The organism is Marinobacter sp. ANT_B65 (assembly GCF_002407605.1).
Taxonomy (GTDB): Bacteria; Pseudomonadota; Gammaproteobacteria; order Pseudomonadales; family Oleiphilaceae; genus Marinobacter.
On record NZ_NXGV01000005.1, the window covers coordinates 171,288 to 225,018 of the forward strand.

General features: G+C 55.0%; 45 protein-coding genes (1 of these 45 running past the window's edge). 21 read left to right on the top strand and 24 right to left on the bottom strand.

Annotation, left to right across the window (positions count from 1 at the left end; all coding sequences use genetic code 11):
* The 4 genes from CPA50_RS18190 to rpe form a co-directional block, all read right to left on the bottom strand.
* Positions 1–364, bottom strand: the 5' portion of a protein-coding gene (locus CPA50_RS18190; protein WP_096783962.1) for an anthranilate synthase component II. It extends 218 nt beyond the left edge of the window; 364 of the gene's 582 nt are visible here — the first part of the coding sequence; the start codon lies at positions 362–364; the stop codon falls past the left edge of the window.
* 15 nt (positions 365–379) lie between these two features.
* Positions 380–1,888 (bottom strand): anthranilate synthase component I, encoded by a 1,509-nt coding sequence (gene trpE / locus CPA50_RS18195; protein ID WP_096783963.1) that lies wholly within the window; start codon positions 1,886–1,888, stop codon positions 380–382.
* Between the two features lie 245 nt (positions 1,889–2,133).
* On the bottom strand, positions 2,134–2,823 hold the full coding sequence (locus CPA50_RS18200; RefSeq protein WP_096783964.1) for a phosphoglycolate phosphatase: 690 nt from the start codon (positions 2,821–2,823) through the stop codon (positions 2,134–2,136).
* Entirely contained in the window at positions 2,820–3,509 is a 690-nt protein-coding gene (rpe, locus tag CPA50_RS18205) for a ribulose-phosphate 3-epimerase (protein WP_096783965.1), read from the bottom strand. The genes CPA50_RS18200 and rpe overlap by 4 nt, the downstream gene beginning before the upstream one ends.
* 282 nt (positions 3,510–3,791) lie before the next feature.
* Between rpe and CPA50_RS18210 the strand changes: the two genes are divergently transcribed.
* Both CPA50_RS18210 and CPA50_RS18215 read left to right on the top strand, forming a co-directional pair.
* The gene (locus CPA50_RS18210; protein WP_096783966.1) at positions 3,792–5,387 is read left to right on the top strand and encodes a WG repeat-containing protein; all 1,596 of its coding nucleotides are present in this window, start codon (positions 3,792–3,794) and stop codon (positions 5,385–5,387) included.
* A gap of 5 nt (positions 5,388–5,392) precedes the next feature.
* Positions 5,393–6,361 carry a hypothetical protein gene (locus CPA50_RS18215; RefSeq protein WP_096783967.1) on the top strand — a complete coding sequence of 323 codons (969 nt, stop codon included), beginning with the start codon at positions 5,393–5,395 and terminating at the stop codon, positions 6,359–6,361.
* A gap of 26 nt (positions 6,362–6,387) precedes the next feature.
* Here the strand turns inward: CPA50_RS18215 and CPA50_RS18220 are convergent, their stop codons facing one another.
* The 3 genes from CPA50_RS18220 to CPA50_RS18230 are packed head-to-tail and all read right to left on the bottom strand — an operon-like array spanning position 6,388 to position 8,897.
* Positions 6,388–7,143, bottom strand: a complete 756-nt coding sequence (locus CPA50_RS18220) for a DnaJ domain-containing protein (protein WP_096783968.1) — start codon at positions 7,141–7,143, stop codon at positions 6,388–6,390.
* A 3-nt stretch (positions 7,144–7,146) separates the two neighbouring features.
* Positions 7,147–7,854 carry an N-acetylmuramate alpha-1-phosphate uridylyltransferase MurU gene (murU, locus tag CPA50_RS18225; RefSeq protein WP_096783969.1) on the bottom strand — a complete coding sequence of 236 codons (708 nt, stop codon included), beginning with the start codon at positions 7,852–7,854 and terminating at the stop codon, positions 7,147–7,149.
* On the bottom strand, positions 7,851–8,897 hold the full coding sequence (locus CPA50_RS18230) for an aminoglycoside phosphotransferase family protein (RefSeq protein WP_096783970.1): 1,047 nt from the start codon (positions 8,895–8,897) through the stop codon (positions 7,851–7,853). Before CPA50_RS18230 ends, murU begins: the two co-directional genes overlap by 4 nt.
* A gap of 356 nt (positions 8,898–9,253) precedes the next feature.
* Between CPA50_RS18230 and CPA50_RS18235 the strand changes: the two genes are divergently transcribed.
* From CPA50_RS18235 to slmA, 9 genes are all read left to right on the top strand, one after another.
* The gene (locus CPA50_RS18235) at positions 9,254–11,554 is read left to right on the top strand and encodes an LPS-assembly protein LptD (protein ID WP_264754023.1); all 2,301 of its coding nucleotides are present in this window, start codon (positions 9,254–9,256) and stop codon (positions 11,552–11,554) included.
* Between the two features lie 60 nt (positions 11,555–11,614).
* Positions 11,615–12,937 carry a peptidylprolyl isomerase gene (locus CPA50_RS18240; RefSeq protein ID WP_096783972.1) on the top strand — a complete coding sequence of 441 codons (1,323 nt, stop codon included), beginning with the start codon at positions 11,615–11,617 and terminating at the stop codon, positions 12,935–12,937.
* The gene (pdxA, locus tag CPA50_RS18245) at positions 12,937–13,980 is read left to right on the top strand and encodes a 4-hydroxythreonine-4-phosphate dehydrogenase PdxA (protein ID WP_096783973.1); all 1,044 of its coding nucleotides are present in this window, start codon (positions 12,937–12,939) and stop codon (positions 13,978–13,980) included. Before CPA50_RS18240 ends, pdxA begins: the two co-directional genes overlap by 1 nt.
* Positions 13,977–14,780, top strand: coding sequence for a 16S rRNA (adenine(1518)-N(6)/adenine(1519)-N(6))-dimethyltransferase RsmA (gene rsmA, locus CPA50_RS18250; protein ID WP_096783974.1), 804 nt, complete (start codon positions 13,977–13,979; stop codon positions 14,778–14,780). The genes pdxA and rsmA overlap by 4 nt, the downstream gene beginning before the upstream one ends.
* Positions 14,773–15,573 (top strand): symmetrical bis(5'-nucleosyl)-tetraphosphatase, encoded by an 801-nt coding sequence (locus CPA50_RS18255; RefSeq protein ID WP_096783975.1) that lies wholly within the window; start codon positions 14,773–14,775, stop codon positions 15,571–15,573. Before rsmA ends, CPA50_RS18255 begins: the two co-directional genes overlap by 8 nt.
* A gap of 28 nt (positions 15,574–15,601) precedes the next feature.
* Positions 15,602–15,991, top strand: coding sequence for a DUF423 domain-containing protein (locus CPA50_RS18260; RefSeq protein WP_179397265.1), 390 nt, complete (start codon positions 15,602–15,604; stop codon positions 15,989–15,991).
* Positions 15,992–15,998: 7 nt separating this feature from the next.
* Entirely contained in the window at positions 15,999–16,199 is a 201-nt protein-coding gene (gene thiS / locus CPA50_RS18265; protein ID WP_096783976.1) for a sulfur carrier protein ThiS, read from the top strand.
* 84 nt (positions 16,200–16,283) lie between these two features.
* Entirely contained in the window at positions 16,284–17,093 is an 810-nt protein-coding gene (locus CPA50_RS18270) for a thiazole synthase (RefSeq protein ID WP_096783977.1), read from the top strand.
* A gap of 22 nt (positions 17,094–17,115) precedes the next feature.
* Positions 17,116–17,703, top strand: coding sequence for a nucleoid occlusion factor SlmA (gene slmA, locus CPA50_RS18275; RefSeq protein WP_096784014.1), 588 nt, complete (start codon positions 17,116–17,118; stop codon positions 17,701–17,703).
* 415 nt (positions 17,704–18,118) lie between these two features.
* Here slmA and CPA50_RS18280 read toward each other — a convergent pair whose 3' ends face one another.
* The 5 genes from CPA50_RS18280 to CPA50_RS18300 all read right to left on the bottom strand — a co-directional run bounded on the left by CPA50_RS18280 (position 18,119) and on the right by CPA50_RS18300 (position 23,919).
* Positions 18,119–18,943: an inositol monophosphatase family protein gene (locus tag CPA50_RS18280; protein WP_096783978.1), complete on the bottom strand. Its 825-nt coding sequence runs from the start codon at positions 18,941–18,943 to the stop codon at positions 18,119–18,121.
* Between the two features lie 54 nt (positions 18,944–18,997).
* On the bottom strand, positions 18,998–20,293 hold the full coding sequence (locus tag CPA50_RS18285) for a pyridoxal phosphate-dependent aminotransferase (RefSeq protein WP_096783979.1): 1,296 nt from the start codon (positions 20,291–20,293) through the stop codon (positions 18,998–19,000).
* Positions 20,294–20,445: 152 nt separating this feature from the next.
* Positions 20,446–21,786, bottom strand: a complete 1,341-nt coding sequence (locus tag CPA50_RS18290; RefSeq protein WP_096783980.1) for a substrate-binding domain-containing protein — start codon at positions 21,784–21,786, stop codon at positions 20,446–20,448.
* A 120-nt stretch (positions 21,787–21,906) separates the two neighbouring features.
* Positions 21,907–22,221, bottom strand: coding sequence for a DUF3301 domain-containing protein (locus CPA50_RS18295; RefSeq protein ID WP_096783981.1), 315 nt, complete (start codon positions 22,219–22,221; stop codon positions 21,907–21,909).
* Positions 22,222–22,305: 84 nt separating this feature from the next.
* The gene (locus tag CPA50_RS18300) at positions 22,306–23,919 is read right to left on the bottom strand and encodes a methyl-accepting chemotaxis protein (RefSeq protein WP_096783982.1); all 1,614 of its coding nucleotides are present in this window, start codon (positions 23,917–23,919) and stop codon (positions 22,306–22,308) included.
* A 290-nt stretch (positions 23,920–24,209) separates the two neighbouring features.
* Between CPA50_RS18300 and CPA50_RS18305 the strand changes: the two genes are divergently transcribed.
* Both CPA50_RS18305 and CPA50_RS18310 read left to right on the top strand, forming a co-directional pair.
* The gene (locus CPA50_RS18305) at positions 24,210–25,883 is read left to right on the top strand and encodes a putative bifunctional diguanylate cyclase/phosphodiesterase (protein ID WP_096783983.1); all 1,674 of its coding nucleotides are present in this window, start codon (positions 24,210–24,212) and stop codon (positions 25,881–25,883) included.
* A 151-nt stretch (positions 25,884–26,034) separates the two neighbouring features.
* Positions 26,035–27,009 (top strand): helix-turn-helix domain-containing protein, encoded by a 975-nt coding sequence (locus tag CPA50_RS18310; RefSeq protein WP_227519721.1) that lies wholly within the window; start codon positions 26,035–26,037, stop codon positions 27,007–27,009.
* A gap of 72 nt (positions 27,010–27,081) precedes the next feature.
* Here CPA50_RS18310 and CPA50_RS18315 read toward each other — a convergent pair whose 3' ends face one another.
* Both CPA50_RS18315 and CPA50_RS18320 read right to left on the bottom strand, forming a co-directional pair.
* Positions 27,082–30,159: an efflux RND transporter permease subunit gene (locus tag CPA50_RS18315; protein ID WP_096783984.1), complete on the bottom strand. Its 3,078-nt coding sequence runs from the start codon at positions 30,157–30,159 to the stop codon at positions 27,082–27,084.
* Positions 30,159–31,262, bottom strand: coding sequence for an efflux RND transporter periplasmic adaptor subunit (locus CPA50_RS18320; RefSeq protein ID WP_096783985.1), 1,104 nt, complete (start codon positions 31,260–31,262; stop codon positions 30,159–30,161). Before CPA50_RS18320 ends, CPA50_RS18315 begins: the two co-directional genes overlap by 1 nt.
* A gap of 275 nt (positions 31,263–31,537) precedes the next feature.
* On the opposite strand from CPA50_RS18320, the gene CPA50_RS18330 reads away from it, so the two are divergent.
* Positions 31,538–32,035: a DnaJ domain-containing protein gene (locus CPA50_RS18330; protein ID WP_096783987.1), complete on the top strand. Its 498-nt coding sequence runs from the start codon at positions 31,538–31,540 to the stop codon at positions 32,033–32,035.
* A 3-nt stretch (positions 32,036–32,038) separates the two neighbouring features.
* Here the strand turns inward: CPA50_RS18330 and CPA50_RS18335 are convergent, their stop codons facing one another.
* Entirely contained in the window at positions 32,039–32,827 is a 789-nt protein-coding gene (locus CPA50_RS18335; protein WP_096783988.1) for a secretin, read from the bottom strand.
* Between the two features lie 106 nt (positions 32,828–32,933).
* Here CPA50_RS18335 and CPA50_RS19500 point away from each other — a divergent pair, with 106 nt between their 5' ends.
* A complete protein-coding gene (locus CPA50_RS19500) occupies positions 32,934–33,071 on the top strand; it encodes a hypothetical protein (RefSeq protein WP_179397263.1) in 138 nt (45 codons plus the stop codon).
* A gap of 131 nt (positions 33,072–33,202) precedes the next feature.
* Positions 33,203–34,255 carry a 3-deoxy-7-phosphoheptulonate synthase gene (locus tag CPA50_RS18345; RefSeq protein ID WP_096784016.1) on the top strand — a complete coding sequence of 351 codons (1,053 nt, stop codon included), beginning with the start codon at positions 33,203–33,205 and terminating at the stop codon, positions 34,253–34,255.
* On the opposite strand, the gene CPA50_RS18350 is transcribed toward CPA50_RS18345, so the two are convergent.
* A complete protein-coding gene (locus CPA50_RS18350) occupies positions 34,200–34,871 on the bottom strand; it encodes a LysE family transporter (RefSeq protein WP_096783990.1) in 672 nt (223 codons plus the stop codon). The genes CPA50_RS18345 and CPA50_RS18350 overlap by 56 nt on opposite strands.
* A 163-nt stretch (positions 34,872–35,034) precedes the next feature.
* Between CPA50_RS18350 and CPA50_RS18355 the strand changes: the two genes are divergently transcribed.
* Positions 35,035–36,477 carry a dihydrolipoyl dehydrogenase gene (locus CPA50_RS18355; RefSeq protein WP_096783991.1) on the top strand — a complete coding sequence of 481 codons (1,443 nt, stop codon included), beginning with the start codon at positions 35,035–35,037 and terminating at the stop codon, positions 36,475–36,477.
* Positions 36,478–36,615: 138 nt separating this feature from the next.
* On the top strand, positions 36,616–37,089 hold the full coding sequence (locus CPA50_RS18360) for a Dps family protein (RefSeq protein ID WP_096783992.1): 474 nt from the start codon (positions 36,616–36,618) through the stop codon (positions 37,087–37,089).
* Positions 37,090–37,268: 179 nt separating this feature from the next.
* On the opposite strand, the gene CPA50_RS18365 is transcribed toward CPA50_RS18360, so the two are convergent.
* From CPA50_RS18365 to CPA50_RS18385, 5 genes are all read right to left on the bottom strand, one after another.
* On the bottom strand, positions 37,269–38,564 hold the full coding sequence (locus tag CPA50_RS18365; RefSeq protein ID WP_096783993.1) for a TRAP transporter large permease: 1,296 nt from the start codon (positions 38,562–38,564) through the stop codon (positions 37,269–37,271).
* Positions 38,561–39,106: a TRAP transporter small permease subunit gene (locus CPA50_RS18370; RefSeq protein WP_096783994.1), complete on the bottom strand. Its 546-nt coding sequence runs from the start codon at positions 39,104–39,106 to the stop codon at positions 38,561–38,563. Before CPA50_RS18370 ends, CPA50_RS18365 begins: the two co-directional genes overlap by 4 nt.
* A gap of 101 nt (positions 39,107–39,207) precedes the next feature.
* The gene (locus CPA50_RS18375; protein ID WP_096783995.1) at positions 39,208–40,284 is read right to left on the bottom strand and encodes a TRAP transporter substrate-binding protein; all 1,077 of its coding nucleotides are present in this window, start codon (positions 40,282–40,284) and stop codon (positions 39,208–39,210) included.
* Positions 40,285–40,423: 139 nt separating this feature from the next.
* Positions 40,424–40,882 carry an ATPase gene (locus tag CPA50_RS18380; RefSeq protein WP_096783996.1) on the bottom strand — a complete coding sequence of 153 codons (459 nt, stop codon included), beginning with the start codon at positions 40,880–40,882 and terminating at the stop codon, positions 40,424–40,426.
* Positions 40,883–40,934: 52 nt separating this feature from the next.
* Complete coding sequence (locus tag CPA50_RS18385; RefSeq protein ID WP_096783997.1) at positions 40,935–41,996, bottom strand: acyltransferase family protein; 1,062 nt, start codon at positions 41,994–41,996, stop codon at positions 40,935–40,937.
* A gap of 127 nt (positions 41,997–42,123) precedes the next feature.
* On the opposite strand from CPA50_RS18385, the gene CPA50_RS18390 reads away from it, so the two are divergent.
* On the top strand, positions 42,124–43,191 hold the full coding sequence (locus CPA50_RS18390) for a beta-N-acetylglucosaminidase domain-containing protein (protein WP_096783998.1): 1,068 nt from the start codon (positions 42,124–42,126) through the stop codon (positions 43,189–43,191).
* A gap of 22 nt (positions 43,192–43,213) precedes the next feature.
* Here CPA50_RS18390 and CPA50_RS18395 read toward each other — a convergent pair whose 3' ends face one another.
* On the bottom strand, positions 43,214–43,924 hold the full coding sequence (locus tag CPA50_RS18395; protein WP_096783999.1) for an SIMPL domain-containing protein: 711 nt from the start codon (positions 43,922–43,924) through the stop codon (positions 43,214–43,216).
* The gene (locus CPA50_RS18400) at positions 43,921–44,877 is read right to left on the bottom strand and encodes a ChaN family lipoprotein (RefSeq protein WP_096784000.1); all 957 of its coding nucleotides are present in this window, start codon (positions 44,875–44,877) and stop codon (positions 43,921–43,923) included. The genes CPA50_RS18395 and CPA50_RS18400 overlap by 4 nt, the downstream gene beginning before the upstream one ends.
* A 125-nt stretch (positions 44,878–45,002) precedes the next feature.
* Here CPA50_RS18400 and dauA point away from each other — a divergent pair, with 125 nt between their 5' ends.
* The gene (gene dauA / locus CPA50_RS18405; RefSeq protein ID WP_096784001.1) at positions 45,003–46,772 is read left to right on the top strand and encodes a C4-dicarboxylic acid transporter DauA; all 1,770 of its coding nucleotides are present in this window, start codon (positions 45,003–45,005) and stop codon (positions 46,770–46,772) included.
* Between the two features lie 14 nt (positions 46,773–46,786).
* Entirely contained in the window at positions 46,787–48,778 is a 1,992-nt protein-coding gene (locus tag CPA50_RS18410) for a CASTOR/POLLUX-related putative ion channel (protein ID WP_096784017.1), read from the top strand.
* 15 nt (positions 48,779–48,793) lie between these two features.
* On the opposite strand, the gene CPA50_RS18415 is transcribed toward CPA50_RS18410, so the two are convergent.
* Positions 48,794–53,731, bottom strand: a 4,938-nt coding sequence (locus tag CPA50_RS18415) for a beta strand repeat-containing protein (protein WP_096784002.1), incomplete at its 5' end; no start/stop codon positions are given.

Below are 53,731 nucleotides of genomic sequence, written 5' to 3' on the forward strand. Positions count from 1 at the left end.
ATGGGTTGTTGAGGCCACGGAATACCCCTGTGTCGTTGTGAAAAACCTGAGAGACTTTCCCGTGCATGACGCGCCCTGCGCGGATGATGCTACCGCCAAACACCTGGCCTATGGCCTGATGACCCAGGCAAATGCCGAGTATGGGTATCCTGCCGGCAAAATGACGGATGGCTTCCATGGATACCCCGGCCTCATTCGGTGTGCAGGGGCCAGGGGAGATCACCAGTCTTTCGGGGTTCAGGGCTTCGATTTCTTCCACTGTGATTTCATCATTGCGGTGTACCCGCACATCAGCGCCCAGCTCCGCGAGATATTGCACCACGTTGTAGGTGAAGGAGTCGTAGTTGTCGATCATTAATAGCATGATGTTTCCCTCGCCTTAGTGGTCAAAGTCGTTGTAGGTCATGGCCACGGCGCGGAAAATTGCGCGCCCCTTGTTCATGGTTTCTTCCCATTCAAGGCGAGGGACCGAATCGGCGACGATGCCGGCACCGGCTTGTATGTGCAAAGTCTTGTCCTTGATTACAGCGGTGCGGATAGCAATGGCTGTATCCATATTGCCATTGAACGACAGGTAGCCGACAGCGCCGCCATAGACACCACGTTTTACCGGCTCCAGTTCGTCAATGATTTCCATGGCACGGGTCTTGGGGGCGCCACTCAGAGTGCCTGCCGGCAGGGTGGCCTTGAGCACGTCGAGACAGCTGGTGCCGTCTTTTACCCGGCCGGTCACGTTGGACACTATGTGCATCACGTGGGAGTAACGCTCTACAACCATTTTTTCCGTCAGTCTCACGGTTCCGGTTTCCGACACACGACCAGCGTCGTTGCGGCCAAGATCAATCAGCATCAGGTGCTCAGCGATCTCTTTCGGGTCGGCCAGCAGTTCGGCTTCCAGTGCCCTGTCTTCAGCATCGGTGGCGCCGCGTTTACGGGTGCCGGCGATGGGGCGAACGGTCACTTCGCGATCTTCCATGCGCGCGAGGATTTCCGGCGACGAACCTACAATGTGGAAATCGTCCAGGTCCAGGAAGTACATGTATGGCGAAGGGTTAAGTACCCTGAGAGACCGGTACAGGTTCAGGGGGGGCGCTTCAAACGGGATCGACATGCGCTGCGATATGACGGTCTGCATTACGTCGCCGTCCAGCACGTAGTCTTTGATTTTGTTGACCGTGGCCTCGAACTTTTCCTGGCTGAAGCCGGAAACAAACTCGCTTTCATCCACAGTTTTACCACGCAGGTGCGCAGGTGTTTCCGGGGTGCTGGCGGTTTGCCGGTGAAGCTTCTGCTCTAACTCGTCGAGCCTTGACTGGGCTCGTTCATAACCACCTTCGTCGGCTGGATCTACATGCACGATCAGGTGCAGTTTGCCGCGCAGATTGTCGAATACCACCAGTTCGCTGGATACCATCAATAGTATGTCGGGTGTGCCAATGCGATCAGGGGGGCAGCTGGCTGCGAGGCGCTTCTCGATATAGCGCACGGTGTCATAGCCGAAGTAGCCCACCAGACCACCGTTGAAGCGCGGGAGTTCCTCCAGGTCAGGGGCGTTGAAGCGTTCCTGATAGCGGGCAACAAAGTCCAGTGGGTCGTCCACTTCTGCACTCTCAAGCAGCTCGCCCTCGCGCCCCATGAGTTCACTGTGCCGGCGAATCTCTATGTGGTGGTCATAGACCTTCAGGACTTCCTGACTCGGCAGTCCTATGATGGAATAACGGCCCCATTTTTCACCACCCTGTACAGATTCAAACAGGTAGGAGTATGGGCCGCTGGCGAGCTTGAGATAGGTGCTTAAGGGGGTGTCCATGTCCGCAAGTACTTCACGGTACACGGGGATACGATTAAAGCCAGCCTGTGCGAGCTTGCGGAATTGTTCGGAGGTCATGGTCGGGTTTCCTGAAATCTGATCTGCGTTCGAGCAGGCCTGTGGCTATACTGCCGGCCTGTCGGGTGGAGGCGTCAAACGGGCAACCGCTCGCTATCCGCCGGGCTGAGTGTTTTCAGCCGGTACGCCATCGCCACCATCGTGTTGCGCGGGTTGTCAGGATGCCACGCGTTGCAGTCAGTTTCAGTCCCTGCACGGCAGGAATCTCCCGAATTGAAAAAAATGAATGTCCAAGACCTGAGAGGTTACAAAAGCTCGCTCAGGGAATCAACCACGGCGTCTGCACCCAGTGTCTGTACTGAACGACCAAAGTTGTAGCCATAGGTAACAGCAACGCAGGGAATGCCGGCGGACCGGGCGGCACTGACGTCTGCTGCCGAATCACCGATCATTACAGTGGTTCCTCTGCTGCCCTGAAGGGTATCCATGGCGTAGAGCAGTTGGGCCGGGTCGGGTTTTTTTGTGCTCAGCGTATCGCCACCGACCACCAGTGCGAAATAGTGTTCCAGCCCCAGTTGCTTCAACAGAGGGGCCACAAACTGTTCTGGTTTATTGGTCACGACAGCCATACGGCAGCCTCGCCCGCTCAGTGTTTCGAGGCAGATTTCAACACCGGGATAGACCGCAGCGTGCTGGCCGTTCGATCGTCGGTAATTGTTGAAAAATAATGTCATCGCATCATTGAACAGAGCGTCGTCTGCTGCGCTTGCCGGTTCCCAGTCGACCTTCCCAGCCAGTGCGCGCCGCATCAGAATGGGAGAGCCATGGCCCACCCATTGCCGTACCTGCTCAATACCTGCCGGTTTACGCCCAAGCTGTTCCAGAGTGCAATCAACCGCCGCTGCCAGGTCCGGAGCGCTGTCTACCAGGGTGCCATCGAGATCAAACAGGGCGACCCCTGGCCAGCGGTCGTTAAACAGGCCGGCCAGGCTCATTGACCACCCAGTGCCGTGCGAGCCTGTTCCAGTTCCTGGCGCATGGCATCGATAGTGGCCTTGTAATCTTCTGTGTTGAAAATAGCTGATCCAGCTACAAAGGTGTCCGCTCCGGCTTCTGCGATTTCACGGATGTTATCGGTTTTTACGCCGCCATCAATTTCAAGGCGAATGTTGTAGTTGCTGGCATCAATACGTTTTCGGGCTTCCCGCAGCTTGTCCAGTGTGCCTGGAATGAACTTCTGGCCACCAAAACCCGGATTTACTGACATCATCAGAACCATATCGAGCTTGTCCATCACGTGATCCATGTGGTGCAGGGGGGTAGCCGGGTTGAACACCAGACCTGCTTTGCAGCCGCCCTCGCGAATCAGTTGCAGGGAACGGTCGATATGTTGGGACGCCTCCGGATGGAAGGTGATGTAACTGGCACCGGCATCAATAAACATGCGGATCAGGTCGTCTACCGGCGATACCATCAGGTGTACGTCTATGGGAGCGGTAACTCCATGCTTGCGCAGTGCTTCGCAAACCATCGGCCCGATAGTCAGGTTGGGCACGTAGTGGTTGTCCATAACGTCGAAATGCACTACGTCTGCGCCTGCACTCAGCACGTTGTCCACTTCTTCACCCAGACGGGCAAAATCGGCAGACAGAATAGATGGGGCAATCAGGTAAGGGTTCATGAAGGCTCTCTTGCAACGGCGTTCAATTATTTTTCACGGTTCATCGTTTGATTATGACAGGCTCAGCGTTTACTGCCAGACGGTAGGCTAGTTTAGCAGCTTGCAACGGTTTTTGGCTTATTCACCGCGAATAAAGAGTCAGGTTCTGTGCCTGGAGTCAAAGCTGCTGTCGCGGTAAATTCTGGCGGCAGACGCCAGGGGGATATTGAAGCGTTATTTGCTTTTTACACCTATATGGTTAATATTTTTTAACTGGCAGCAGCATCTTCTCTGATATCAGCCTTGGAGAAAGAAGCCGACGAATATCTGATGTATAGCAAGAAGGCTATTGATATGTTGAAGGTTTTTTCAGTCTGTTTAGGGTTTTTGCTATCGGCCGTGGTGCACGCAGCAACTAATCCGATTGTCGTTAACGTCTATGACCGCGACAGCCAGGATTACCTTCGGGTGAAGATACACAGCCAGGTTGTTGCAGACAGCCTGTTTGGCGAACCACTGATCACGTGCCGCGCCAAGTGGCAAATGCTATCGGCCAACATCGACGGCAATACATACAGCCCCAACAACTTCCCTGCCGAGCTGGTTTCACAAGTACGACTCTTTTCATTACGGATGATTTTCCAGATCGACCAGCGGTCGGGCTTTAATGCCATTGCCTGTGATCCCGGTCATTTGGGTGCCACCGGCGATACGCGCTGGAGTTACACCGTGGCAGGAAGCCCCGATTGGTCACGGCTGATTCGCGACGATATCCAGAATACCTACAACGCGCCGCTGCAATCACAGTTTGCGTTGAATGCCGCGCCGGAAAGCCCTGGCTATCTTTCCGGTGATGATGCCAAGGATCTTTATCAGCGAGTGGTGCTCGATGGAAAGCATCTCACCGGTAGCTGGGTGCGTGCCGTGGCTCTGGAGAAAGCGAGTCTCAACCTCTGGCCGCTGCGCCGCCATTTGCAGGAATTGCAGCTTGTCGCAGAGGAAAAGCAGTTAAATAAACGTCGGGAAACGGCTAAGCCCGTTGCGCCAGAAGCCATTGATCAGCTGTTCAGTGATGCCGCGTTCGACGCCCAGCTGCGCAACGCCAAGAGCGTCAGTTTGCAAACCGAGGCGATTGCCACCTCAAAAGATGCCTTGGCTGCGATCCAGACGCAGGCCGCTCAAGCTGAAAGGAGATACCGGCAGCAGTTACAGCACCTACAGGATGCGGATGCCTGCTATCAGGACGGGGACAGGCAGGCGGATCAGCTGGCGTCGCTTGTGCAGGACATGCGTGGCTGCCTGGAAAGCTGGAGCAACCTGCGCCCCTTTTACGATGACCGCGAGCGCTATGGCTTTCGACAGGGCGACCGGGTGGCTATAGAGGCGCAGTATTCATCGGTAACGCCTTTTGATCGCGGTTCCGCGCTGGTGAGAAAAAATGGACAGCTCCTGTCGATCAACCCGCAAGGTAAAGTGCAACGCAACCTGGGCGATGTTCGGCTGGAATCGAATGATTTCTCGAAGGCCGGCCTGGTGCTGGTGAGCCGCGACGGCTTACACGGCTATATGAATGCGCGGGGGGAGCTGATTATCGATTTTAGTTATCAGGAAGCAGAGAGCTTTGACTCGTTTCAGAGAGCGATTGTTTATAACCCTGATGCCGGCAAACTGCTGATCGATGAGCAGGGGCGCGTTATTCTTCGAGGCGGCGTCAAGAGGGATGAGGACAAGCCGGGTCAGTATCTGACGGTGGAGTCCTACACTGAAGAGGATATGGGCTGTCATCCCGCTCGAGTGGACGTTGAGATCTATTATCAGCGACATGATGCCGACGGGAATAGCATTGGCGGGCTGGAACGAGAAGCCTACTCGCGTCGCAAAATCTGCCTACAAGGGTAAAGAATATGACGAACCCTATTTTTACGGCCCGCAGCTTGAAACTCGTCGGTTTGGCGTTGGCGTTACTGCTGCTGCAGGCGTGCAGTACGCAGCTTTATACCAAGACCGAGTTTCAACGGGTGGGCCAGTACTGGCAGGACGATAGCGAGGCAAAAGAAGCGAATGTTGAAAAGGTCCATGTTAAAACCTGGCTTGACGGCGACGAGCTGAAGTTTGATGTGTATACATACTATCAGGTACAGGAGTATGACTATGACCTGTACTATTATTATGAGCAGTATTATTTCCCGCCTGAATGGGCGACTTTAGCGATCCCTGTTATAGGCTGGTTGGCCTGTGCTATGGGCGATCTGCATTGTTTGGGGCACACAACACGATGGGAGCGCAGAGACACCATCAGGGAAAATGAGCGTCCAAATGGCGTGGTAGAGACTAAATTGCACGGTGGCGTTCCTGAGACCAGTCATTATCAGGTGGATCTGGCTGGGACTTTGAGTTCGGGCGAAGATTATCAGGATGTTGTGCCTGGCAACCGGATCTATAAATACCGTTTCAATCTTAAATCCCGTCTGCAGCAATGGCCGGCGCTGCCGGAAACGCTGCGCGTCGACTTTAAAACGTTTCACGACGACACCCGTTACGAGTCAACTTACACGCTGAGCGCCGAACAGCTCGCCAGCATGCAACTTGCCTCTGATGCTTGGAATACCCCGCAGGAAAACCGGCATAAATATTTCTACGAGCTACTGACGGCAATGCAAGCTCAAGAGCATACAAGAGCTATGAGAGCGTTTGCCAAGCTTGAGGCGATGGATTTTGATAAACCAGAATCCTTCTGGTACCACTATGCCGCTACGGCATCTGAGGTGGGCAACGCCGAATTGGCAAGCGAGAAAGCGAAGCAATACCTGGCGAAGACGAAAAAAGCTGTCTACAGCAGGCAGGCTCAGGCGCTGGTAGACGCTTCCCCCTGAACCGAGGCCGCCTTCAGTGTGATCAGCTAGGGTCTGTGGCGACGCTTTATGATGTCCCACGCTTGCTGGTAGCGAAGCAGCCGCTCCTTGGCGAGCGCCCGCTCGGCGTGGCTGAGCTGCTGCTGTGCCAGCTTGTCCGGGTGGCATTCGGAAACTTTTTTCCGGTATGCGCGTTTGATCGTCGCCACAGGGTCCCGGCGCGTGACCCCAAGCAGGGTGTATGCCTGCTCCAGGGTCACTGGCTTTGAAGCCGTATCCTTCAGGTCACCCCACATGCAAATGGCGTAGCTGTCGAATATGTCTTCGCTGATGGTGACAGGCAGGCCAATCTGGTCGATGGTATCTTCACAGCGGTGGCGGAGGGGTTTGAGTGGTCTGCCTCTGAGCTGTGCGGCATGGCACAGGCAGATAGCTACCTTCAGGGCCGGAGCGGGCCGGATGCGGTGGCTGAGTCTCAGTGTGAGTCCGCTGAATGCAGGAAGTGTTTCTGATGCTTTCCCTTTCTGGAAGCTGCGGATTGCTTTGTGTCTCTGGCGTTTTGATAGCGCTAGCGCTTCAATAAGGTTTTCCGCAAAACGTATGTCCTGCTCAGATACGCGCCCATCTGCTTTGGCGATATAGCCAAGAAAGAAAAACAGCGGATGCCGGCACCAGCTTGGCAGGCCGGTCTGGCCAATCAATGTCTGTGCCTGATGATTGGCGGTCGATAGCCTTTGCAGAAGGCTTGAGAATGCCGCCTCCATTCGCGGTGGCAGGGCGGTTTGCGGGGAATCAGTCGACATTGTCTAAGGCTCCTGAGCCGCCAGTTGCTGGTCCAGCGCCCGCAACCGTTCCGGTGTTCCCACATCAATCCATATACCCTGATGGTGCAGTCCGGCTACACGGCCATTGTCTATGGCGGTCCGCAGAACCGGCCCGAGCTTTCCTGCCTGGTCAGTCAGTCCCTCAAACAACCGGCGGTTCAGAAGGCTTATGCCGGTAAACGTCAGTTTCTCGCCTTGTTTCTCCAGACGCTCCTGAGAGAGCATGCCATCATCATTCAGGCAGAAATCACCTTTGCGGTGGTGTGGGGGATTATCTGTCATCACCAGAATGGCATCGAGCTTGTGTTCTTCACCGGGTGCCGGCGGCCGCAGCCGGGCCAGGTCAAAATCGGCCCATATGTCACCATTAATAACAATAAACCAATTCTGATCAGCGGGAGCGAGCATTGGCAGGGCGCGGACAATGCCGCCAGCAGTCTCAAGCGGTTCGCCCTCACGTGAATAATGCAGGGAGAGACCAAAGCGCTGGCCATCGCCCAGAGTGTATTCGATCTGTTCCCCAAGCCAGGCATGATTGATAATGATGTCCCGGAAACCGGCACGGTGGAGGCGCTCCAGGTGGTATTCGATCAGCGGTTTCCCGCCGGCGCCCAGCAGAGGCTTCGGAGTGGTAAGGGTCAATGGCCGCATGCGCTCACCTTTGCCTGCGGCAAGAATCATCGCTTTCACTTTGCCTTTTGCTCCTGATCCGGAAGAGGGCCGATCATATCTTCCATCCTGGGAACGACTTCGTTGGCCAGCCAGGCATGAAAGTGTCGCAGCGCAGGTTGTCGTTTGCTCGCGGTAAGCAGATAGCCCACTGTGCGAGGAATATCTTTCAGATACCCTGATTTGCCATCGCGCATGGCCAGTCTTGCAAAAATTCCCGCAGCCTTGAGGTGGCGCTGCATTCCCATCAGCTCAAACCACTGGCGGAAAGTTTCGCTGTCGGCACCGTGCAGGCGGGCTGCCAGAGTTTTTTCGCGGAACACTTCCAGCCATTCGCAAACCCGCTCTTCTGGCCATTGAATGTAGCAATCCTTGAGCAGCGAGACCGCATCGTAGGTAATCGGCCCGGTTACAGCATCCTGAAAGTCGATGACGCCGGGGCGGCTGGTTTGTTCCCGCACCAGCAGGTTCCGTGAGTGGTAATCCCTGTGCACGGTAACTTCAGGCTGGGCCAGAGCGCTCTCCCGTAGTAGTGAAAAGGTGGTGTCGAGCATGGATTTTTCGGTGTTGTCCAGCTTCAGTCCCAGGTAGCCTTCCAGAAGCCAGTCCCGGAACAGGGCCATTTCACGGTTCAGCAAGGCTGTGTTATAGGCCGGCAGAGGGGAATCAGGGGGCGGGGGTAATTGCTGGATAAGAACAAGTTCGTCCAGCGCGCTCTGGTAGAGGATATTTGCAGTGTCAGGGGTGAGCTGTCCCAGCATCAGCTGATCCCCGAAATCTTCCAGTAATAAAAAGCCACGGACAAGGTCGGCTTCGAAAATTTGCGGAACGGCAATGCCTGCATGGTGCCAGTGGCTGCCTATGCTGACAAAAGGCCTGCAGTCCTCCTGTTCCGGAGGTGAATCCATAGCGATGACCGTAATATTGTTCCCGTCATCATCTGTTTTGCAGGCACGGAAGTAGCGCCGGAAGCTGGCGTCACCGGAAACTGGCTGGACATTGGTGGTCTCAAAGCCGGGAAATTGTCTGACCCAGCTAATCAGCATTTGCAGGCGGTTATCCATAACTTGGGCGGTCATCCTGAAGCTAAAGAGTGCATTGAAAGTAAACGTTTGTGCGCCTTGGCCTGAATTCACATCCGGAATTTTTCACAGGCTCTTCAGCACGGAGTATAAAGAGGGTAAGAGGGTTTTGCAGCGGAGTTTCGTGCATCAGGCTCCGTTTCCGTTAACAAGCCTTGGGGGCACGTGTAAACTAGGCCGCTTATATCAGGGTATTCGTACTTAGTTACCCTATCCACAATCCTTCATGCACCCGGAACAGGAATCTCGCTACCGTGCCAATGTCCGACAGCCATCTGCAGGCGCAGAGAGGCACGCTGCAGCGCCGGGCTGTGTGCCTGCTTGCCGGATTTTCCCTGATGGCGGGTGCCGGCCTTGTATACGGCGAAGACGCTTTATCAGCCGCCGAACTGGATTGGCGCCCCAAAAGCCAGTTGCCGGACTCAGTCAGGAATTCGTTGCCGGTATTTTGTGACGGTGGTTATCTGCCATCAGGTGCCGGCGAGGAAGGTTTGGCGGTGTTTGCCGGTGAAACCGGGGAGGCGACTCCTTTGCAGGCCAGCGGTCTGAATGCCCGCTACGAAATGGACCAGGAGCTGTACCTTGAGGGCGATGTCCGGTTAAGTCAGGGCAGTTTTCAGGTGACTGGCTCTGAGGCCCGCTACAGTCAGAACACCGGTCAGGTATCGATTCAGGGCCCTCTGGTTAGCCGTGGTGAAGGCTTTTTGCTGACGGGAGAGCGCGCCGAATACAGTGTGGATTCAGGGCGTTTTGATATAAATACTGCGACATTTCTGCTGCATGGGCCGGAAATGCGCGGTCGGGCAGGGAGCCTCTCACGGGTGGATGACTCCCGGGTAGAAATTCGTGACGGTATGCTCACCACCTGCGGCCCGCAACAGAACGACTGGGCTATTGTGGCTTCTGATATTGAACTGGACCAGACGGAAGGCTTTGGAACCGCAAAGCATGTTCGTCTGGAGGTTCTGGATGTTCCGGTTTTTTACTGGCCTTATGCCAGCTTTCCCATTGATGACCGTCGCAAGAGTGGCCTCCTGTATCCGCAGTTCGGATCTTCCAGTGCGGGCAGCGGGGCGTTTCTGGCCGTACCCTATTATCTGAACCTGGCGCCACATTACGACGCCACCATTACGCCACAGTATATTCATGGCCGCGGCCTTTTTAATGAAGTTGAAGGCCGTTATCTGAGCAGTCTGGGCCAGTCGACTCTGCAGCTGGGCTATCTGGATCATGACTCCGCCTATGCAGACGATAATCCGGGTGAATCCGGGCAGCGTTGGGCGCTGGATGCATCTACCCGAGCCGAGTTTGGTGGTGGCTGGAATGGCTATGGTGACTTTTCAGTTGTCAGTGACAACGATTACCTCAGCGATCTGAACCGGAGCCTGGAAATCAATCAGGCAACCCATTTACAGCGTAAAGGTGGTGTAAAGTATCAGGGGGCTAATCAATTCCTGGATATATATCTCAATGACTATCAGACAGTCAGTGATGATATCGCTCAGGAAGACCGGCCCTATGCCCAGTTGCCCGAGGTGGTTTATACCGGATCAACCCGGGCTGGCTGGCTGGAGGCCGGGCTGGAAAGCGAATATTCCTGGTTCTACCGTGACAACGACTCGCTGACAGGACTCGACAAAGCCAATGGTCAGCGCTTCCGGGCCCGCCCTGAGCTGGCTCTGCCCATGCGTGCGCTCTGGGGCTTCAGTCGTCCATCGGTCAGTCTGGACTATACACGCTACGAACTGGACGACTACACGGCCGGGGACAGTGGGTTTGATCGCACGGTTCCGGTATTCGAATGGGATAATGGTTTGTATTTTGACCGTCAGTCGAGCCTGTTTGACGTGCCTTATAATCAAACGTTCGAGCCCCGGCTTTATTACGCCTGGGCCGATGCAGAGTCTGATCAGGACTACATTCCAGCGTTCGATACAGCTCTGCAGTCTTTCTATTTTGAACAGCTGTTCCAGCCAGACCGGTTTGTCGGGGGTGACCGGGTAGGCGATGCCAACCAGCTGACTGTGGCGCTGACCAGTCGTTTCAATGACCTGGTTACTGGCGCTGAGCGTGCCCGCTTCAGTGTTGGCCAGGTCCAGTATTTCGACGATCGTGAGGTGACACTGTTCGGGGACGGTGGTGGTAATGGCAGTCGTTCGGCTCTCGCCGGGGAGGTGGTGCTGAACCCCCTGGAGAATCTGCAGATCCGGTCTTCCGGGCTCTGGGATCCGGACACGGGGGATACTGAAGAAGGCCGGAGTCAGCTGATCTTCCACTCGAAGGATTACCGGTACCTGGCAAGTGTTGGTCATACTTACAGCAAGGACGAGCTGGAACAGTCGGATATTGCGGCGGTTATTCCAGCTACAGACCGTGTTAGTCTGATCGGCCGCTGGGTATACGATTCTGATCTGGATCGCACGGTAGGCTCTCTTGCCGGAATTGAATACAACAACTGCTGCTGGAGTATTCAGGTGGTTCATCAGAACTATCTGACCAGCGATGAGGAGCTGGACAGCCGGTTATTGTTCCAGATTCAGCTGAAAGGTCTCGGTGGTAGTGGCGGCTCCGCAGCCTCGATCTCCGAGGCCATTTACGGTTTTGATGAGCGCGAACAGCGTCGTTTCGGAACCCCCTGACGGCAACGGTGTCATATAGGTACTCTGTCCAAGGGCTACTATTTTTATTAAGAGGTGATTATGAAGGCGACGATTCGCCAAGGCTTACAAATACTGCTGATGCTGTCAGCAGTGGCGCTTTCTTTTTCGGCTCAGGCCGAGAGGAAACTGCTCGATCAGGTGGTTGCCATTGTTGATGATGATGTAATCCTCCAGAGTGAACTGGACGCAAGGGTTAACACCATTATCGGGCGGCTCAACGCTCAGGGCACTGGCCTGCCATCACGTCGCCTTCTTGAAGAACGTGTTCTGGAGCAACTGATCACCGAATCTGTCCAGCTGCAGATGGCGGATAAAATGGGAATGCGGATCAGTGATAATGAGCTGAATGAAACCCTGGCTAACATTGCAGAACGTAACGGTCTGAGTCTGCCCGAATTTGAAGATCAGCTTGCTGTTGAAGGTGTGAGCTATCGTCAGGCCAGAGAACAGATACGCCAGGAAATGATCACCGCCCGCGTGCAGCAACGACAGGTAGGTAACCGTGTGCGTGTTACGGAGCGTGAGGTCGAGAACTATCTGTCGGCGCTGGAGTCAGGCGGAGGCAGCGATGCGGAATACCGGCTTGCCTATATCTTTATTGAACTGGAAAATCCTGCCGATGATGCGTCAGTAGACGCTACCCGCGAAAAAGCGGAAAAACTCCGTGCTGCTATTCTGAACGGTCGTGATTTCCGCGAAGTGGCGGTTGCCGAATCTGATGCCAGCAACGCCCTTGAAGGCGGTGATATGGGGTGGCGAAGCGAACGCCAGTTACCTTCACTGGTTGCACCGGTTGTTCCGGAACTTGAAGTTGGCCAGCCTTCAGAGGTTCTGGAGAACAACAGTGGTTTCCATCTGGTGATGGTGATGGACAAGCGTGGAGGGTCCCAGGAACAGGTTATTCAGCAGAACCGTGTACGCCATATTCTGATCAGGCCGTCTGAAGCGGTAACGGATGCAGAGGCTGAGGCCCGGATCCGTGAGCTCTTTCAGCAACTTGAGGGCGGCGCTGATTTTGCCGTGCTGGCGCGGGAGTATTCGGATGATCCGGTATCCGGCTCTGATGGCGGCAATCTTGGCTGGGTTAGCCCGGGCCAGATGGTGCCGGCATTTGAGCAGGCCATGCAGGAGGCAGATGTAGGCGAGTTCAAAGGGCCGTTCCGTTCCCAGTTTGGCTGGCACATTCTTCAGGTTGAGGAGCGCCGCCAGAAAGATATCAGTAGCGATGTAAAAGAGGCAGAGGCCCGCCAGGCAATATACCGGCGCAAGTTCGAGACCGAACTGCAGAACTGGCTCCGGGAAATCCGGGATGAAGCCTTTGTTGAGTTCAAAGGTAAGTATGCACAGGAATCCGCAGAATAATGAGTGGTGAGATTGTTCTCGCGCTGACTGCCGGGGAACCCGCAGGCATAGGTCCTGAGTTGTGCCTCCAGTATGCTGCCGGAAAGCGCGATACCGGTGTGGTGGTGATCGCCAGCCGGGATATGCTGGAGGAGCGCGCCAGATTGTTGGGTCTCAACGTGAGCCTGCATTCATGGAAGCCGGGCATGGCACCGGAAAAGAATGAGGGTGCGCTTTCGGTACTGCATGTTGAGGGTTGCACCTCTTTTCAGGCGGGCAGGCTGGATATTGCCAACAGCCGCTATGTTCTGGAAACCCTGAGGGTTGCTGCCAGAGGCTGCCTGGACGGTGACTTTGATGGCATGGTCACGGCGCCGGTCCATAAAGGCGTTATCAACGATGCCGGTATCGAGTTCAGTGGCCACACGGAGTTTCTTCAGGAGCTCTGTGGTGTGGAGCGGGTAGTCATGATGCTCGCTACCGAGGAGTTAAGGGTTGCGTTGGTAACGACTCACTTACCCCTCAAGGACGTGCCCGCGGCGATTACGCCTGAAAGGCTTACTCAGGTTGTCAGAATCCTGCATGCCGACCTGCAGACTTTTTTCGGGATTGATCAGCCAAGAATTCTTGTGGCTGGTCTCAACCCTCACGCCGGGGAAGGCGGCCATCTTGGCCGGGAAGAAATTGAAATCATTGAACCGACGCTTGAGAAACTTCGTGCCGGAGGTATACAGCTGATCGGGCCCTTGCCTGCGGACACCCTGTTTACTCCTCACTGGCTGAACGATGCCGATGCCGCTCTGGCCATGTATCATGATCAGGGGTTGCCGGTCCTCAAGTTTCAGGGCTTTGGTCGTGCTGTAAACATCACCCTGGGCCTGCCCATTGTCCGCACATCGGTGGATCACGGCACGGCTCTGGATCTTGCCGGCACCGGCAAGGCAGATGCCGGCAGTCTGCATACCGCTATTCGAGTGGGCGAGCAGATGGCCGGTTCCCTTAAAGCTGCTGGTCGAAAAGCACCCGATAATTGCAAAGCCCCCCAAAAAGAGAAATCTGTGTGAGCAAAAAAGCCGGCCATCAAGCCAGGAAACGGTTTGGTCAGAACTTCCTTCATGATCCAGGCGTGATTGAGCGCATTGTCCGCTCCATCCACCCGAAACCTGACGATGCCATTGTAGAAATCGGCCCTGGGCTTGGCGCGATCACGGAGGAGATCCTGGCCGTCAATCCGAAACTTCAGGTAGTGGAACTGGACCGTGACCTGATACCTGTTTTACGCACCAAATTTTTTAACTATCCTGAATTTCGTATCCACGAAGCCGACGCGCTCAAGTTTGATTTCCGTCAGCTGACAGACGGGAAGCCGCTTCGTATTATCGGTAACTTGCCCTATAACATTTCCACCCCTCTGATTTTTCACCTGCTATCACAGACAGGTGTGGTGCAGGACATGCATTTCATGCTGCAGAAAGAAGTGGTGCAGCGTATGGCAGCGGTTCCCGGTGATAACAATTATGGCCGCCTGGGTATAATGACCCAGTACTTTTGCAAGGTTCAGCCCTTGTTTGAAGTAGGCCCTGATGCGTTCCGGCCGGCTCCGAAAGTGGATTCCGCTATTGTGCGACTGGTGCCTCATACCGAACTCCCGTATCCGGCAAAGGATCTCGGCACCCTGCAGGCAGTAGTAAGAACCGCATTTAATGCTCGTCGCAAAACCCTGCGCAAGGCGCTGGGAGGAATGGTCAGTGTTGACCAGCTTCAGGCATTGGGGATCAACGACGGCCTGCGGCCGGAGAATCTCAGCCTGGCGGACTACGTGAGCATCGCGGACTTTCTGGCTGGTGAAGATCGTCATGACTGACTTTGCCATAGGCGATATTCAGGGTTGTTATGATCGCCTCAAGGACGTTCTTGGCAAGGTGGATTTTTCACCTTCCCGGGACCGGTTGTGGGTAGCGGGTGATCTGATTAACCGGGGGCCGTCATCCCTGGAGACCCTCCGCTACATTGAAAGCCTGGGTAATTCTGCTGTGGTGGTTCTGGGGAATCACGATCTGCATCTGTTGGCTGTGGTCCTTGGCGGACACGCCCTGAAGCGTAAGGATACGCTCGCAGAAATACTGAACGCTCCGGATCGCGACAAACTGGTGAACTGGCTGCGCCAGCAGAACTTGTGTGTCCACGACGCAGAGCGGAACCTGATGATGGCTCATGCCGGAGTGCCTCATATCTGGAATGTTGAGCAGGCTCTGGCCAGTGCCCGGGAAGTGGAAAACGTCATTCGCGGCGAGCAGGCCCCGGAGTACTTTGCGCATATGTACGGCAACAAACCGGAGCGCTGGGATGAAAAACTCAGTGGTATGGATCGCTGGAGGGTAATCACCAACTACTTTACCCGTATGCGTTTTATTGCCACAGACGGCAGGCTTGAACTGACCGCCAAAGAATCTTTTGGCAGCGCACCTGAAGGCTTTGCTCCCTGGTTTGAATTTTCCCGCCCTGATGATCTGCGTGTTATTTTCGGGCATTGGGCGGCAATTGAAGGCAAGACCGGCATCGACCGCTTTATTGCGCTGGATACCGGCTGTGTCTGGGGCGGAGCGCTCACGATGATGAATCTGGATAGCGGAGAAAAGATCCATTGTGACTGCTGAACCGGTAGAGCCCCGGAGCTCTGGCCTTATGCGCCTGCCCATAGTGATGGGCGCTTTCTTCGCACTTACAGCGGTCATGGCTGGAGCATTTGGCGCTCACGGGCTGCGCAATCTTGTGAGCGATCGTAGCCTGGAAGTCTTTCAGACTGCCGTCACCTATCAGATGTATCACTCCATTGCGCTCGTACTGGTTGCTCTGCTGTCCGGATTCAGACTCTCACGGCGTTTGCTGGGGTGGGCCGGGGGATTTTTCCTGGCGGGCATTCTGCTGTTCAGTGGCAGCCTGTATACGCTGGTGCTGACAGATATACGCTGGGTCGGCCCGGTTACGCCTCTGGGTGGGGTATGTTTTATGATTGGCTGGGCATTGTTGCTGACAGCTGGCGCACGCCAGCACGCGGATAAACACAGAGGTTAAGAACGATATGCAGGTTCAGGTAAATGGTGAAACCATGGATCTCCAGGAAGGCACGACAGTTGCGGCTCTGGTTGAAAAAATGGCTCTCACAGGCAAACGGTTGGCAGTAGAAGTGAATGAAGACATAGTGCCCCGCAGTCAGCATACCGAACTTGCACTGAGTAATGGTGATCGGGTTGAGGTTGTTCACGCGATCGGCGGCGGATAATCCCGCAATGGCCGAACGGAAACCCGACCACCGCATCCATCTTCAAAAATATTCATTATTAGGTTTTACCAACCCGGAAACACTATGACCGACACGCCAGAGATCCAGTTGCCCGAAGACAAGCCTCTTGAAATCGCCGGACGTAGCTACCAGTCACGCTTACTGGTAGGTACCGGCAAATACCGTGACCTGATGGAAACCGGCCGCGCAATTGAAATGAGCGGCGCTGAAATTGTGACTGTGGCGGTTCGCCGTACCAACCTGGGGCAAAATCCGGATGAGCCCAATCTTCTGGACGTTATCTCCCCGGACACATACACCATCCTGCCGAACACAGCAGGCTGCTACACGGCCAAAGACGCTGTACGTACCTGTAAACTGGCGCGGGAGCTGCTCGATGGCCGTGATCTGGTCAAGCTGGAAGTGTTGGGTGAGCACAAGACCCTGTACCCGAACATGCCGGAGACTCTGGCGGCGGCTGAAGAGCTGATCAAAGACGGCTTCAAGGTCATGGTTTACTGTTCAGATGATCCGTTGCTGGCGATGCGGCTTGAGGAAATGGGCTGTATCGCGATCATGCCTCTGGGCGCTCCCATTGGCTCCGGCCTTGGCATCCAGAACCGCTACAACATCCGTTTGATTGTAGAGAATGCCAAGGTTCCCGTGCTGGTAGACGCCGGCGTTGGCACTGCCTCCGATGCTACCATCGCTATGGAACTGGGGTGCGATGGTGTTCTGATGAACACTGCCATTGCACAGGCAAAAGACCCGATCAGGATGGCCAATGCCATGCGCCTGGCTATCGAAGCTGGCCGTGAAGCCTACCTCGCCGGACGTATGCCCAAAAAGCTCTACGCGAGCGCATCTTCGCCCCTTGATGGCACCTTCTTCTGATTATGAGCGCTGCAGTATGGCCATGACCGATCAGAAACCCAGTCGCCGGGAGGCGATTCTCCATGCCCTTCTGGCGCTTTTGGAAGAGGAGCCGGGCGCCAGAATCACTACCTCGGTTCTCGCCAGATCTGTTGGTGTGACAGAAGCGGCACTTTACCGGCATTTTCCCAGTAAGCGGAAAATGTTTGAAGCACTTCTGGAGTTTGCAGAAGATGCGGTGTTTTCCCGGTGTCAGTTGATCCTGCAGGAACACGAGGATGTGCGGGTTCGCCTGCAGCAGTTGATGCATCTGGTGCTTGTGTTTGCTGAGCGCAACCCGGGCTTATGTTGTGTTCTCACCGGTGATGCGTTGATTGGTGAAAATGAGGCTTTGCGAAAGCGTGCCTCCCAGTTTTTTGAGCGTCTTGAAACCCAGGTGCGGCAAACCCTGAAAGAAGGCGAAATTCGACAGGGCTTGCGGCCACGCACCAGTGCTACACGGGGTGCGGATTTTGTTCTGGTGTTCATGGAAGGTCGGATTCAGCGGTTTGTCCGCTCATCCTTTACTCGAGCGCCTTCAGTCGACTTTGACGAGAGCTGGGGATTGGTTGCTGAGGCTCTTTGGGACTGACTCCGAGTTTTCTTCCAGTAGCCTGCTGGTTTTGGGGTGGCGCAGTCAGGAAGGCCCTGCCCCGGAACCGCTACAAGCACGTCCGTGTGCGCTTGACTGCGGCCATCCATGGCCTCCGACATTCCGGGACAGGGCCTTCCTGACTGCTCAATCGAACCAATGCGAAACCTTAGAGAGAGTTGCGTGACCTTCTTCAGGTCTCAGCAGCTAAAGGCACTTTAGAGAAAGACGAAAAGAAACCCGATATATCTGGGTTATTTGATAGAGGTTGGTGGGGTCGGTTTGCACAGAATGTTGGAGGCCAAGGATGGCCGGAAACAAGCGCACATGGATGTGCTCGTAGCGGTTCTGTGCAGACCGACCCCACCAACCGCCCGCACCAAAATTAGCAGGCTACCGGAGGCCCCCCCCTAGCTCACTCATACCCAGAAGCAGACCGAAGAATCTGGCGAACAGGTTCCCAGATTGCCGGCGCTGAAATCAGGATGTCCCGTCCCCAGAGATCTGCGGGGTAACCCTCCGGAACTTCACCGAAGTGGCCCGCTGTGGCGCCAGCTTCCAGGGCTATCAGGCGGGCGGCGGCGAAATCCCAGGGGCTGACGTTTTCGTAGTAGATGTCCAGTCGCCCGCAGGCTACCCAACAGATATCCAATGCAGCCGAACCGATTCGCCGCAGGTCTCGGCATTGATGAATCATGGCATCCAGACGGTTCACCAGAGGGGCCAGATTGTCTTTGGTGTAGGGGAAGCCGGTGGCAAAGAGAGAGTCCCGTGGAACTGTAGCACCGCTGTGCTGGACGGGGTTGCCATTGAGTGTCGCACCGCAGCCCTTTGTGGCGCGGAAGGTTTCGCCCGGGAAAGGCGCGTGTACCACGCCAGCCTGAACGCGCCCGTTTTCAGCATAGGCGATAGATACGGCTACCTGTGGGTGGCCGTAGGCATAATTGACAGTGCCATCGATAGGGTCAACGATCCACAGCGGTGTTTCGAGATTTTCGGCCTGGCTGAGATCCGGCATGGTTTCTTCGGACAGGATGCGGTGGTCCGGAAAGCGTTTGCGGATGGCACCGGTGATGAACTCATCGGCCATGACGTCGGCGTGGGTAACCAGCTCGGTCTGGTGTTTGTAGTCGGTGCGCAGGATATTGTTGTCACGTTCCTGGCGAATCAGTTCTCCGGCCTCCCGGGCCAGATCTTCTGCGAAACCGGTAATGTCCCGCAGGGAAACAGAATCAGACATGGCGCCCCCGTATGAATCTCTGAAGAGTGAGGGCGCCAGTCTAGCATGGCCGGGTCACAGGCTGTTCAGCCACGCCTCCATCTTGTCCATGGCTTTAACCAGTCGAGGGCCGGCTTTCCCGACAAATTCATCGCCCAGTTCCTGGTCGGCATAATCTCCGCCGGCCAGCTGCAGGGATTCCGCACCGTCGAAATCCACGAAGGCCAGACGAGCACCCAGGTGGTCCGGGGCGAAACCGAAGTCGCTGGCAGGCAGGATGGCAACCCCCGTGTTTTCAAGCAATGACTGGCAGAATGCCTGGCTGGTTTTGATGTCCTTTCTTACGAGCTGGTCGCGGAAGCCGGAGAAATCGGGGAACAGATAAAATGCGCCTTCCGGCTTTTGCACAACTGCCCCCATCTCGCTCAGGCGCCGGTGCATGTATTCACCAATCACTTTAAGCACACGGCGGGATTGCTTGAGGTACTCGTCTATGTCATCGCCGCCGTCAAAGGCGGTGATCGCTGCATGCTGAATCGGAGCACTGGTAGCGGTGTAGGTTTCGCTGGCGATGATGGCCATGGCGTCCTGCAAGGGGCGCAACTCTTTCGGGAAGATGAAGGTACCCAGGCGCCAGCCGCCAGCCCCTGCCCATTTACTCAGGCCAGTGCTGATGATGGTACCTTCCGGGTAGTAACGTGCAATGGACTTGTGTTTTCCTTCGAAGTGAACTTCCCCGTAAATTTCATCAGAAAGCAGAATCAGTTTGTATTTTCGGGCCACGTTGGCAATGGCCAGAAGCTGGTCGTCGGTGTATGTGCAACCGGTAGGGTTGGACGGGTAGTTGAGGATCAGAATGCGCGGGCGCGAAACGTCATCCCGGCAAATAATGTCCAGCTCTTCGGCGGTCAGCTGCCAGTTGTTCTCAGCATGGGTCGGCAGCCAGTGTACTGAACGGCCAATAATGCGGGCCTGGGGAGCGTAGGATACCCAGCTTGGGCGTGGGATCAGCAAGTCGCCGTAGTAGGCCAGTTGCAGAATAAACAGTAGCTCTTTAGAGCCTGGCCCGATCAGCACATCGTCCCAGGTGCAGCGCATGCGCTCACTACGGTTGATATATCCGGCAATGGATTCACGCAGGCCTTTAAGACCTTTGACCGGCAGGTAGTCCTTTTCGTGAGCGTGTTCTTTAAGCGCATCTACGACACGTTCAGGAACAGGAAAGGGCGACTGACCCAGCCCGAGTTTGATAATGTCCTTGCCCTCAGATTTAAGCTGATTGCTTAATTCGTTAATGCGCAAGGTGGCAGAGGGCTGAATGCCGCGAACGTTCAGGTTGATTGCAAAGCGTTGGTCGTTATGGATGTCCATTGTCTCGGTCTGTTGGTTGAGAGTGGCCGGGACAGTATAGGAAACCCAAACATTTTTTTGTGTGCTATGCGGATAGGTGATTGCCGAAGCAAAGCTCTGTTGTGGCCACTCGTCCGGGGCGGTATGAGCGCCTGGACGAGTCCCGTGTGCTCTCAGTGAGTCCTTACCCAGACTTCAACCCGTCCGTTGCGTTGTTGGCCGGTAGTACCGCCGGCCGTGCCCACCTGCATATAGTGACCGTAGCCGGTGTAAGGAACGTTTTGGACACCGGACTGAGCAAGTTCCTTGCGAACCGCGAGTGCTCGCAGTTCCGAGATCATCTGCGCCCGCAGTTCATTGCTTTGCTGGTCGGCGAAACCGATCAGTAGCAGGTCACCAGCGCTGAGGTTTTCCTGGCGGAGGTAAGCCGCTACCCGCTGAAGATCTCTTTGTGCTTTGTTGTCCAGCCCGGTGTGTCCCTCCGAAAACCGGAAGTTGACCGTCAGCCGTTCGTAGTTTTGTGTCAGTCGCCTGAATGAGACTGGGGTGGTGTCGTCAAAATCCGGCTTGACGGCGAGAGGTGTCTGGGAAACAAAACCTGATCCGGACACAATGGCCTGGCCTTCTTCGGCGAGCACGAATGTAAGGAAATCTTTCGCCAGGTCTGTTGTGGAGTCGCCCGGAGTGTACATGAACAGGCGTCTGGAGAGCGGATAGTCTTCACTCGCGACAGTTAGCTTCGAAGGTTTCAGTGCCGGAGCCTCGCCATCTGAAATTGCCAGCACTTTGCTGTTTCTTACCGAAGCCAGCCCGGAAAAACCAATACCTCCAGGGTCTGCGCTGACGTCATCAGAGAGTTGATCGTTCGATTCGTAGCGTTTGGCAGAGGGGTGCAGCGGGTGCTGTTTTCCCAATACCAGGCTCTTGAAGGTATCCCAGGTTCCGGAGCGGTCATCCCGGGCATAGAGGCTGATTGCCTGAGGTTTGCCGCCGACTTCTGACCAGTTGGTGATTTCGCCGGAGAATATTCTCGCCAGGGTATCAATACTCAGTTGATTGATCCGGTTTGATGGATGAACCAGCACTGCAAGGCCATCAATGGCAATCACGTGCTCACTGTCGGGGTTTTTCAGGTCGGCCCTCTCCAGCATTTTCTGTACTTCTGTGGATTTAACTGCGCGGGAAGATGCCCATACATCGGCATTTCCGGCGGCCAGTGCCGTGAAGCCGGTACTGGAACCATGACTTGCCACCAGGATCTGAAAGGGTTCCCCGGACCGGTGGCCAGTGACAATCGTCTCGTTTTCTTTTCCATTGCCCCGGGTTTGCACAGGGTTGTTACCACGGTGATGGAGGAAGCCTTCCACCAGCATGGGAGCCAGTTTTGCACCAATAGTGTTTGAACCGTGTATTTCCATTTCTTCGGCATGGCCAGGTGTCGCACAGATAAGCAAACCGAGCAGTCCCGGCAGGGCACTCCTGAGAGTCCTGAAAGGGCGATATCTTTTGGTCATAAATCCTCATGGAAGCAAACGACTGGAAGCTTGGAGAATGAGACAAAATTATTACAGGAGTGTGACAGTTGGATGAGGGGCTTTTCCGGAATTCCCGGGGAGGGGTACTATCCTGGCAGATCAGGAAAAGCGGTGCGGTTCCAGTTCTATATGCAGTATACGAGGGCCAAGCATGATGACCCGTCCGCTATAGCGTTCTTCACCTGTGGATGTGAAGTCGAACATGAACCGGCGCCAGACGCGGATCTGTCCCTGGTCGTCGCGTTTAAGCCAGATGCCTCGCAGATAAATAGCGTCATCCAGCAGCATGACGTCCATGGTCTTGCAGTAGCGGTGGGCTGCCTGGAGTACAGAGTCTTTGATGGCCTTGGCGCGCCACCAGTACCAGACGACAAAGGCTGCAACAAACAGCCAGAACAGCGTTCCCAGAGTCATGATAAAAACACGATGGCGCAATCTTCCGAAAGAAATATCAGGTCAGAGCGCCAGACTACCCTATTGTGAGAGTTCGGGGAATCGCTATGGCTTTGCCCGCGATTTGGCCCGAACGGCTGGCAACCGGCCGGAAAGCATTGTCAGGAAGTGACTGGTGAGCAGTTGCGCCTGATCCACACTGCTTCCCAGATCCTCGGATTCCTGTCTGGCGCTTTCGCTGCTGCGGACAGACTCATCACCCAATGTAAGCAGTCGACTTACTTGTTGCTGTACCTGCAGGCTGAGAGCAGACTGCTCTTCCGTAGCCCCGGTCACTTCATGGGTGCAGCTGGTAATAATGTCAATGTCCTTCAGGGTAGACGTGAGTGCCTTGCTGGCCTCGCTGCCCATGAAGGTGGTTTGCTTGCAGGCGCTGGCGCCACGATCAATAACCTCCACGACGTTATGGGTTTCGCTTTGTAAAGCGTCGATAATTTCCTCAATTTTTTGCGTGGATTCATGGGTACGCTGGGCCAGTCCGCGGACTTCATCCGCAACGACGGCGAAACCACGCCCCGCATCGCCGGCCCGTGCAGCTTCAATAGCCGCGTTGAGCGCCAGCAGATTGGTTTGCTTGGCAATATCGGAAATCACGTCGAGTACCAGCCCGATCGTGTCACTTTTTTCTGACAGAGCAGTTATTCGCTCGTTGGCTGCGGAGAGCTGGTTTTGCAGGTTCGACAGATTGTCGTTCATTATCTGCATCTGCTGCTGGCAGTGAACGGCCGATTTACTGGCGTCTATGGTCGCGTCATGGGTTCTGTTTGTCAGCTCACTGACACTTCTGACGCTGCGCGCGAGTTCGTCAAATGCCTGGGTAATGCTATGGATATCCTCGCGTTGACTGCGAATGCTGGAGACTGAATGCGATACCCACTCAATCGCACGCTGTTTGTTTCCGTGCAGTTGCCCGACATTGGTGTGCATACGGGCTGAAACCGCGCGCAGAGTCGCGTCACGTTTTTGCCGGTCGAACTCAATCCATGCGCTTTCATCACGGCGACCGGTATAGATCCATGGCATAGCCGGATGAGCGCCGTGACAGGCGGCCCTTGCGCTCCGGACCATGGGGCGTGTCAGCCAATGCAGAATCAGAAAAACTGCCAGTAACAGCAGTTGAAGAAACGCCAGGCTTGAGGCGGGCAGTGCCGTCAGGCCAAGAGCCAGGAGCCCGGTCGCCAGCACTCCGTACAGGCAGAGCAGCTTCCATGGCAGAGCTGGACTGATGGCAAGAAAGCGCCGGGGAACATTGCCTTGATTCCAGGCAGCGTAAGCCAATTCCGCCCGCTTGATCTGGGCGCGATCTGGGAGTACACGGACAGACTGATACTCAACAATCCGGCCTTGACTAAATATTGGCGTTACAAACGCGTCCACCCAGTAGTGGTCACCATTTTTACACCGGTTTTTTACAATCCCGCGCCATGAGTCACCATTTTGTATGGTTTGCCACAGGTCGCCAAAGGCTCCCGGTGGCATGTCGGGGTGTCGTATAACGTTATGGTGCTGGCCTATCAGCTCATCGGCGGTATAGCCGGAAACCTCCGAGAACGCCTCATTGGCTGCGGTAATCCGGCCATCCAGGTCTGTAGTGGTAATAAGATTCAGATCACCCGGATAGGTGCGCTCATTCCGGGTGACAGGTTCATTTCTGCGCATTCGGTAAGTCGCCTTTTTTATTGCTTTTATATAGTGCGAAGCCTGCCTTCTGGCCGGGCTCTGTGCCTGTGGAGGCACATCAATGAATCTGATGTTGACCAGTCTGCGATGAAATTTACCTTGGGGATATCCATAAAATGCAAAAGATGAATATAGGTTCATTTTTAATTATCATGCCATCCCGGAGACCTGCTTTTGCGTAGCATGGACAGATAGTGGTTGGTTTCCTTCTATGCTGATAGTGCGTAGCCCGTGGGGTGCGGGCTGGACTATGAGGAGTGGGGCACTAGATGCAGTTTGAGCAGCAGCAAGATTTCAGAGCTTTGGTGGAGCAATACCCTCGCGCCATCATGTTGGTCACCAAAGAGTCCAGGATTACCTACGTAAACTGCATGTTTCGTTCAGTGACCGGCTATGGGCAGGATGAGGTGGTGGGCCAGCCACCCTCGATTCTGAGTTCCGGGCTGCATGCACCGGAATTCTACCAGGCCATGTGGCAGACATTGAGCAGCGAGGGACGCTGGGAAGGGTTGATCTGGAACCGGAAAAAAAGCGGAGAGGTCTACCCGCAATGGCTCAGCATTTACCCTATGAATCTTGAAGGGCGACAGGCCTATGTCGGCATGTTTATGGATATGGGCGAACGAACCGGTGTGGATGAGCGTCTGGCATCACTCGCCTATTACGACCCCCTTACGGAGCTACCCAATCGCTCTTTATTTCAGGAGTTTCTGAAAGCCCGGGTCAGTCAGCATTCTCTTGATGGTGCCTGCTTTTCTGTTTTGTTTATTGATCTGGATTTTTTCAAGTCGATCAATGATCTGCATGGGCATGAGTGTGGCGATGGTGTGCTGAAACAGGCTGCCATGTGTATTCAGAGCGTGGTTGGCAAGGTTGATGTGGTTGCACGGCTGTCAGGTGACGAGTTTGCGGTTATTGTAGAACTGCAAGGCATGGAGGAGTTGAAGGAGGTCTGTCAGCGCATGATTCAGGCTTTCCGTGCTCCAGTGATTGTTGGCCAGCGGGAGTATTTTCTCTCGGCTTCGGTAGGGGCGGCGGTTTTCCCCATACATGGGAAAAGTGGTACGGAGCTTCTGCAGAAAGCCGATAGGGCCATGTATGCAGCAAAGCTGGCTGGGCGGGCCTGCTACCGTATATACAGCGAGGCAGATGATGCGCAGGGGCGTCTTGAACAGCGCCTCTCTGAGGCTCTGGTAACATCACTGAAAACCTCACCAGATGAGTTTCGTGTGGTGTATCAGCCTCAATATGATCTCCGCTCAGGGCAGGCTGTGGGCATGGAAGCTCTGTTGCGCTGGGATCATCCGGATTTCGGCCCGGTATCGCCTGCCGACTTTGTTCCGCTGGCAGAACGCCGGGGCCTGATTCATGAAATGACACAGTATCTGGTACGCGGGATACTGGCAGACCTTCTGGCGTTCCCCCCGGAGCGGAGTGAGTTCCGGCTGGCGATTAACATTTCGGCCCGTCAAATCACGGATGCCCGGCTGGGCCTGGTTATCGGCCCGCTGTTCAAGCGTATTCAGGAACTGGGCTGGCAGCTGGAAATCGAGATCACTGAAACCCATATCATGCACCTTACCAGGCAGTGTCTGGAAACGCTCAAGGAATTCCGGGATCAGGGTGTTGGGATAGCTATCGATGATTTTGGCACTGGTTACTCTTCGCTGGCGTATCTGCAGAACCTGCCAGTACAGGTGCTCAAAATAGACCGGCAGTTTATCCGTCGCCTGGGCACGGAGAACAGTGATTCCCGGATAGTGTCCGCTATTTTAGGTATTGCGGAAGCTCTGGAGCTGGAAGTCGTGGCTGAAGGCATCGAAAACCAGGCTCAGTATCAGGAGCTTCGTGGGCTGGATTGCCAGCGGGGACAGGGGTTTTTAATGGCCCGGCCGCAGCCCTGGGAGCAGATCAGGATGATGATGCTTGATCCATATCATTAATGTTTGAAATTGAGGGATGTGTTCGCATGGTTTGCAACATATGGCCAGGCAGTTTGGATTAAGATGTTTCGGATCGTTAATGATTGTTGCGGGATTGTGCGCGGTGCTTGGCGGACAGTAACGCGCATCAAATCCTTGATTTACGGAACTTATGCCAAACACACTAACAAAACAGGATCTGGACGCTTATGTCCGTATCGATCGGGTGTGTTGTAAACCGTGGCTCCGGATTATTGGGCTGATATCCGGCCTTTCGGTTACCGGGTGCAGGTCCCGGTATGTGAGCAAACCAGTGAGCGGGCTGGCCTGGGTAACCACCAGTGCGGGTAAGGTTATTTGCCTGTACGTTGGTCAGGAAATGGAAATTGGGCACTGTCGCGCATCGGAGCAGTTACTGCTATTTGCCTCCGCAGGAGAAGTGTCTGTTTCATGTTCCGGTGGAAGCTGGCAGTCACTGGACATGCCGACCCAGGTTTGCTCAGGGGATGAGTTTGATCTCAGATTTTCAGAAAACAGCCGGCTTGTTGTCCTGAAACCAGCGCTTGAGTTGTTTCCTGATGCCCTGCGGGCAGGGGTTCTCCGTCAGTTTCCGGCCATGTCTCCCCCGATAAAAAAATACCTTGAAAGCATGAGGTTCTACTTCGATAACGCTCATGCCAGGGCACTTACCCGCGAGCTTTTGGGGCAGTTGGCAAGATTTCAGGCTGGCGGCCCGGTCGCGGTTGTTCCGAAAATGCAGCCTTTGGATCGCCGACTGCGGCGGGCGATTGAAAAAATTGAACAGAATCCGGGCTGGGAATTTAATCTGGAGGAGCTTGCCAGATACGCAGGTGCCAGCGAACGTAATCTTTATTATCTGATGAAGAACAATACAGGTATGACGCCCTACCGGTTTTACCAGCGCCAACGCCTCATCCGGGTTCGGCGTCGTCTGGTGGATTGTCAGGCGAGTGAGGCTCATATCTCCCGGTATGCTGCAGATGAAGGATTCTCCCATCTGGGCCGTTTTGCGGCGCTTTACCGGGAGCACTTCGGTGAGCTACCCAGTCAGACAGTTCGGCGCCGGCAGCACCTGTATGAAGCTGAGGCAGAAGCGGGTGAATTGTCCTGCGAAATGCTGGTATAGAGTTTAATGAAGACAGTAAAAAGCCGGGATAACCAAAAGGTCAGCCCGGCTTTTTTGTTTGCTGCTGGCCGGTCAGGGGGTTGTAGATACCTGGCTTTGTGCTGCGGCCTGAACCTCTTTTTCTTCATTGTGATCGCGAGCCAGCAGAATATAGAACGCGGGCAATACGAACACAGTGAACAAAGTGCCTATGCCAAGCCCGGCACTGATAGTCAGTCCAATGGCAAAGCGGCTTTCGGCACCGGGGCCAGCTGCAAGCAGTAGTGGCACCATGGCAAAGATCAGTGCCAGTGAGGTCATTATGATCGGCCTTAAACGAATGGCCGCGGCCTCAATGACGGCTTCCACTTTGCCAAAGCCTTTTTCTTTCTGCAGCTGGTTGGCAAACTCCACGATCAGTATTCCGTTCTTGGATACAACCCCGATCAGAGTAATCAGACCTACCTGCGTATAGATATTCATCGTTGCAAAGCCGAGCACTATGAACGCCATGGCTCCGGCCACGGACATGGGTACCGAAATCAGAATGATAAACGGATCGCGCCAGCTCTCGAACTGGGCTGCAAGTACCAGGTAGATAACCAGCAACGACAGGAAGAAGGTTACAACCAGTGCGCTGCCCTGATTCGCCAGTTGCCGGCTCTGCCCTGTGTAATCGTAGGTGAAGCCCTGAGGGAATACCTCGTCTGCGGTTTGCTGCACAAAGTCCATAGCCGTACCTGCGGCAATCCCCGGCATGATGACCCCTTGCAGAGTCAGAGAGTTCTGCTGGTTGAACTGTGTGCGGTTTGAAGGCTCTACATCGTGGCTAAAGCTTACAACGCTGCCCAGAGGGACAAGCGTGCCTTCGCCTGTGCGGATGTAATAATCGTTCAGCGCTTGTTCGTCCAGCCGGAACTGTTGATCAACCTGAGGAATTACCTGATAGGACCTGCCTTCCATGCTGAAACGGTTAATGTACCCGCCGCCAAGCATGCTGGACAGTGACTGCCCGACATCCTGCATGGAAAGCCCGAGATCAGCGACCCGGTCGCGATCGACGTTGATGCGGGTCACTGGACGATCGAAGTTAATGGATTTTTGCAGGAACATGAAGTTGCCGCTGCCCATTGCTTTGCCCAGTAATTCATCCGCTACCTGGTCGAGTTGTTCGTAGCTGTTACCTGTTGTGATCACAAACTGGAACGGCAGACCGCCACCGGATCCGGGTAAGGACGGCCTGGGAAATACTGCTGTCTGCAGGCCAGTTACATTCTTGAGCTCGGCGTCAAGCTGCGGCTGGGCCTGGAACTGGCTGACGTCCCGTTTGCTCCAGGGCTCCATCTTGAAACCACCGAACACAGCGTTTGGCGCGGTAATGCCTACGATCATGAAGTCTTCAGAGTAACCGGGCACGGTGGACAAGCGTTCCTGAACTTCCTCTCCATGTTCCAGAAGATAGTCCAGAGTAGATGTCTGTGGCCCCAGACCCTGATAGAACAGAATGCCCTGGTCTTCGGTGGGTGCCAACTCGTTCTGGCTCATCATCGCCATGAAGTAGATGGAGCCCAGTACGATCAGTGCAAAAAAGACCACTACGGACTTTGTTTGCATCAGGGAACCGAGCGCCGCTTTGTAGCCTGAAGAGATACCGTTGAATGTGCGCTCTACCAGGACCTCGAATTTTCCGGGATTACCGTGTGGTTTGAGGACTTTGGCAGACAGCATGGGTGAAAGGGTAAGGGCGACGATACCCGAAATTACGACCGTACCGGCCAGGGTGAAAGCGAACTCGGTAAACAGGGAACCAACCAGTCCGCCCATAAACCCGATAGGTGCATAGACTGCAACCAGGGTGGTGGTCATGGCGATAATCGGCACAGCCATCTCCCGTGCGCCATGCAAGGCTGCCTCAAACCGCGATTCGCCTTCTTCAATATGCCGGTGTACGTTTTCTACCATGATGATGGCATCGTCCACCACCAGGCCGATGGCCAGAACCATGGATAAGAGCGTCAGCAGGTTCAGAGAGAACCCGAATATATGCATGAAAAAGGCGCCGCCAATCAGCGACAGCGGAACCGCAACAGAGGGTACGATAGACGCGCGAATGGATCCCAGGCACAGGAACACCACCACAAGTACAATACCCATAGCTTCAAGCAGGGTACGGATAACCTCGTTTATGGAGTCCTCAATAAAATCTGATGCGTCATAGGCAAGGCGGACCTTAAGGTCACCCGGTAACTGGCTTTCGATATCCGGAAGGTCACCTTTTACCAGACCCGCAACCGTAAGAGGGTTGGCGCCTGGTGCCAGTTCGATCGCCACGTAAGTGGCGGGCTGGCCTTTGTATAGTGCCAATGCATCGTAAGTTTCTGACCCCAGTTCCACCCGGGCGATGTCCTGGAGCCGGATCTGAGTCCCATTGGCCTGCTTGACCACAAGATTACGGAATTCGTCCGGATCCGCTACATCCGTATCGCTGGTCATGCTGACTTCAGTGTAGGTGCCTTTGGTATTGCCTACGGCTGCCTGGTAGTTGTTTGCGCGAAGCTTGGCAACAACCTCTTGAGGTGTCATATCAACGGCGGCCAGGCGTTCCGGATCGAGCCAGATGCGCAAGGCAAACTTGCGGCCGAGCAGTTGTGCTTTACCAACGCCAGCCAGCGCCTGGAGTCTGGGTTGCACCACCCGGGTAAGGTAATCGGTAATCTGCGGAACAGCCATGTCTGAGCTGTAGAAGGCAATGTACATCAGTGCCGTAGAGTCACCGGTGGTGGACGTGATCACCGGGTCCTGCGCGTCGGCAGGCAGAACGTTGCGCTGACTGGCAACTTTTGCCTGTATCTCGGCCAGTGCAGCATTGGCGTCGTAGTTCAGTACCATTTTGGCTTCAATGGTCGACGTGCCCTGCGAGCTTGTAGATGTCAGGTAATCAATGCCACTGGCTTCTGCAATGGCCTGCTGCAGGGGCGTGGTAATAAAACCTTTGATCAGATCTGAGCTGGCGCCCGGGTAGGCCGTTGTGACCGTGACCGTGGTGCTTTCCAGCTCCGGATATTGCCGGATCTCCATCTCCATTGCGGCCCGGGCGCCGAGCAGCAGGATAAGAAGACTGACCACCGTCGCCAGTACGGGACGATGGATGAAAATGTCGGTGAATCGCATTACTCAGATGCCTCCTGCGGCTGCTTTTCGTCGTCCTGAATCTCGACCCTCTGGCCGGCCCGGAGTCTCAGCAATCCTTTGGAAACCACTTTCTCGCCTGCTTCCAGGCCGGAGAGAATTGCAACCCGCTTATCCCGTGTCCGGCCTGCAGTGATAGTGCGACGATTGACAACCAGTACACCGTCATCGTTTTCCTCAATGGCAAATACGAAGTCGCCATAAGTGTTGTAGGAAATAGCGGTGCGGGGGATGGTCACCACGTCTTCGGCCTCTGGCTGCCTGGTCTGTATGGTTGCAAACATACCTGGACGCAGCAGGCTTTCCGGATTGTCCAGCGTGGCGCGGATACGAACGGTCCGGGTTTCCGGGTTCACAGAGGTGTTGATAGCACTGACCTTGCCTTCAAATTCCTGCTCGGGTACCGCCGCTACGGTGGCAATGACAGAGTAGCCTCGGGCAACGTTCGGCAGATTCTTCTCTGACAGGGTGTAGTCCACGTAGATCGGGTTGAGCATATTGATTTCAACGATTGGTGTGCCGGTGGCAATGTATTCCCCTTGATCCACCATTCGAATACCCAGGGTACCGTCAAACGGGGCACGGATTATTTTCTTGCTCAGTTGGGCTTCAGCTTCGTTGACGCGTGCGCGCGCCGCGTCGAAGTTTGCTTTTGATTCGTCATACTGGGACTGGGATACTGCACGCTTTGGCAGCAGATCGGAGATACGCTTGAATTCCTGCTCTGCCAGCTGGGCTTCTGCTCGGCGGGTGCGCACGGCGGCCTCGTCAATTGCGGTGTTCAGACGGATCAGAATGTCGCCCTGTTTGACAGTGTCACCGGATTCAAAGTTAATACTTTCTATTACACCGGGAACTTCGTTGGCTACCTCAATGCCGTTAACGGCTGTGATACTGCCCACAGCCTTGACAGAGGGAGTCCAGGTTTCGGTCTGCGCTTCAGTGGCGGATATCTGCGCTGGCGGTTGAGGCTGTGACATCATTTCTTTCATCTGGCCAAACTGGTAAAACTTGTAGCCGAAGATGCCGCCAAGCACTACGCCAAGGAAAATGATTGCGATCAGGAAGCGGGAAGCAGTGCGCATAGTTCAGGTCCTGGGAATCTCTATCTGGTCTGGTGTTTGCCATGGGCAGGAAGGGACGACGGATAACCGTATTTTCCTTCCGGATCATTGCATGATAACAGACTGTTTGGATGCGGAAATTGTTGATCTGGGACAAAGCATAGCATCCTACAAAACTCAGGGGGCAATTGTCACTGGTTTGTAGGTACTTATAGCTAGCATTCTCGCAAGCCTGGCTGGCCTTGTCACAACAATCGGTGCCAGAATTACGACCTTATATCATTAAAGGATCAACCATGCAGTGGATATTGGGCATCGCCTTGGCGGCAGCCGTCTTTGTGGTTCTGAAACAATGGGGTGGATTGTCGACAGAGAAGAAGAAAGCGGCCACCTGGAAAGCCATTCTTGTTGGTGGTGGCGCTTTGCTGGTGTTCATGGTTCTTACTGGCCGGGTACATGTCCTGACAGCTGCTGTCGCGGCGCTGATTCCATTGTTGCGTAAGTTGCCAGAGATCGTCCGGTATGTGCCGGCAGTGAATCGCTTCTTTTCGGGTGGTGATGCGGGCGGTCAAAGCAGAACTGGTGCGGAGCAGTCCGGGGAGGCACGCAGTGGCGCTATGTCTGAGCGTGAGGCCTGCGAAATACTGGGAGTTTCCGCTGCATGTTCGAAAGATGAAATTGTTATGGCTCACCGTCGGCTGATGCAGAAAATGCACCCGGACCGGGGCGGAAGCGATTATCTTGCAGCAAAGATCAACGAAGCGAAAAGTGTTTTGCTGCGTACCAGAGTGTAGGCTTCAGTGAACAATGTCGACTTTCACTTCAAAGCTCCGGTTGTCTGACCGGCTGCTCTTTACACTGTAGGCAATGCCCGATTGTTTGTGGGTAGACTCGGTCGAAGTGCTGCCCAAAGACACCCATTGGCCGGGTTCCACTCTGCGGATTGTCACTAAAGCCTGGGTTTCATAGCCATCCAGTTCGGCGGGGTCAGCCTCAAAAGACATAATGTTCAGTTCTATTGCACGATCTGAAATTACCTGTGGGCTGACAACAAATCCACTGCGCGTCTCTACTTGCTCGAAGATAGCCGCCGGGTTTCTTCCTCCCTGCACGGCGAAGGGCAGAGTCCGTACCTGGCCAGACGTGATATGAGCTGACTGTCCGTCCATAACCATCAGGCTTCGTTCCCGCGAGCCACCGGTGCTTGTAACTCTGTGCTCAACCACTACACCAGCCCCGTTTCGTGTTGTTGTGACTCCGCCGCCAGAGCGTTTGCCGCCGATATCCTCCTGGGACCGCACGGTTATCCTGACCTGTACCGGGGCAACGTCCAGGGTTTCGATTAACATGCCGATTTCGTCCAGCAATTGCTGGTCGCCACGAACAACGAGCTGCTGCCCGCTGGCGGTGACAGATACGGGCTCGCCGTGATAAAGCTCCCGCACCTGACTGGCCACATCCTCGCCAGCCCTGTTATTGAGCTGCCAGGCTCGGGAGTCAGCATGTGCTGAACCAGTTCCGGAGATGAGTGCGAGCATGAGTATAAAAAAGAACAGGAAGGTGTAATTCCGCAGATTTAATGTCATTGCTGGTTCCCATTGTCTCTGAAAGTCCGGTTTTTCTGGTATTGATCTGCTAAAAAGCCCGGTTACGGGTTGCCAAGTTGAAAACCCGGGGTATATATTAGTAAGCATGAAGACGACACAAGCGATCTGTCAATTGAATGTTCTGCAAGCTTTCGGCCAAAAGCCGCTGGCGGCAGTCGCTGCTGTGTTTTTCTGGTGGTTTGGTTATGGCTTTTATTTTAGCCAGCGCCAGGGCCGCCCGTAACATCTTCAAAAAACGAACAACGAGGATGGCAGCCCGGCGAAAAACCAGGCTGCCGTCGGACTCAGAAAGCCCCGACTGGTAGCCCAGCCGGGGCTTTTTTGATTCTGACGCAGGGAAATGGGAACACTGATATGAACATGCCTTTGAACACTTCCGGAGAGTGCCAGGTGCTGAGCGCCGGCTCGACTCACCGGCAGGAAACAGCGCTGCCGACGCCAGCCGAATTGCGGGAGCGTTTGCCGGTTGAGGATCGGCTTGCACTACAGGTGGCAAAGCACCGGCAGGAGATCCGGAACCTTCTGCACGGCGAAGATGAGCGTATTCTGGTTGTGGTCGGGCCCTGCTCGATTCACGATGAAGTTGCCGCGCTGGAGTATGGAGAAAAGCTTAAAGCTCTGGCTGATACGGTTAGTGATCGCTTACTTATTGTTATGCGTGCATACCTGGAAAAACCGAGAACAACCGTTGGCTGGAAGGGCTTGCTGTACGACCCTGAGCGTACAGGCTCTGGTGACCTTAACGAGGGCTTGCTGCGTTCACGCCGCCTGCTTCTGAATCTGGCTGAGATGGGCTTGCCGTTGGCAACCGAAGCTTTGAGCCCTTTTGCAATGGACTACCTCGGCGATCTGGTGAGCTGGACCGCTATCGGAGCCCGTACCACTGAATCCCAGATTCACCGTGAGATGGTCAGTGGTTTGCCTATGCCTGCCGGATTCAAAAACGGCACTGATGGCGGAATCAATGTTGCTATCAATGCCATGAAGTCGGGAGCCCACCCGCACCACCACCTGGGCGTTTCTGCGAATGGTGCGCCAGTCATGGTCAGCACCCGGGGCAATCCGGATACCCATCTGGTGCTGCGTGGCGGCCGGGGTATTACCAATTATGATGAAGGCAGTATTCAGCATGCTGCGCAAGCTCTTTCTGCTGCAGGCCTTTGCGCTGCGATCATGGTGGACTGCAGTCATGACAATGCCTGCAAACAGGCCGAGCGACAGATCGATGTTGCCCGTGAAGTGATGCGCCAGAGACGGGAAGGTAACACCAGTATTCGCGGGCTGATGCTGGAGAGCTTTCTGGAGGCCGGGCGGCAGGATGACGGCGATGATCTGCGTTACGGTTGTTCGATCACCGATCCGTGTCTGTGCTGGGACCAGACGGAAGCTCTGCTCCGCTCACTGTAGAGAGCAGGAGCTGGCCTGCCAACAGCAGCAGAATACCTCCCATCAACCGGTCAAGCCAGTGGCCGAAGCGGTTGAATCCCTTGCGCACAGCTGGCAACGTGAAGAAGACGGCAACCAGGGTAAACCAGACCCCTGTCGCCAGTGCCATGTAAATACCGTAGCCGGCCTGAATGGCCACGGGAGTTCCCGGGCTGATGACAACTGAAAACAGTGAAACGAAGAACAAAGTTGCTTTCGGGTTGAGAGCGTTGGTCAGAAAACCCAGGCGCAGGGCAGCAACGCCGGATTGCGGAGCCGCTGCTTCGGCTGCTACATGAATTCCACCTGCCTGGGATTTCAGGCAATGTATCGCAATCCAGGTGAGGTACAGCGCACCGGCAATCTTGAGTATGGTAAACAGCAGGATAGACTGCTGGATGATCAGGCCAATACCGAGCAGTGAGTAGCTCACGTGCACCAGAATGCCCGCAGCGATACCGGCTGAAGTGAACAATGCGTTTTTCCGGCTCTGAAACAGTGCCTGTCGGATCATCACTGCAAAATCAGGCCCCGGACTGGCTACGGCCAGCCAATGTATCAGGGCCACAGTGAGAAATTCCGGCCAGTAACTGTTCATATGCAATGGTCTCTCTAATTCAGAATTGCGCCAGATCATGATTGCGCGAGGTCCAGGCGCCCAAAATCGGGGTTACGGATAAAGGCTCCTATACTAACGTACATATTATTGGATTTTCATCTAGGTTCCCGGCTTTTGGGAATCCCGGTCTGGAGGCTGTTCTATGGAAAAGCGTGAAGTGGATGTAGCTATTATTGGCGCAGGAACTGCCGGAATGGTGGCCTACCAGAGAGTGCGAAAGGTCACAGACAAAGTAGTGCTGATAGAAAGCGGCGAGTACGGGACTACCTGTGCCAGAGTAGGCTGTATGCCAAGCAAGTTGCTGATTGCCGCTGCGGACAGCGCTTATGGAATGTCCAGGGGAAAGCTGTTCGGAATTTCTGCCGGCGATATCACAGTGGATGGAAAACGCGTGATGGAACGGGTGCGCTCAGAGCGTGACCGCTTTGTCGACTCAGTGGTCCGTTCGGTAGAGAAGTTCCCCGAAGAACATCGCATCAAGGGAAATGCGCGCTTCGCCGGGCCTAACCGCCTGATCGTTGGCAATGAAACCGAGATTCATGCACAACGGATTATCATTGCCACAGGCTCCCGGCCCAACATTCCAGGTTTTTTGAAAGAAGCGAAAGACCGCCTTGTGCTCAATGACGATATTTTTGAATGGCAGGATCTGCCGGAGTCGGTTGTTGTTTTCGGGCCGGGTGTGATCGGGCTTGAGCTGGGTCAGGCGCTCAGCAGGCTTGGTGTTCGCGTAAGAATGTTCGGAGTGGGTGGTGCCGTAGGGCCGATTCGCGATGAGAGTATTCGTAAGTATGCGCTCGAATGTTTCAATGAAGAGTTTCCACTTGACCCAGATAGTGATGTGAAGCGCGTCGAGCGGGTTGATGGTGGGGTGGCTGTCACGTTCCTCGATGGCGTCGACAGTGAAAAAACAGAAACATTTGAATACCTGCTCGCAGCCACCGGGCGCCGGCCCAATGTCGACAGCCTGGATATTCAGAATGCGGATATTGAGCTGGATGAGAAAGGTCTGCCGGTGTTTGATCCGCACACGCTTCGCTGTGGCCAGAGCCATATCTTTATTTGCGGTGATGCCAACAACGCATTGCCTCTCCTGCACGAAGCTGCCGACGAGGGCCGGATTGCAGGCAATAACGCCGCGTCTTACCCGGACGTCCGGGCAGGTCTGAGACGTACACCCCTTGCAGTCGTGTTTACTGACCCCCAGATTGCTTCAGTAGGGCTTACAATTGATGAAGTGGATAGGCGGTGTGCGGGTCGCTTCGCTGTAGGTGAAGTGTCATTTGAAGACCAGGGCCGAAGCCGGGTGATTGGTAAAAACAGAGGGTTACTCAGAGTATACGGTGAGCACGGCAGTGGAATGTTTATGGGAGCAGAGATGTTTGGCCCTGCCGCTGAGCACATTGCCCACCTGTTAGCCTGGTCCGCACAGCGCCGGTTAACGGTCAGTGAAATGCTGGAAATGCCGTTTTACCACCCGGTGATTGAGGAAGGCCTGCGAACAGCTCTTAAGCATCTGAACCGTAACCTTGATATAGGCCCGGTTCCCGAAGAGGGCTGCAGTGACTGCGGTCCAGGGGTGTAAGTACTGCTCCTGAAAGTCTGCAGGATGAGGTATTGGCCCGGGCTATCACGGGCATTGGAGAACTAAACTTCACGAATATATTGAGGCTGGGCTAGAGTATTTCCAGTCTTGTTTTAAGCGCCACGAAGGAGGCATGAAATGGGTAAGAACTTTATTGGTCTGGATACGGAAAAAACGGTAAAGCTGGCCGACTCTCTTAACGATCTGCTTTCCAACTATCAGATTTTTTACATGAACGTTCGTGGTTATCACTGGAATATCAAAGGCGATAATTTTTTTGAACTTCATTTGAAGTTTGAAGAATTGTACAACGATCTCCTGCTCAAGGTTGATGAGGTTGCTGAGCGGGTGCTCACGCTGGGGCATCGCCCGGCGCACTCCTACAGCACCTACATTGAGCGTTCAGAAGTATCGGAGCAGAGAGACGTCTGTGATGGCAAACAGGCCATGGAGAATATTCTCGATAGCTTTGCAACGCTTATAGGCAAGCAGCGAGAGCTGCTGAGCCTGGCGGGGGATGCAGAGGATGAGGGTACTGCGGCGCTGATGAGCGATTACATTTCCCAGCAGGAAAAAACAGTCTGGATGTATCGTAGTTATCTGGGGCACTGATCTCTGAAACTTGTTTTATGGCGGCCTTTTGGTCGCCTTTTTTGTATCTGGAAAAAGGCACCGGGTTATGTGGCCTGAATTTGGGCCCCGTCAGGAATTGACAGCGTTTCGGGAAAAGAGTGATAGAGAGGGGAAAGGAAAAGCTGCAGCCGGGCCGGATGGCCCGGCTGCATGACAGATCAGTATGAAGAGCTCATACCGAACCACTCGGGGAAAATCACTATAAGCGCCAGTACCAGCATCTGCAGGAGAATAAACGGCAAGACTCCTTTATAGATGTCGATCGTGCGTACTTGCGGTGGTGCGACGCCTTTGAGGTAGAACAGAGAGAACCCGAAGGGAGGCGTCAGGAAGCTGGTTTGCAGGTTCATTGCGATAAGAATGGCAAACCAGAGCATATTGATGCCCAGAGCTTCGGCAACCGGAGCCAGAATTGGCACGATGATAAAGGAAATTTCCACAAAATCGATGAAAAATCCCAGTACCAGAATGACCAGCATGGCGAGGATGATGAACCCCCATTTTTCGCCCGGCAGTTGCAGCATCCATTCTTCCAGCAGGTAGTCGCCGCCGGTATAGCTGAAGACCATCGAGAAAGCAGTCGCGCCGATCAGGATTGCGAACACCATGGCGGTTACTTTGACCGTATCTTTCGACGCATCCCAAACCATCTGGAATGAGAACTGACGATAGATAATGGCCAGAACGATTGCACCAATGCCACCCAGCGCAGAGGATTCTGTAGGTGTCGCAATGCCGGTGAAAATCGAACCAAGTACAATGACAATCAGCGCCAGCGGTGGAATGATCGCAAATAACGCGTTCACTATTTCCTTTTTGCGGGAAATGCTGGGGTCTTCCGGCATGGCCGGTGCTGTCTCGGGTTTGAAGCGGGTCATGACCAGGATATAGATGATATAGAGCCCGATAAGAACCACTCCGGGCCCTACGGCTGCTTTGAACAGATCGCCTACCGGGAGCCCCAGAACATCACCCAGAATAATCAGGATAATGGATGGTGGAACAATCTGCCCCAGGGTGCCCGCTGCGCAGATAGTGCCTGTTGCCAGACGCTTGTCATACTTGTGAGCGAGCATGACAGGCAGGGAAATCAGGCCCATTGCTACCACGCTTGCACCCACAACACCTGTGGAGGCTGCGAGCAGAGCGCCCACCAGAATGGTGGAAATGGCCAGACCGCCAGGCAGGCCGCCAAACAAGCGCCCCATGGATGTCAGCAACTGCTCGGCCAGACGCGTGCGCTGGAGAATAACCCCCATAAAGATAAACAGGGGAACAGCCATCAGAACGGTATTCTGCATAACGCTCATGATGCGGTAAGGCATAAAGGCAAACAGATCCATGCCTTCGGCAAAAACGCCAAAAAACAAGGCTACGCCGCCAAATGTGAAAGCAACAGGGAAGCCCAGCATCAGCATGAAGAGGGCAACCAGGAACATAATCATGCCGATCATGCGAGTCCCCCCCCGCTATGCTCACCTTCGTACTGTTTTTCACCAGACATTACGCGCAAGGCAAAAGTAGCCATATTGAGGCCGGCGATGGCGATAAAAAATGCGGTGAGCGGAATGATGGATTTGATGATCCAGCGTTGGGGCAGGCCTCCCGGATCGCCGCTACCTTCTCCCATGCTGTAGGAGTCGAGCGCAAAATCGTAGCCGTATATGCCGATAAGGTAGGCAAATGGCACCACAAACAGCAAGGCTCCGGCCAGATTTATCCACGCTTTTGCTTTGTTTCCCCAGCGGGCATAAAACACATCGACCCGCACATGACCATCCGTGCGGAGTGCGTAAGGTATACCGAGCAGAAACACCACCGAATACAGGTGCCATTCCATTTCCTGCATGCCGATGGATACTTCGTTGAAAGCGTAACGGGAGACGACGTCATAAAAGACGTTGCCGGCCATCAGCAGCATCGCGACACAGGCTACCCAGCCGCAGAGATAGGACAAGCGGGCAAGGCCCTCATCCAGCTTTATAATCCACTGCATTCACAATCCTCTGCCAGACCGCCTGGCATTTTCACTATTGCTATAAACAACAAAGCCGGGATCACGATCAGAGCGAACCCGGCCCCATTACAGCCTGTATCTTACTCGATTGTGCCCATAGTGTTTAGGTATGCGCGCTCAGAAATATCGGTGTAAGCGCGGCTCTGCTCCAGGTATTCCTGTTGGGATTTGATAATCCGGGCTGCCTGCTCGTTGCTGTCGGCAGCTTCCTTCAGGAGTTTTTTGTTGGCGTCGTACATGGCCTGGAAGATATCCTGCGGGAACTGCTTGATCTGCACGTTCGGATAATCTTTCTTGATGTTAGCCCAGGCTTCCGCGTTGGCGTGCTGTGAGAGTACCAGCATGTCGTAGGAAGCGGTGCGCATGGCTACACGCATAATTTCCTGCAGGTCGGCCGGCAGCTTTTCCCAGACTTTCTTGTTTACCAGGAACTGAAGTTCTGTTGCTGGCTCGTGCCATCCTGTGTAGTAATAATCAGCAATCTGCTGGAAGCCAAGGCGCAGATCCAGAGCCGGACCTACCCACTCAACGGCATCAATGGTGTTGCGCTCAAGCGCTGTATACAACTCGCCCGGTGCAATGTTGGTCGGATTGACGCCTACTTCTGCAAAGACTTCACCGGCGAACCCGGGAATGCGCATTTTCAGACCTTTCAGGTCATCCAGGGATTTGATTTCTTCGCGGAACCATCCACCCATCTGAACGCCGGTGTTGCCGCCGGGAAACGAGAGCATGTTGTGGGGCGCATAAACTTCCTGCATCAGTTCCATGCCGCCGCCGTGGTAAAACCAGGCATATTGTTCCATGGCATTCATGCCGAATGGCATGCTGGTGAAGAACAGGGTTTCGGGAACCTTGCCTTTCCAGTAATAAGAAGCGGAGTGGCCCATGTCGTACTGACCAGCCTTGACCATATCAAACACGCCCAGGGGAGCTTTGTGTTTGTTGGCAGAATCTATCCGGATTTTCAGGCGCCCATTAGACATTTTCTCGACGGATTTGGCGAAATTCTTGGTGGTGTCCCCAAAGATCGGGAAGTTCGGCCCCCATGTCTCTGCCATCTTCAGAGTAAACGTGTCTTGAGCCAGTGCCTGTGCTGAGGCGAAAGTCGCTGCCACAGCGAGTACCGCCGCGGAGAAAACAGAACGGATCTTCATTGCTCATGTGTCCTTTTGTCATTTTTGTGGATCGAGCCCGGCTTTCTTGAGGAAGCCTGATAACAGGTTTACGTTAACAAGTATTGTGATCCAGCGAAATGAAAAATCGCTTCGAATACGACATAGGTCGTAGTTCGCGTCAGATGTCGTTCATCCTGCCAATCTGGCTGGACATCTGCATAGCCTCGTGTTTTTCAAGCGCCAGCAGCTCTTCCAGGAGGGTTTTGGCTTCCTCGATTTCTGCCTTGCCGATCAAGGAATCATAGAGATCCATAATCTGATCATGGAACGCGAAAATTTCCCGGGCTATGTCGTCAAAATCAAGCTTTGCAAATCTCGTATCGCAAGCCTGGCCGGGTTTGAATGGTTTATGATTCAGATAATCGTAAAGGTGAGTCTGTAAAGCTTTGGGGTCGGCCTGTTTTTCAAACTCAGCTACGGTTTTTGCTAACAGTGACTCGTGGCGCGCAATGTAGTCCAGCAGCGCACTGGCACGCTCATTGTCGTGTTTTTCTGCGGATTCGTGCAGACACTCTGCGAGATGTGCATGCAACTGGCGGGTCCAGTCGATCAGATCTCCAAAGGTTTTTATCTCCATTTCCTGGCTCCTTGAATGAGATTTTTATTCAGATAAACAGTCAGGCATCAGTCTAGTCGATTGCCTTGGCTGTTGCTCTTACGGGTTGCGCTGTTTCTGTACCGCTACGCCAGGCCCGGAAACGTCGCAAGGCCGGCTGTTCGATACTGTAGTGAATCCCGGAGGCGAGAAGCAGAGCCATTCCCAGTGCAAGGCAGACACCAAGCCAGCCTGGCAATCCTGCATTGTAGCTCCATGTGATGATGCCGTAGCCGATATTCTGATGTACAAGGTAAAGGCTGTAGGAAAGTCTGCCCAGCCAGAGCATTGGCTGATTGGCCAGTATGTTCAGCCGGCCGGCCACGGCCAGGGAAAACACGGTAAAGCAGCCCAGTACAAAAAGACTGTAGGGCAGTTTGTAAGCCAGCAGACCATGGCACACGGCCAGCGCCAGGAGTACTGCATCTGCGGCTGCGGGACGGCCGTACCGGTAAATCCGGTAGATCAGCATGCCGCCCATAAACAAAGGGGCGTATTTCACAAACATCAGATCCTTGACCAGAAACTCCAGGCCTTCGGGTATCTGCTTCCACCAGACGACGCCTGCATAGCTCACCAGCATCCAGGCCCAGAACGCCAGCCGCAGACGTGACCAGTCGCGCAGGGTGTAGAACAGCAGTGCCATCCATGCGTAAAAAGTTACCTCTATTACCAGACTCCAGTAGGCTCCATCCACGTGTTCAGCGCCCAGATACTCATGCAGCAGAGTGGCGTTGAGAAAGGCTGTTTCGAGGCTGACAGCACGGCTTTCGGGGCCGAGAAGGTGCACTGATATAAAGGTAAGAACAATGCCGGTCCAGAGTGCTGGAAGCAGCCGTACCCCTCTGGCCAGCCCGAACCAGGTGGCATTGCGGGTGCGCTCAAGGGTCATGAAAATAACAAAACCACTGAGAATGAAAAACAGATGTACGCCGTAGCGGCCAAACATCAAAGTGTCTGTCAGTAGTTGTGGCAGTTCGAATGAATGGCCGAAAAGTTTGTCGTAATAGGGCAGGTAATGAAAAAGCACGACCCCGAGAGCAGCGAGGCCTCGCAATGCATCAAGACTGCCCAGCCTTGCCTGGGAAGGGTTCATAGCCGTTTCCGTTAAAATTTCACTAATAGTAGCCTGCTTTGACAGGCGGGCATACGGACGGGATATACCATTCGCTTGCCGCAGGTATACCATGTGGTAATACACAGGCTGCTACAGGGAGAGCGCCATGAGCACGACGCTGGGGATTATCGAAGGCTTCTACGGGCCGGTATGGAGTTGGCAGGAGCGAAAACAACTTGTGCGCACACTGGCTCCGCACGGTTATGGCTTTTATCTCTACGCGCCCAAAGCTGACGCGTTTCTGCGCCGGCGCTGGCAGGAACCGCATCCTCAGGAAATGGCAGCCGAGCTGTCAGAGTTTGGCCGGTTTTGCCGAGCACAAGGGGTTCGGTTCGGTGTCGGCCTGAGCCCATACGAAATTTTCAACTGTTTTGATGATACGGCCCGTGCTGCACTTGCTGCGAAGCTTGAGATGCTTGATCGCACAGGTATTGATGAGCTGGCTATCCTGTTTGATGATATGCACGCTGATACTCCGGACCTTGCGGAAACCCAGGTGGATATCATGCACTGGGTTCGCGAGCGAACACAGGCCCGGCATCTTTCAGTATGCCCCAGCTACTATTCTGATGATCCGGTACTGGACCGGGTGTTTGGTGAGCGCCCGACTGCTTATCTGGAAACCCTCGGGCGCCTGTTGAATCGTGAAATCCATGTGTTCTGGACGGGCGAAGAGGTATGCTCCCGTGAGATTTCTCCTGGCCACCTGAAACGTGTGAGTGAACGTCTCGGGCGTAAGCCGGTGCTTTGGGACAACTATCCGGTGAATGATGGTGATCGCATGTCCCGGCACCTTCACCTCAGGGCGTTTACCGGGCGCTCTGCGGCTAACGGCGCATACCTTGCCGGGCACGGGGTCAACCCTGCACTGCAATCAGTGCTGACCACGATTCCCGCCATAACACTGGCTGAGTCTTACCGTCAGGGCACAGAATATCAGTACGGGCAGGCATTTGGCCATGCAGCGAAGGAGGTTCTCGGGAGAGAGCTCGCGGACCAGCTTCATGCCGATCTTCTGGTGTTACAGGACGCCGGTCTCGAGCGCATCAGCGAGGAAAAACGCCAAAGCCTGATACATACCTATGGTGCTTATGATCACCCCGCAGCCAGCGAAATTATACGCTGGCTGCGGGGTGAGTATCAGGTAACCGACGAGATGGTCCAGACTCAGTGAGGCTATGCTGCTTCAGATTGTATTACCGCAGATAGTATTCGACGGTTGAGACCACTCTTACAGTCTTTACGGGGTGTTGTTGCTCGGATACCCCGGGGGCCTGATCCCGGGCGAGTATCTGGAATACACCCTGATTGGCACGGCGCAGGTCGCCCAGTTCGGTTTTCGCATCCTCCGCAAACTGGCTGGCGGCTTCACGGGCGGAAGCCGTGGCTTCCGCAATCATGTCGGGTTTGATGTCATTCAGCCCGTTAAACAGGTAAGTCGGGCCGCTCGGGCCGTAGTCGGATGAAAGTACCACGCCGGAATCGACCAGTTCGCTTACACCCTGGGCAGCCTGGCGGATCTTTTCTATATCCTCGCTGCGTACCATCAGAGTCTGGCTGATAATAAACTTCTGTTCGTTGTTATTGTCTTGGTAAGGATTGGCGCGAGTATCCGTTACATCCAGTCTCTGAAGTTCCACGGCGCTGTCGTTTATAGCCTGCAGCTTCAGGAACGCCATGATGGCGTTGCGGCTGCTTCGGGCTTTTTCCTGGGCGTCGCTGAGGCTGGAACCGGTTGCCACAAAGCGGATTGGCCACAGGGCAAGGTCGGCGGTCACTTCCCGTTCTGCCACACCTTTCACCGTTACATAGCGGTCACCGGTTCGCAGATCTGTCAGGCCGTCGCTGATCAGTGAGGCAGAGACGATAGCGCTGATACCCAGAATAAGGGCAGCAATAACCTTCATGGAGTATCTCCCTTGCAAGTCTCTTGAATGGGGCGCCGGAACCTTGCAGACATCGCTTTGCGCTCGCGATCGTCATCAAGGAATTCTTCCGGCAAGGCCTGGATGAAGTAGAGAAAATCGCCTTTGTTACGGTTTTCATGCAACGGGGCCTTTTCTACGTCCGCGGGCCATACTACCGGTGAAATGACCGCAATCGAAATCTCCGGCGCCCGTTGCTGGAGCAACGCAACGGTTCCGAGATGTTCTTCGCTGTGGAAAGTGCCGGTGGTGTGAATCACCTGATGCCCCGGGTAGGCATTATGGGCGGCCAGTATACGACTTGCCATGGTGTTGTCCCGGAGCAACTGGGCCTTGTATGTGTTGTCGAGACGTTTCTGCATGGTTTCATCTGCCGCACCATGGCTGCTGTTTATTGCGTCATTGAACTTTTCGCGGTAGGCCGGAGTGTCCATGAACGGACTCCCGGGTAACTGTGCCCGGTCGACCGGGGCGAGGCTGTCCAGATATTCCGGCCCTGTGCGACCGACGCAGCGTACGACATCTGCGGGGGCGTTTGCAGCGATCACAGGCAGGCTGTGCTGGCGTGCAAACTCCAGCAGAGGGCGATAGGACGCACGATAGTTTTCCCAGGCATGGCTGTCTTCAATCATTTCGGTTTCGCCGGTCTCGCCATTCAGATAGGCATCAACCGCAGCCTGGTTGTCCAGATTGAACTGTTCCATGGACAGCACCTGCAAAGGCCGTCTTCGGAAGAGGGCGGCCTGAATCTGCGATTGCAGAAAGTGGGACGCCTGGTGGCCGTGGTACTCACCAATGATGACTACATCGGTTCCGGCAAGTCTTTGAGCGAGCGCCTCAGCGCTCAGTTCAATGCCATTGCCTGCATCTGTCAGGCGCGCCTCGTAAAGGGTCTGAGGTCTGGCCGGGGCGCTGTTGGCGATGGGCTGGATCATGGCAGAGCATCCCGTCAGGCTGCTGATTAGTATAACTAGCGCAGTGATTGATAACTTTTTCATCGCAAAATTATATATGATATGGGGCCTCGTTACCTGTATGTCCCCTTAGACTCGAGGCCAGTATGTCCCATCGTGCCCACCTTTTTTCACTTCGGTTTGCCCACGCTTTCCGGGAAGCCTGCATTGACCAGCCCTACAACAGCCGCCGCTTTATGCGTGATCTCATGGCTGGCGTTACCGTGGGTATTATTGCAATACCTCTGGCGATGGCATTGGCTATCGCAAGTGGCGTTGCACCCCAGTATGGTCTTTATACGGCGTTCATTGCCGGCTTTATCATTGCCCTGACCGGTGGTAGCCGGTTCAGTGTTTCCGGTCCCACTGCGGCTTTTGTCGTTATTCTTTACCCCATTGCCCAGACCTACGGCCTTGGTGGGCTGTTACTGGCCACACTGATGTCAGGAGTTCTGCTGATTCTCATGGCCCTCATGCGGCTGGGCCGGTTTATTGAATACATACCAGAATCCGTCACGCTCGGGTTTACCGGTGGTATTGCGGTGGTTATCGCAACTTTGCAGGTAAAGGACTTTTTTGGTCTGCCTGTAGAGTCCATGCCGGAGCACTACTGGGACAAGCTGGCTGTGCTTGCTCAGAGTTTTCCAGGGCTGGATTCCATGAGTGCCCTTGTTGCCTCGGTGACACTTGCGGTCATGTTGCTCTGGCCTCGTCTGAAGACCCCGGTGCCGCCTCACCTTCCCGCAGTCATTATCGGTAGTCTGTTGGCGCTGCTGCTCAATGCAAACGGCGCCGCGGTGGAAACCATTGGCTCAAGATTCAGCTATCTACTTCCAGGTGGAGGCACTGGCGCCGGCATTCCTCCTTTCCTGCCAGAATTCGCCTGGCCGTGGCAGCAGGCGGACGCCAGTGGTGAAGCTATTGGCTTGTCCTGGGATATGGTGCGCGAGCTCCTGCCGGCGGCTTTCGCTATCGCCATGCTGGGCGCTATCGAATCTCTGCTCTGTGCGGTAGTGCTCGACGGTATGACGGGAAAACGCCACAGCGCCAATAGTGAGTTGATGGGGCAGGGGTTGGGTAACATTATCGCGCCGTTTTTCGGGGGTATTACCGCAACTGCAGCCATTGCGCGTTCCGCTGCCAACTACCGTGCCGGGGCCGAATCGCCAGTATCTTCCATGATCCATGCAGTCGTGGTGCTGCTGGCTCTGGTCTCTCTGGCCGGTGTGCTGGCCTACCTGCCGATGCCGGCCATGGCGGCTCTGCTGATTATGGTTGCATGGAATATGAGCGAGGCGCCTAAGGCGGTGCATCTGCTTAAAACTGCGCCGCGAAGTGATATATGGGTCTTTCTCGCATGCTTCTCCCTGACCGTGGCATTGGATATGGTCATCGCCATTACCACCGGGGTTCTTCTGGCGGCCGTGCTGTTCATGCGCGAAATGGCAGAAATGACCAAGGTGACCGATATCACCACGGGTAAACGGATCAGTGGAGAAAATCTGCCTGCTGGCTGGCGAGTTTTCAAAATCAATGGGCCGCTGTTTTTTGCCGCAGCAGACCGTATTTTTGGTGAGCTTGCTGAGCTGTCCCGGAACGTTGACGGGTTTATTCTCTATATGGATGGCGTGACGGTACTGGATGCCGGGGGGCTGTCAGCGCTCAACAAGCTGATCGCTACCTGCCAGAATGACGGAACCTGTATTGTCATTGCTGATCTGCAGTCTCAGCCCCAGCGAACGCTTGCCCGTGGTGGGGTTGGCCCGCTGGAGGGGGTGTTACACTTTACCTCATCCCTGAGGGAAGCTCTGTCTTTACCTTTGTCATCCATGGCTCAGCAGAGCTCAACACCAACAAAAATCACCGGATCAAGCTGATGAAAAAGCCCGCCATGTTGCCTTTTCGCGTTGTCGACCGTGTGAAGTTCATTGTTGAACGGCAATTGGTAAAAGGCGCTGGTTTCCAGTTGCTGGTGGTGGGCATTTTTATTGGTTTGATTTCTCTTGTAGGCGGCCTTCTCGTGGTGCCCCAGGGTGGCGATTTTGACGACCCCGGGTCCGCTGTATGGTGGGCTTTTCTGCGCCTGACAGACCCGGGTTATCTGGGCGACGACGTGGGAACCTGGCAGCGCTTTGTCTCAACCTTGCTGACCATCAGCGGGTATGTGGTATTTATGGGTACGCTGGTAGCTATCCTGACCCGCTGGCTGATCGCAAAAATGGCAGACCTCGAGCGGGGGCTGACACCTGTTACCCTGAAAAAACACGTGGTTGTGCTGGGCTGGACGCCCCAGACATTGCCTCTGCTTTCCGATCTTCTGGGTTCGTCGGGCCGTATGCGACGGTTCCTTGAAAAGCACGACACCCAGAAACTGAACCTGGTGGTGTTATCGGAAGAGGCTTCAGCTGAGCAGGTACATGAACTGCGGAATGAACCCGGTATTGGCCGGCGCGCCCGTCAGATCATCCTGCGTTCCGGGTCTGCCATCCAGCCCGATGCCCTGCACCGGGTCGCCTGTCTTGATGCCGCCGCCGTGATTGTGCCCAGTGCTGTTTATGAAGCGGGCAGCCTGATTTCCTCCGATGTGGAGACTGTTAAAGCCTTGTTGTCGATTGCAGCTCAGGCAAGGTACTACCAGGCACCTTTACCTTTTGTGGTCGCTGAAATTCAGGATATCCGCAAATTGCCGGTGGTTGAGCGTGCCTATCCTGGTGCGGTTGAAGTGGTTGCCGGCAATGCCACGATCAGCCGTTTGTTGGTGCAGAACGTGCTGCATCCCGGATTGTCTGAAGTTTATAACGAGCTGCTGACGGCTGGTGAAGGCAATGAGATTTACGTGCGGGGTGGAGAAACGGTCGCTGGCATGTCTCTCGGGGAACTGGCTGCCGGGCGCCCTGGGGTTATCATTCTTGGCCTGCTTCGTCGTGAGGGGCAAGGGTGGGATATGCGCCTGGCGGCACACTCCGGAACCCGCATAGAAGCGGAAGACAGGATTGTGATGTTAGCTCGCAACTACTCCGAAACGGATGCTGATCCGAAAGCACAGGTGCTGCCTCAGATAAGCCGTGGGGAAGCAAAACCCTCCGTGCATGGAGGCGGGCTGAAAGATCGCCGTATTCTTTTGCTTGGCTGGAATCGCAGAGTGCCCAGCCTCATGGCTGAGTTTGCAAGCTATGGCCCGGGGCAGCCTGTACTGGATATTGTGTCCGTTGTACCTGTGTCTGAACGTGAGCAGGCGATCAGCCGCTATGCTGCGGTTAAACCTCTCGCGGTATACAGCCACATAGAGGCGGACTATATGGTTGAGGATGAATTGCGCCGCATCAATCCAGCCAGTTACGACACTATCTTGTTGCTTGGCAGTGACCGGCTGGCCTCGGGTGAAGAGGCTGATGCACGCACAATGGTCGGCTATCTCCAGCTTGAAGACATACTGGCAGGAGCAGTCCGGCGCCCGCAGCTGATTATGGAGCTGAGCGATCCGGACAATCGCCATCTGCTATATGGTCATCAGAGTGAAATGCTCATCAGTCCGATGATTCTCAGCCATATTCTGGCCCAGGTGGCCCTGAGGCGGGAATTGCGTCTGGTATTGGATGAGCTCTTTACGGCGGGTGGTGCGGAAATCCAGTTTCGTGATCCCGACGACTACCCGCTACCAGCCAGTGTTGATTTTCAATTGCTGGAACGGATATTAGCGGGAGAAGGCGAGATAGCTCTAGGAATCTTCCGGAACCAGCCAGATTCTGCGGGTCGGCACCTGAGCCTGAATCCGCCGAGGCGGGAACACCTGGACATTCAACCAGGGGATCGCCTCGTGGTTTTGTGCATTACGGACCAGGCTGGCCAATCACCGGAAACGGGTGAAATCCCGCCCCGGTGATTGTTCCGGGTTTATTCACTCAATTTTGATGTGCCCGTTGTTCAGCATTGAGTCGATGAATTGCTCGGAGCTTTGACCGTCCATAGTAATGCCGCTCAGGGTGATGGACTGTTGGGCATTGTCGCCATTATCGTTGAGTGCACCGTCTTTATTAAGATAAAGGACGGTATCCCCGTTTTCTTCTTTCGCCATCATATAGTCTGTGATGGTTTCGGCTGACGCGTCCTGGAGAAGATCGCTTAGCTCCAGCTGATCGCCCTGACCCGCCCCGGTATAACCATCCTGGGCATCAATCGTAAAGTCAGTCACAACATCACGGGCTATGCCGCTGTCACTCTCGTCGCCAAGCTCCCAGCGGAACACATCCGCACCAACACCACCTGTCAGCACGTCTGCTCCTGAGCCGCCGGTCAGAGAGTCATTGCCTGCGCCGGCAAGGAGATAATCGTTCCCTGCGCCACCATTCAGAGTGTCGTCGCCATCGTAGCCACGGATCAGGTCGTTTGCTGCGCTGCCTTGCAGAACATCTGCCTGCCCGGTTCCTGAGATAGTTGTATCTGTCTGGTCAACGGTGACAGTCAGCGACTCGGTCACGGACTGCTGCTGACCGGTTGCGGTCTCGGTTGTCGTTGCAGTGACATCAAGACTGATGTCACCGGTAAAGCCTTCCGGCGACAACAAAAACAGGTCTTCCAGCTCATCCGCGGCGAGACTCCAGGTGCCGTCAGGGTTCCTGGTGCCTGCGGTCAGCTCTGCGTCGCCCGGCATGCCATCGATCAGAATGCTCAGAGTCTCAGAGCCGTCCTGGTCTGCCAGTGCAGCATCGATGCTCAAAGCTACGATTGTGCTGAAACTGCTGGTGAATCCGGGAACCTTCAGCGTTGGTGCAAGAAGCTCCAGTGAGGAATCTTTAGCGGAGTCTCCACCATTCAGTATCAGCCACTGGAACTTGTAAGCCCCGGATTCACTGGCTGTATAGTTAAAGCTTCCGTTCACAGACTGATTGGGGAATTTGTTCTCCGATGAATCGACAAGCAGGGTTTCCTGTGCTCCGCTCGGTGCTGTTACAACGAGGGCAACAATATCGTTGAAGCTGTTCTCCACCTCGGACTTGAGGTCTTCACCATTCACGAAGGTGTAGTCCCAGGAAATTTCCATTCCTGCGTTCAGAGCTTGCGTTGCTTCGGTGATCTTTCCGTCGACAATATTGACAGTTCCTGGGTCGTTTGCATTTTGACCTGTGGGGTCAAACCGTCCATCCAGGAAGCCGCTTTCTACACCGAGTTCTCGTTCCAGTGCGGCTTGACTCACACCGTTTCCGGAATCATAGGTGCTCGGATCGACCACTAGATCGTCAGAACCGGTAGAAATAATTGTGTCACCGGCCTGAATAGCTGCAGTGTCGGAGACCGAAAGTACTGGTGAATCAGCGGCCGGAAGCACATTCACGGTAACGGTTGCGGTATCTGTAGCTCCCCTGCCATCACTGATCGTGTAGCTGAACGTGGCTTCGCCCGTGTAGTAATCATCCGGAGTAAAGATGACGTTGCCGCTGGCATCAAGGGATACACTGCCGTTCACAGCGTCTTGTACGCTTGTAATGACCAGTGGGTCGCCATTGGCATCCAGGTCGTTATCCAGCAGGGTAGCGGGATCAATCGTGAGCGTCTGGTTTTCATCAATGATCAGTGCAGTGTCAGTGCTGTTGTGTGATACATGCTGCGAGCCGAGGGTTTCGTATGTGCCCCCTTGCGGGCGAATTTCAACTTCAAGTGCAGCCACTCCACCCTGGTCCCAGTAAACAATCTCTACGCTGTGCGGGCCTTCGCCGGTCAAGGTGAATTCGCTGCCAGTCGCAGTTTGTGCGCTCTGGTTTCTGTCTGCTTCAATAACAGTATCGCCATTAACAACAATGCGGTAACCGTCATCCGCGGTAACGCGGAACTGGTAGGTTCCGGGCGCCAGATCCATCTCACCGGTCATCCGGATAATTGCGTCAGAAGAGTTAACCGGGTCGCCGGACAGGGAGCCGGCATCGCCCTTAAGGAAGTCCTGGATTTTGTTTTCACCTCCAAGATTGCCGCTGACCGGGCCATAACTGATGTTTGTCCCGGAGAACGTTGCGTCGGCTTCCGTCGCTGCAATGAATGCTTCAACCTGAGAAATACTGCTCAGGTTACTGCCATCCGGGCCTTGCTGGTACGCAAAATATTCGCCAAAAAGCCCCTGGGTGGCATTTGTATCATAGGAGTCGTCGCCCGCATCTGGATCGATATTGACATCGAGAACCCCTGTTGTTGAAGCAGAAAGGTCTTGACCGTTGCGGTCGGTGCCCGTTGCTTCTACCGAGATTGAACCATTCGCAAGGCTTGAAGTGTCAACATCTGACACCGAGTAGGAACCGTCTGCGCCTACCTGCACATTTACACTGGTTGACGTGCCATCAGAGTCTGTAATCGTCAGCGTAATAATGCTGCCTCCTGCAACATCTGTTGTGGTTCCAGACAGGTTTATGGTCTGAGTGTCGTTATCGATAGCATCAATTGTTACTGCAAGGTCGCCAGCAAGTGCGTCCAGAGTGCCGTTGGCGGTATCGGAAACGGCGCCGCCGTTACGGTCCGTGGCCGTGGCGGTCACCGTCAGGGTGCCGTCGGCCAGGGTAGAAATGTCGGTTCCGGACACGGAGTAAGAGCCATCCGCGCCGACGGTGGCGGTGGTGTTGACACTGGCGCCGTTGCTGTCGGTGATGGTCAGGTTCACCAGNGAGTTCGGNGCCACATCGTCGGTGGTACCGGAAAGATCGATGGTGCCCGCGCTGCTGTTAACAGCCTCCACGGTAACGGAGAGGTCACCGTCGGTGGCATCCAGTGAATCTGTTGCGGTGTCGGACACCGGATTGCCATTGCGATCGGTGGCGGATGCCGCAACCGTCAGCTGNCCATCTACCAGCCCGGAAATGTCGATATCGGTAAGGGAATAGGAGCCATCGCTGGCAACCACNGCNGAGGTAGTCACCACGTTGTTGTCGGCATCGGTGATGGTGATGCTCACTGANGTGTTCGGAGCCACTTCACTGGTGGTGCCNGACAGGTCCAGCGTCTGGGCACTGTCATCAACACNATCAATTGCGACCGACAGNTCGCCATTGACCGGACTCAGGGTNCCGTTGGCGGTATCGGAAACGGCGCCGCCGTTACGATCGGTGGCCGTGGCGGTCACCGTCAGGGTGCCGTCNGCCAGGGTAGAAATATCGGTTCCGGACACGGAGTAAGAGCCATCCGCGCCGACGGTGGCGGTGGTGTTNACACTGGCGCCGTTGNTGTCGGTGATGGTCAGGTTCACCAGTGAGTTCGGAGCCACATCGTCGGTGGTACCGGAAAGATCGATGGTGCCCGCGCTGCTGTTNACAGCCTCCACGGTAACGGAGAGGTCACCGTCGGTGGCATCCAGTGAATCTGTTGCGGTGTCGGATACCGGATTGCCATTGCGATCGGTGGCGGATGCCGCAACCGTCAGCTGGCCATCTACCAGCCCGGAAATGTCGATATCGNTAAGAGAATAGGAGCCATCGCTGGCAACCACCGCAGAGGTAGTCACCACGTTGTTGTCGGCATCGGTGATGGTGATGCTCACTGANGTGTTCGGAGCCACTTCACTGGTGGTGCCGGACAGGTCCAGCGTCTGGGCACTGTCATCAACACCATCAATTGCGACCGACAGGTCGCCATTGACCGGACTCAGNGTNCCGTTGGCGGTATCGGAAACGGCGCCGCCGTTACGATCGGTGGCCGTGGCGGTCACCGTCAGGGNGCCGTCAGCCAGGGTAGAAATATCGGTTCCGGACACGGAGTAAGAGCCATCCGCGCCGACGGTGGCGGTGGTGTTGACACTGGCGCCGTTGCTGTCGGTGATGGTCAGGTTCACCAGTGAGTTCGGAGCCACATCGTCGGTGGTACCGGAAAGATCGATGGTGCCCGCGCTGCTGTTAACAGCCTCCACGGTAACGGAGAGGTCACCGTCGGTGGCATCCAGTGAATCTGTTGCGGTGTCGGANACCGGATTGCCATTGCGATCGGTGGCGGATGCCGCAACCGTCAGCTGNCCATCTACCAGCCCGGAAATGTCGATATCGGTAAGNGAATAGGAGCCATCGCTGGCAACCACCGCAGAGGTAGTCACCACGTTGTTGTCGGCATCGGTGATGGTGATGCTCACTGANGTGTTCGGAGCCACTTCACTGGTGGTGCCGGACAGGTCCAGCGTCTGGGCACTGTCATCAACACCATCAATTGCGACCGACAGGTCGCCATTGACCGGACTCAGGGTACCGTTGGCGGTATCGGAAACGGCGCCGCCGTTACGATCGGTGGCCGTGGCGGTCACCGTCAGGGNGCCGTCAGCCAGGGTAGAAATATCGGTTCCGGACACGGAGTAAGAGCCATCCGCGCCGACGGTGGCGGTGGTGTTGACACTGGCGCCGTTGCTGTCGGTGATGGTCAGGTTCACCAGTGAGTTCGGAGCCACATCGTCGGTGGTACCGGAAAGATCGATGGTGCCCGCGCTGCTGTTNACAGCCTCCACGGTAACGGAGAGGTCACCGTCGGTGGCATCCAGTGAATCTGTTGCGGTGTCGGANACCGGATTGCCATTGCGATCGGTGGCGGATGCCGCAACCGTCAGCTGNCCATCTACCAGCCCGGAAATGTCGATATCGGTAAGNGAATAGGAGCCATCGCTGGCAACCACNGCNGAGGTAGTCACCACGTTGTTGTCGGCATCGGTGATGGTGATGCTCACTGANGTGTTCGGAGCCACTTCACTGGTGGTGCCGGACAGGTCCAGCGTCTGGGCACTGTCATCAACACCATCAATTGCGACCGACAGGTCGCCATTGACCGGACTCAGGGTACCGTTGGCGGTATCGGAAACGGCGCCGCCGTTACGGTCCGTGGC

Coding starts and splice junctions, on each gene's coding strand:
- CPA50_RS18270 (WP_096783977.1), top strand. CDS start 16,284: ATGACCGACACGCCAGAGATCCAGTTGCCCGAAGACAAGCCTCTTGAA.
- CPA50_RS18370 (WP_096783994.1), bottom strand. CDS start 39,106: ATGCAGTGGATTATAAAGCTGGATGAGGGCCTTGCCCGCTTGTCCTAT.
- CPA50_RS18330 (WP_096783987.1), top strand. CDS start 31,538: ATGCAGTGGATATTGGGCATCGCCTTGGCGGCAGCCGTCTTTGTGGTT.
- CPA50_RS18310 (WP_227519721.1), top strand. CDS start 26,035: ATGCCAAACACACTAACAAAACAGGATCTGGACGCTTATGTCCGTATC.
- CPA50_RS18285 (WP_096783979.1), bottom strand. CDS start 20,293: ATGGACATCCATAACGACCAACGCTTTGCAATCAACCTGAACGTTCGC.
- slmA (WP_096784014.1), top strand. CDS start 17,116: ATGACCGATCAGAAACCCAGTCGCCGGGAGGCGATTCTCCATGCCCTT.
- CPA50_RS18260 (WP_179397265.1), top strand. CDS start 15,602: ATGCGCCTGCCCATAGTGATGGGCGCTTTCTTCGCACTTACAGCGGTC.
- CPA50_RS18360 (WP_096783992.1), top strand. CDS start 36,616: ATGGGTAAGAACTTTATTGGTCTGGATACGGAAAAAACGGTAAAGCTG.
- CPA50_RS19500 (WP_179397263.1), top strand. CDS start 32,934: ATGAAGACGACACAAGCGATCTGTCAATTGAATGTTCTGCAAGCTTTC.
- CPA50_RS18410 (WP_096784017.1), top strand. CDS start 46,787: ATGTTGCCTTTTCGCGTTGTCGACCGTGTGAAGTTCATTGTTGAACGG.
- rpe (WP_096783965.1), bottom strand. CDS start 3,509: ATGAACCCTTACCTGATTGCCCCATCTATTCTGTCTGCCGATTTTGCC.
- CPA50_RS18355 (WP_096783991.1), top strand. CDS start 35,035: ATGGAAAAGCGTGAAGTGGATGTAGCTATTATTGGCGCAGGAACTGCC.
- CPA50_RS18235 (WP_264754023.1), top strand. CDS start 9,254: ATGGCGGGTGCCGGCCTTGTATACGGCGAAGACGCTTTATCAGCCGCC.
- CPA50_RS18280 (WP_096783978.1), bottom strand. CDS start 18,943: ATGTCTGATTCTGTTTCCCTGCGGGACATTACCGGTTTCGCAGAAGAT.
- CPA50_RS18240 (WP_096783972.1), top strand. CDS start 11,615: ATGAAGGCGACGATTCGCCAAGGCTTACAAATACTGCTGATGCTGTCA.
- pdxA (WP_096783973.1), top strand. CDS start 12,937: ATGAGTGGTGAGATTGTTCTCGCGCTGACTGCCGGGGAACCCGCAGGC.
- CPA50_RS18300 (WP_096783982.1), bottom strand. CDS start 23,919: ATGCGCAGAAATGAACCTGTCACCCGGAATGAGCGCACCTATCCGGGT.
- CPA50_RS18220 (WP_096783968.1), bottom strand. CDS start 7,143: ATGTCGACTGATTCCCCGCAAACCGCCCTGCCACCGCGAATGGAGGCG.
- thiS (WP_096783976.1), top strand. CDS start 15,999: ATGCAGGTTCAGGTAAATGGTGAAACCATGGATCTCCAGGAAGGCACG.
- CPA50_RS18255 (WP_096783975.1), top strand. CDS start 14,773: ATGACTGACTTTGCCATAGGCGATATTCAGGGTTGTTATGATCGCCTC.
- CPA50_RS18295 (WP_096783981.1), bottom strand. CDS start 22,221: ATGACTCTGGGAACGCTGTTCTGGCTGTTTGTTGCAGCCTTTGTCGTC.
- CPA50_RS18380 (WP_096783996.1), bottom strand. CDS start 40,882: ATGGAGATAAAAACCTTTGGAGATCTGATCGACTGGACCCGCCAGTTG.
- CPA50_RS18320 (WP_096783985.1), bottom strand. CDS start 31,262: ATGCGCACTGCTTCCCGCTTCCTGATCGCAATCATTTTCCTTGGCGTA.
- CPA50_RS18230 (WP_096783970.1), bottom strand. CDS start 8,897: ATGGATAACCGCCTGCAAATGCTGATTAGCTGGGTCAGACAATTTCCC.
- CPA50_RS18375 (WP_096783995.1), bottom strand. CDS start 40,284: ATGAAGATCCGTTCTGTTTTCTCCGCGGCGGTACTCGCTGTGGCAGCG.
- CPA50_RS18390 (WP_096783998.1), top strand. CDS start 42,124: ATGAGCACGACGCTGGGGATTATCGAAGGCTTCTACGGGCCGGTATGG.
- CPA50_RS18315 (WP_096783984.1), bottom strand. CDS start 30,159: ATGCGATTCACCGACATTTTCATCCATCGTCCCGTACTGGCGACGGTG.
- trpE (WP_096783963.1), bottom strand. CDS start 1,888: ATGACCTCCGAACAATTCCGCAAGCTCGCACAGGCTGGCTTTAATCGT.
- CPA50_RS18215 (WP_096783967.1), top strand. CDS start 5,393: ATGACGAACCCTATTTTTACGGCCCGCAGCTTGAAACTCGTCGGTTTG.
- CPA50_RS18345 (WP_096784016.1), top strand. CDS start 33,203: ATGAACATGCCTTTGAACACTTCCGGAGAGTGCCAGGTGCTGAGCGCC.
- CPA50_RS18395 (WP_096783999.1), bottom strand. CDS start 43,924: ATGAAGGTTATTGCTGCCCTTATTCTGGGTATCAGCGCTATCGTCTCT.
- CPA50_RS18350 (WP_096783990.1), bottom strand. CDS start 34,871: ATGAACAGTTACTGGCCGGAATTTCTCACTGTGGCCCTGATACATTGG.
- CPA50_RS18200 (WP_096783964.1), bottom strand. CDS start 2,823: ATGAGCCTGGCCGGCCTGTTTAACGACCGCTGGCCAGGGGTCGCCCTG.
- CPA50_RS18365 (WP_096783993.1), bottom strand. CDS start 38,564: ATGATCGGCATGATTATGTTCCTGGTTGCCCTCTTCATGCTGATGCTG.
- CPA50_RS18290 (WP_096783980.1), bottom strand. CDS start 21,786: ATGACCAAAAGATATCGCCCTTTCAGGACTCTCAGGAGTGCCCTGCCG.
- CPA50_RS18385 (WP_096783997.1), bottom strand. CDS start 41,996: ATGAACCCTTCCCAGGCAAGGCTGGGCAGTCTTGATGCATTGCGAGGC.
- CPA50_RS18400 (WP_096784000.1), bottom strand. CDS start 44,877: ATGATCCAGCCCATCGCCAACAGCGCCCCGGCCAGACCTCAGACCCTT.
- CPA50_RS18335 (WP_096783988.1), bottom strand. CDS start 32,827: ATGACATTAAATCTGCGGAATTACACCTTCCTGTTCTTTTTTATACTC.
- dauA (WP_096784001.1), top strand. CDS start 45,003: ATGTCCCATCGTGCCCACCTTTTTTCACTTCGGTTTGCCCACGCTTTC.
- CPA50_RS18305 (WP_096783983.1), top strand. CDS start 24,210: ATGCAGTTTGAGCAGCAGCAAGATTTCAGAGCTTTGGTGGAGCAATAC.